This is a genomic window from Streptomyces sp. NPDC094143 (genome assembly GCF_040303825.1).
Classification (GTDB): Bacteria; Actinomycetota; Actinomycetes; order Streptomycetales; family Streptomycetaceae; genus Streptomyces.
Genome location: NZ_JBEOTZ010000005.1, coordinates 85,015 through 141,115, shown reverse-complemented (window position 1 = coordinate 141,115; position 56,101 = coordinate 85,015). Strand labels below are relative to the sequence as shown.

The following is a 56,101-nucleotide window of genomic DNA, read 5'->3' as shown; positions in this document are numbered from 1 at the left end:
CGTCGCCGCCGGGGTGGAAATCGTGCGGGCCGATCCCCGGGTGGACGCGGACCGGATCGCCCTGTGGTTCTTCTCCGGCGGCGGTCTGCTCACCACCGACTGGCTGGCCAGGCCCCCGGGCTGGCTGCGCTGCCTGGCCGCCGCCTACCCCGTCCTGGCGCCCCTTCCCGTCTGGGGGATGGCCGGCAGCCGCTTCCATCCCGCCCGGGCGGTCGCCCGGGCGGGCGACCTGCCCGTCGTCCTCCTCCGCGCCGGGCGGGAGACGCCCGAGATCGCCGGGACCGTCGAGGCGTTCGTGGCCGCGGCCGGCGAGAGCGCGGCCCGGCTCGAACTGATCGACGTCCCCAACGGGCACCACGGGTTCGAGACCCTCGACGCGCCGGAGGAGACTCGCCCCGCCATGCAGCGTGCGATGCGCTCGGTGGTCTCCCACCTGATCGGCTGACACAGCCCCTTGCCGCCGCCCGGCCTCCGCGCGGAGGCCGGGCACAGCACAGGTGGTGCGGCCGGGGACGCCGCGCCCGTCAGCCCCGGTGGGCGGCGATCAGCTCCCGGTACCAGTGGTAGCTGTCCTTCGGGGTGCGCCGCTGCGTGTCGTAGTCGACCCGGACGATGCCGAACCGCTTGTCGTAGCCGAAGGCCCACTCGAAGTTGTCCAGCAGCGACCACACGTAGTAGCCGCGCACGTCCACGCCCGCGTCCATCGCCGCCCTCAGCGCGGTGAGGTGGTCGCGCAGGTAGGCCACCCGGTCGGTGTCGTGCACCACCCCGTCGGCGGCGACCGTGTCGTCCTCCGCCGAGCCGTTCTCGGTGATGTGGAGGGGCGGCAGGGCGTCGCCGTACTGTTCCTTGAGCCGTACCAGCAGCTCCGTGAAGGACACGGGAACCACCGGCCACCCCATCGCGGTGTGCCGTACGCCGGGCAGCGGCACCTCCTGGTAGCGGTTGTCCGTCGCCACCCGGCGTGCCGGATCGGCCTCGCGGTACGGGGCGTCGGCGACCACGATCGGCCGGTAGTAGTTGATGCCGAGGAAGTCCAGCGGCCGGGAGATCAGCGCCAGGTCGCCGTCCCGCCGGAAGTCCTGGCCGGTGATCAGCTCGCCCCAGGTCTCCTCCTCCGTCGCCGGGTAGCGGCCGGCCAGGAGCGGCTCGGTCCACACCAGGTTGTGCCGGGTGTCCGCGCGGACCACCGCGGCGCGGTCGGCGTCGGAGCCGGTGGCGGGCAGGTTGCGGTCCAGGTTGAGCGTGATGCCGACCTCGCGCGCCCCGGCCGCGCGCAGGGCCTGCACGGCGAGGCCGTGACCGACCAGCAGGTGATGGGCGGCGGCCAGCGCGCCCCGCCCCTCGCGGGCGCCGGGCGCGTGCCGGCCGACGGAGTAGCCGAGGAAGGCGCTGCACCACGGTTCGTTGAGGGTGATCCAGCGCGGCACCCGGTCCCCGAGGTGCTCGGCGACGACGGCCGTGTACGCGGCGAACCGCTCGGCAGTCTCCCGCACGCGCCAGCCGCCGCGGTCCTCCAGGGCCTGGGGCAGGTCCCAGTGGTAGAGGGTGGCGGCCGGCTCGATGCCCGCCGCGAGCAGCTCGTCCACCAGCCGCGAGTAGAAGTCCAGCCCCTTGGGGTTCACCGGACCGCCGCCGTCCGGCACGATGCGCGGCCAGGCGATCGAGAAGCGGTACGAGTCCACGCCCAGGTCCCGCAGCAGTGCCACGTCCTCCGGGTGACGGTGGTAGTGGTCGCAGGCCACGTCACCCGTGTCGCCGCCCGCCGTCCGTCCCGGGGTGTGGCTGTAGGTGTCCCAGATCGACGGGCCGCGGCCGTCCTCGTGCACCGCGCCCTCGATCTGGTACGAGGCGGTCGCGGCACCGAAGACGAAGCCGGGCGGGAAGGCGGGGAAGTCGGTCATGCGGGGAAGGCCCGTCTCCTGGTCGTCGCGGGTCACTTGACGGAGCCGCCGGTGATGCCGGCGGCGATGTACTTCTGGGCGAGGACGAGCAGGATCGCCGCCGGCACCGCGGACAGCACGGACGCGGCCATCACCGAGCCCCAGTCGCCGACGTGCGCGCCGATGTACTGGTAGATGCCCAGGGTGACCGGTTTGACGTCGTCGGTGGTGTTGAGGGTGAGCGCGAACATGAAGTCGCTCCAGGAGAACAGGAACGCGAACAGCCCGGAGGTGATCAGCGAGTTGCGGCTCATCGGCAGCACCACCGTGAGGAAGGTGCGCAGCGGGCCGGCGCCGTCCATCTGCGCGGCCTCGATCACCTCGCCGGGGATCGACACCATGAAGGAGCGCATCAGCACGATGGAGAACGGAATGCCGAGCGAGGCGTCGGCCAGCATCAGGCCGAAGTGGGAGTTGACCAGGCCGAGGTCGACGTACGAGGTGTACAGCGCGTTGGCGATGACGATGCCCGGCACCATCTGGGTGATCAGCGTGCCGAACACGATGGTCCTCGATCCGCGCAACCCGAACCGCGCCAGCCCGTAAGCCGCCGGCGCCGCGATCGCCAGGCAGATCACGACCGCCCCGAGCGACACCACCAGTGAGGTCAGCAGGTTGCCGCCCTGATCGCCGACGGCCTTGGAGAAGCCGGACAGGTCGAGGCCGCCGGGCACCGGGTCGACCTCCAGCAGGCCCGACTCGGGCTGGAGCGCGGTGTTGAGCATCCAGTACAGCGGGAAGAGCATGACGCACAGGATCAGCACGCCGGCGACGGTGGAGCCCCAGCGGCGCCGTGCGGCGGTGGGCAGGTGGGAGGCCATGGACGTCACTTCCCCTCGGTGCGGTTGGCCCGCAGGTAGAACACCGCGAACACCGCGGAGACCAGGATGAGTACGTTGCCGACGACCGCGCCCGCCCCGAAGTCCAGCTGCACGAAGGAGTTCTGGTAGGTGAGCGTGCCCAGGGTCTGGGTGGCGTCGGCCGGGCCGCCGTCGGTGAGGGCCAGGATCAGGTCGAGGATCTTGACCGTCGACATGAAGCCCAGCACCAGCACGACCGTGATGACCGGCTTGAGCATCGGCAGGGTGACGGAGCGGAAGGTCCGCCAGGCGGCGGCGCCGTCCAGGGAGGCCGCCTCGTACAGCTCCTTCGGGATCTCCTGGAGACCGCCGTACAGGATGACCATGTTGAACGGGACGCCGATCCAGATGTTGACCAGGATCACCGACAACAGGGCCATGTGCGGGTCGGTCAGCCAGGGCGTGTGGCCGCCGAGGCCCAGCGTCTCCAGGAACGAGTTCAGCACACCGGTGTCCTGGTCGAGGATGCGGCGCCACACGATGCCCGACACCACCATGGGCACCAGCCAGGGCAGCAGGATCAGCGACCGCAGCACCCCGTTGAGGGGGAAGCGGCGGCTGAAGAACACCGCGAGGGCCAGGCCGATGCAGAACTGGCCGAGCAGCGACCCGGCGGTGAACACCAGCGTGTGCCACAGTGCCTTGCCGAACAGGGCGTCCTGGAAGACGCCGGCCCAGTTGTCGGTGCCGTTGAACGGCGCCTCGCCGGTGAAGAACGTCTTCGGCGTGTACCGCTGGAAGCTCATCACGACGTTGCGGACGAGCGGGTAGCCGAAGAACAGCAGCATGAAGACGATCGCGGGGGCGACGAATCCCCACTGGGCGAGCCGGCGGCGCAGCCGGGCCGGGTCCGGTGCGGCGGCCGTCTTCGGCGCCTCGCCGGCGGCGGGGGCGGTGACGGTGGACGTGGTCATGTGCGCGTACCTCGGTTCCCGCTCGTCGCCCGCTGCTGGGCGCGCCCCAGTGCGGCCTCGCTGGACTGCCCGGTCAGGGCGGACTGGAAGGCGCTCTGCAGGGCGAGCGACACGCTCGGCCAGCCGGCGCCGAGCTTGGCGGTCCGGGACCGGGCGGCGGCCACCTGGTCGGCGAGCGCGTCCAGCTCCGGCACCCGCTCGCGCCACACGGCGGCGGCCTCGGAGTTGGCCGGCACCATCCAGCTGTTGAGCGCGTAGGTGAGCTGCTCCTTCTCACCGGCCAGGCAGGCGACGATCCGGCCGGCCGTCCTCTCCCGCGCCTCGTCGCCGGTGTTGGGCACCGTGAGCACGGCACCGCCGAGCGGGCCGACCGAGTCCGCCCCCGGCTCGGGCACCGGGATCTGCGCGATGCCCCAGTCCAGCGACTTCTTCGTGTTGAGCGTCTCCACCTGCCACGGGCCGTTGATCATCATCGCCGCGTTGCCGGCCATGAACTGGTCGTTGACGTCCGCCTGCGTCCAGTTGACCGTCGACTTCGACAGGGAGCCGTCCGCCAGCAGGCTCTTCCAGTAGTCCAGCGCCTCGACGACCCGGGGACCGTCCAGCTTCGTCTCGTCGCCGCCGTTGGACCACATGAAGGGCGTGAACTGGAAGACGCCGTCCTCGGCACCGCCCGCGCTGAGGGCGAGGCCGTAGCGCTTGCCCTGGGTGAGCTTCTTCGCCGCCCGGCGCAGCTCCGCCCAGGTGGCGGGCACCTTCACGCCCGCCCGGTCGAGGATGTCCTTGTTGTAGAAGAGCGCGAGGGTGTTCACGGACCGCGCGGCACCGTAGTAGGTGCCCTGGTAGGAACCGAAGTCGACGATGCCCTCGGGGATGGCCTCGGTGCTCAGACCGAGGGTCCTGAGGTCGATCAGTCCGCCGGCCTCGGCGAAGGTCGGCATCTCGGACGCGTCGAACTGGACGATGTCCGGAAGCGACTTGGAGGACGCCATGCGCAGCGCCTTGGTCATCACCTGCGCCGCCGGGACGCTCTGCTGCTCGATGGTGACGCCCAGCCGCTTGCCGCATCGGGCCATCGCCTCCGCGTCCCAGCGGTGGTACGACTCGTCGGTCGAGGAGTTCATCACCGTGTACACGTCGGCGTCGCGTTGCTGTGCGCAGCCCGTCAGCGCCGTCCCGGCGACCAGGACGGTGACGGCGGCGAGCGAGGTGACGGCTCTGCGGGGCCGTCCGCGACGCCTGAGTTGAAGCGCTTCAACAACCTGCGGCTCTTGCTGTGGCACTGCCGGCTCCTTCGCCGGTCGGTTTTGTTTGACGGGATGACTAATACGTCACGGTCCGGTCCTCGCGCTAGCCCTCAGCGGCCTCCGTCTCCGCCGCCCGCGATGTCGCGATGTCTCCCTGATCCGCCATAACCGCTGTTCAGAGCAGGAAAATGGAGTGCGCTGCCTCTGGCGGACCTATGTGTTTTGTGTACGATCAACATGCATGCGAGACGTCCGCCCTCCCCATCCGACCGCCCTCGCCCCCACCCAAGGAAGATCATGAAGTTCACCGACGGCTTCTGGCTCGTCCGCGACGGTGTGCAGCTCTCCTACGCCACTGAGGTCCGTGACGTGCGCGTTCAGTCGAAGCGCTTCACCACTCATGCCTCCGTCAAGCGGGTGGCCCGCCGCGGCGACACCCTCAACGCGCCGCTGATCACGACCGAGTGCTTCTCCCCCGCCGAGGGCGTGATCGGCGTCCGGGTCACCCACCACGCCGGCAGGCGGCGGCCCGGCCCCGACTTCGCGCTCACGGGTCCCGACGGCGGCGCAGGCGAGGTACGCCAGGAGGGCCCCGTGACGGAGCTGACCAGCGGCCCGCTCACCGTGCGTCTGGACCGGTCCGGCCCGTGGACCCTGACCTTCCACGACGCCGGCGGACGGGAGCTGACCCGGGCGGACGCCAGGAGCGCCGCCTTCGCCACCACCGGCGACGGCGCCCACCACATGCTCGCCCGGCTCTCGCTCGGCGTCGGCGAGCAGATCTACGGCCTCGGCGAGCGCTTCACCCCGTTCGTCAAGAACGGCCAGGTCGTCGACGTCTGGCAGGCCGACGGCGGCACCAGCAGCGAGCAGGCGTACAAGAACATCCCCTTCTACCTGACCTCACGCGGCTACGGCGTCTTCGTCAACCACCCCGGCAGGGTCTCCTTCGAGGTCGGCTCCGAGTCGGTCGGGCAGGTGCAGTTCAGCGTCGAGGACCAGACGCTGGAGTACCACGTCGTCGCCGGGCCCACCCCCAAGGACGTCCTGGCCCGCTACACGGCCCTCACCGGCCGCCCCGCCCTGCCGCCCGCCTGGTCTTTCGGCCTGTGGCTGAGCACCTCGTTCACCACCGACTACGACGAGGCGACCGTGACCTCGTTCGTGGACGGCATGGCGGAGCGCGGCATCCCGCTGTCCGTCTTCCACTTCGACTGCTTCTGGATGCGCGAGTACCAGTGGTGCGACTTCGCGTGGGACCCGGAGGTGTTCCCCGACCCGGAGGGCATGCTCGCCCGGCTGAAGGAGAAGGGGCTCAGGGTCAGCGTCTGGATCAATCCCTACATCGGCCAGAAGTCCCCTCTGTTCGAGGAGGCCGCGGAACTCGGGCACCTGGTCCGCCGCCCGAACGGCGACATATGGCAGTGGGACCTGTGGCAGGCCGGCATGGCGCTGGTCGACTTCACCAGCCCCGAGGCCCGCGCCTGGTTCCAGTCGAAGCTGAAGCCACTGCTCGACCAGGGCGTGGACTGCTTCAAGACCGACTTCGGCGAGCGGATCCCCACCGACGTGGTGTGGCACGACGGATCCGACCCCGAGCGGATGCACAACTACTACAGCCACCTGTACAACCGGACCGTCTTCGAACTCCTGGAGAAGGAGCGCGGGCAGGGCGAGGCCGTGGTGTTCGCCCGGTCGGCGACCGCCGGCGGCCAGCAGTTCCCGGTGCACTGGGGCGGCGACTGCTGGTCCTCCTTCGAAGCCATGGCCGAGTCGCTGCGCGGCGGTCTGTCCCTGTCGCTGAGCGGCTTCGGCTTCTGGAGCCACGACATCGGCGGCTTCGAGGGCACCCCCGAGCCGTCCGTCTTCAAGCGCTGGCTCGCCTTCGGCCTGCTCTCCTCGCACAGCCGCCTGCACGGCTCGTCGTCCTACCGCGTGCCATGGGAGTTCGGCGAGGAGGCCGTCGACGTCGCCCGCCGGTTCACCCTGCTCAAGCACCGGCTGATGCCCTACCTCTACGGCGTCGCCGCCGAGGCCCACCGCACCGGCGTGCCGATGATGCGGCCGATGGTCCTGGAGTTCCCCGGCGACCCGGCCTGCCGGCCGCTGGACCGCCAGTACATGCTCGGCCCCGGCCTGCTGGTCGCACCGGTCCTCACCGAGGACGGCGAGGTGGAGGTCTATCTCCCCGCGGGCACGTGGACCCACCTCCTCACCGGAGAGCGCGTCACCGGCCCGTCCTGGCGCACCGAACGGCACGGCTACGACAGTCTCCCGCTGTACGTCCGGGAGGGCGCCGTCCTGCCGCTGGCCGCCGACGACCAGCGGCCCGACGGGGACTGGCTCGACCGCCTGACGCTGCTCGTCCACCCGCCGGCCTCGGCCGCGTACACCGCGGAGGTCACCGTGCCCGACCTGGCGGGCGACCCGGCCGCGACGTTCCGGGTACGCCGCGACGGCGACACCCTGCGGGTCACGGCCGCGGGCACGGACCGGCCGTTCACCGTCCAGCTCGCCGGCGGGGCGAGCGCCGGGGGCAGCGGGGAGGTCACGGTGGCGGTGGGCTGACGGGGCAGGCGGAGCGGACAGGGCGGAGGTGGGGAGAGGGATGAGGGCGGGGTCGGGGGCGTGGTCGGCGTCGGGGCTCTGAGGGCTGGGGCTGAGGGCTCAGCCGCGTCAGGCTCCCCCGCCGTCGGGCGCCGGGGCGTCGGCCGGCTGCCGCTCCCGCCCGCCCGGGTGACGGTGCCGCCAGATCCAGAACACCGCACAGGACACCAAGGCCCAGCCGGTCAGCACGAGGAACGGGAACGCGTGCTGGTGCCGGGCGAAGTACACCGCCGTGTGCTGGGCGTTGACCGAGGCGCCGGGCGGCAGCCATCGTCCGATGACGCCCAGCGCCGACGGCAGCAGCGGCCAGGAGACCGCGCCGCCCGAGGAGGGGTTGCCCAGCAGGACCATCACACCCCAGGTCGGGAGCATCGCCCAGCGGCCCACCAGGGTGTTGAACATGGTGAAGGTCATGCCGCTGGCGAACATCGTGAGCGTCAGGATCAGCCATGACTCCACGAACGGCAGATCGAGCGCACCGAGCAGCCAGTCCACGGCCGCCGCGATGGCGAAGCCGCCGAGCAGCGCGTAGGCGGCGGTGAAGGCGATGCGCTCCAGCGGAGTGAGCGACCGCGCGTGCACGCTGAGCTGGATCGCGCCGACGAAGCCGATGATCACCGCGGCGAGGGAGATGTAGAAGATCGCCAGACCGCGCGGGTCGCCCTCCTGCAGCGGATTGACGTCCCGGACGGTCACCGCCACCCCGGCCGACCGCCCCACCGCGGGCGCCGCCTGCTCCAGCAGCTCCGCGACCGAGGCACCGGAGGCCGAGGACACGTCCAGCAGCACGCGCCGCCCGCCGTCGCGCAGCTCGAACACGGCGAAGACACGCTGTTCCTCGACGGCCTGCAGGGCAGCCTTCCGCGAGTCGTAGGCCCGGGTGCTCATCGATGAGTTGAGCGCCTTGCCCAGTCCCGCCAGGAACACCCGCCCCTGTTCCTCCTGGTACGACCCGACGACGGCCGTCGGGAGCCGGTGCGGGGCCGGATCGGCCATGGTGTACGTGTACGACCAGGCGAACAGCCCGGCCGCCGCGGCCAGGATGAACACCAGCACGGTCGCCGGCCACCACGGCGTCTCACGCAGCCGGCCCCAGCGGCCCTCGGGCGCCGGGGGCGGGCCCTGGCCGTCTCCGGCCGTCTCGGGATCGTCGTTCACGCTCACCCGTCCTCGCTGGTGCGGGGCGCCTGCCGTCGACTCGTGCGCGGAGGGGACGGGGGAACTCTGACTGCGCCGAGCAGCGACACGGCTGGGACGTCGCCGCCGCAGCACGGTGCGGCGCCATCGATCGGGTTCCATCTTCACGCGGCAGGCACAGCTGACAGGTCACCGACACCCGGCCCGGTCGGGTGAAGGCGCCCGTGATGGTGCCCTCGGCGGACGCGTCAGGGCCGCGGCCTGCCTGGCAGCAAACCACACTGCGTACCTGCACGCGAAGGTCCCGTGCGGCTGGCAACCGCGGCAGGGGCGGGCGTCGCCGCCCGCTACGACGGGCGGTTGCGGCACAGGCAGAACGGGTGCCCGGCCGGGTCCGTGTAGACCTGCCAGCCGTAGCCGGACTCGCCCACGAAGCTCTTGAGGAACGTGGCGCCCAGTGCGGTCACCCGGCGGTGCTCGGGTTCGAACTCGTCCACCTCGAAGTCCAGGTGGAACTGTTGCGGGTGCTCCTGGCCCGGCCAGCTGGGCGGCTGGTAGTCCTCCACGCGCTGGAACGACAGCTCGATGCCGTCGTTGCGGAGGTTGACCCAGTCTTCGGTGCTGATGTCGGTGTTGATCTCCCAGCCCAGCAACTCGGCGTAGAAACCCGCCAGTTTCCAGGGGTCGGGGCAGTCGAGGATGACGTCGGTGAACCTCAGCATCCGATCATCGTAGAACGCGGCGCGGGCCTTCGCGACGCCTTGCAGCGGGTTCCGCCGCGCTCGCCCGACCCTGGGGAGAGGGTGGGCTGCCCGACCCTGGGGAGAGGGTGGGCTGAAGGCCTTGTCGTGCCGGTCCGGAGCGGTGATGCTGATCCGGTGCCAGGACAGCGGAAGCGGAAACGCAGGGAACGGGACTCAAGGGCACGGAGCGCTGCTCGCACGGCTGTGGGCCAGGGCCGGTGGGAAGTGACCTTCGAGACTCGTGATGCCTCGGAATTCCATGCGCACCTCCGGACCCTGCGTGCCGGGGAGGAGAGGATCGACTGGGAGTTGACCCGGATCGACACGCTCTGCGGACGTCTGTCGCAGCCGACCACCTACCGGCTGAGCCGATTCGTGCCGTATCCCGACGGCGTCCCTGACCGTCAGTAGCCGCACCGCTGCGAGAACGCTCAGTTCGCCTCACCCGTCTCCTCCACCGGCGGCATGAACGCCCGCAGCCACCGTTCCGTCTGGGCGACATGGGCCTGCGCCGCCCCGGCCGCCGCGACCGGGTCGTGGTCGGCGATGGCGGTGGCCAGGACACGGTGGTCGTCGTCGCTCTTCCTGCGCAGTTCGGGCCCTTCGGGCAGGGTGAAGACCTGGTACTTGCGGGAGCGGGAGCGGAAGACCGCCAGGAGGGTGGCCAGGGTCGGGTTGCCTCCCACGCGGGCGATCTCCGCGTGGAAGCGGTGGTCCAGTTCCGACGCCTTGGTGGGGTCGCTCGTGGCCTCCATGTCCGCGATGAGGGAGAAGAGCGTGTCCACCGTCTCCGGCGTGCAGCGGGCCGCCGCCTGGGCCGCGACATGCGCCTCCAGCACGCGCCGGATCTCGTAGACCTCCAACAGCCCTGACAGTGGGAGCAGTTCGAGCGTCAGGGAGAGGCTGCCGATCACGTCCTGGGGCCTCAGCTGGGAGACGTACGTGCCCGAGCCGTGCCGCGGCTCGATGACGCCCAGGGCCGCGAGCATCCGTACCGCCTCGCGCAGCGACCCCCGCGAGACGCCCAGTTCCTCGCACAGATCACCCTCGGGCGGGATGCGCTCGCCCGGGCCGAGGCGTCCCGTCCCGATCATGTGCCGCAGGCCGTGGAAGGCCTTCTCGACTGCGGACATCCGTCCCCTTCTTCCTGCTCTGACGAGCCGCGACCAGGGCGCGTCCCTCGGAGCACTGTAGCGAGGCCCGCCGGGTCATCGGTTGTGTCGGGTACGTATCCCGGGAAAGTCATCTGATGACTTTCACCGTACGGCCCTTGTTTCCGCCACAGAAGGTGGGCAGGATGCCCAGTCATCAGATGTGTCTGGCGGAGCCTGATCCTCCGCAGGACCGCCCTGCCCAGATGTGGAGTCATGTGAGCGAGACCGAGGTGACCACCGCACCGTGCCCCCTGCTGCTGGCGGACGGCAGGCCGGCCGACCGGGCCTGGTCGCTGGACCCTGCCCTCAAGCACCTGAACCACGGCTCCTTCGGGGCCGTTCCGCTGGTGGCCCAGGAGCGACAGGAACTGCTGCGCGCGGAGATGGAACGCTCACCCGTCGTGTGGTTCCCGGCGCTGCCCCAGCGTCTCGCCGCCACGCGCGTGGAGCTCGCCGACTTCCTGCGGGTCGACGCAGGCGATCTCGCCCTCGTGCCGAACGCCAGCGCCGGTGCGAGTGTCGTCTACGCCGCCCTCACCCTCCCTCCCGGCGGCGAGATCCTCGTCACCGACCACGGCTACGGCGCCGTGACGATGGGCGCCGAGCGGCTGGCCCGCCGGTGGGGCGGCCGGGTCCGTACCGCCCGGGTGCCCCTGGACGCGGACGAGGACCAGGCGTACGAGGCGGTCGTCGCCGAGCTCGGCGACGCCACCGGACTCGTCGTCGTCGACCAGATCACCTCGGCGACCGCACGCCGGCTGCCGGTGGAACGCATCGGGGCGGAGGCCCGCCGGCGGGGCGTTCCCGTCCTCGTCGACGGCGCACACGCGCCCGGTCTGCTCGAAGCGCCTCTCGACGGCGCCACGTACGACTTCTGGACCGGGAATCTGCACAAGTGGGGATGTGCCCCGCGCGGCACCGCGGCGCTGATCGCCCGTGGCCCGCTGCGCGAGCGGCTCTACCCCCTGATCGACTCCTGGGCCGCGGCCGATCCCTTCCCCGACCGGTTCGACCAGCAGGGCACCGTCGACGCCACCGCCCATCTGGCCGCACCGGCGTCCCTCGCCTTCATAGAGCACACCTGGGGCTGGCCGGCCGCCCGCCGCTACATGGACGACCTGGTCGGCTACGGCGCCCGTGTCATCGGCACCGCGCTCGCCGAGGCGACCGGCGTGAACCCCTCGGTCGACGTCGGCATGCCCGTGCCCGGCATGCGCCTGGTGCGCCTGCCGGACGGACTCGCCGCCGACCGGATCGAGGCCGACGCCCTGCGGGACCGGGTGGCCCGCGAACTGGGCGTGGAGGCGGCCTTCACCAGCTTCGACGGCACCGGCTACATGCGCTTGTCCGCCCACGTCTACAACACCGCCGCCGACTACGAGTACTTCGCCGAGGACTGCGTCCCGGTCCTCAGCACGTGGGCACGAGCGAACTCAGGAAAGAGGTCAGCACAATGAGAAGAAGGACGGCAGTTCTCGCGCTCGGCACCGCCGCGGCGACCCTCCTCACCGGCTGTTCCACCATGAGCCCCGAGGCGAGCGGAACGGTCACCCTCAACATGGTCGAGAGCCTGACGAACCCGACCCGTACCGCTCTGCTCAAGGACCTCATAGCCGACTTCGAACAGCAGAACCCCAAGATCAAGGTCAACCTGGTCTCCCCGCCCACCGAGCAGGCCGACCAGAAGCTCCAGCAGATGCTCCAGTCCGGCAGCGGCGTGGATGTCCTGGAAGTGCGGGACATCACCGTCGGGCCCTGGTCGAACAACGGCTGGCTGTACGACATGAGGAAGGACCTGGACGGCTGGAAGGGCTGGCAGGCCATGACGGAGAACGCCGTCAACGCCGCCGAGGACCCCGAGGGCCGCACGTACTTCGTCCCGTACGGCTTCTACGGCCTGAGCCTCTTCTACCGCACCGACCTCGTCGAGAAGGCGGGCTTCGACAAGCCGCCGGCCACCTGGCAGGAGCTGCTGGAGCAGGCGTCCGCCATCCACGACCCGGCCGGACGCCGCTACGGCTACGCCTTCCGGGGCGGCGCCAACTCCAACAGCAACGCCACCGCCGCCATCGAGGCCTACCTCGCCGACCAGGTCGACCCGGCCAACGGCTTCAAGCTGAAGAACGGCCGGACGATCTTCTCCGCCCCCGAGGCCGAGGACGCGATCGAGACCTACCTGAAGCTCTTCAGGCAGGCGTCGCCGAAGTCGTCCGTCTCCTGGGGCTACCCGGAGATGGTGGAGGCCTTCTCCAACGGCTCCACGGCGTTCCTGCTCCAGGACCCCGAAGTGATCGCCACCGTCTCGGAGTCGAAGTCGATCTCCAAGGACCAGTGGGCCACCGCCCCGCTGGTGGCCGGGCCGGGCGGCAAGACCGTGCAGCCGCTGGCCACCGCCGGCTGGGGCGTCGCCAAGGGCAGCGGCCACAAGGCCGAGGCGGTGAAGCTCGTCCAGTTCCTCTCCCAGGGTGAGGCGTCGACGTCGTTCACGAAGAAGAACAGCCTGGTGCCCATCCTCAAGTCCGCGGTCAGCGATCCCTTTTACAAGACGGGTCCCTGGTCGAGCTACGTCACCATGACCGAGCAGCCGGACAAGTACCTGGTCGTCACCCAGCCGCGCGGGGTGAGCTGGTGGGCCGAGTGGCAGCAGAAGGCGGACGCCGACGTGCAGAAGCTGATCCTCGGCAAGACGACGCCGAGGAAGCTGCTCGCGGGCTGGGACGCGTACTGGACCGAGAAGTGGCAGCAGGAGCAGTAGGCATGCCCGTCATCTCCACAACGACGTCGAAGACGACGCCGCCGGGTGCGGGGGAGGCCTCCGGCAGGAGGGGCCTCCCCCAAGGGGGCCGGCGCAAGCGCGAGTTCACCACCCGGCGCGGCCTCACCATCGCCGCCTTCATGGCGCCGGCCGCGGTCTTCGTGGCGATCTTCACCTACTACCCCGTGATCGCGGGCGGCCAGATGGCCTTCCGCAACTGGAAGCTGACCGACCTGACCGACACCTCCTGGGTGGGGCTCAAGAACTTCGGCGACGTCTTCGCCGACCCCGCCTGGGGCACCGTACTGAGCAACACCGCGGTGTGGGTCGTCGGTTCGATCGTCCCGCAGCTGGTGATCGGCTTCGGGCTCGCGCTGTGGCTGCGCCGGCGCTTCCGTCTGCGCGGCCTGTACCAGGCGCTGATCTTCTTCCCCTGGGCGATCTCCGGATTCCTCATCGGCATCCTCTTCCGCTGGCTGTTCAACAGCGAGTTCGGAGTCGTGAACGACCTGCTGCAGAAGGCCGGTCTGATCGACGAGCCGATCGCCTGGCTGGCCGATCCGAAGACGGCGATGGTGGCCGTACTCATCGCCAACATCTGGTACGGCGTCACCTTCTTCACGATCATGATCCTGGCCGCGCTCCAGTCGATCCCCGACGAGCTCTACGAGGCGGCGGCGCTGGACGGCGCGGGCAAGGCCCGCACGCTCTTCCAGATCACCATCCCCTACATCCGCACCACGCTGGCCCTGACCGTGCTGCTCCGGGTCATCTGGATCTTCAACTTCCCGGATCTGATCTTCGGCATGACCGGAGGCGGACCCAACAACGAGACGCACATCGTGACCACCTGGATGATCAAGATCACTCAGCAGGGCGACTACGGCAGGGCCTCCGCGCTCGGACTGCTCGTGGTGGCCGCGCTGCTGGTGTTCGCGGTGTTCTTCCTCATGGCCACGCGCGAGAAGAAGGGGGTGAGGTCGTGACCGGCAAGGGGTCCGCGGCCGGCCGGGCCGTCAAGTTCACGTTCCTCGGCGTGTGGCTGCTCTTCACCGTCTTCCCGCTCTACTGGATCACCATCACCTCGCTGAAGGCACCCGGGGACATCTTCCACTTCCCCCTGGCGTACTGGCCCGAGCGCTTCTCGCTGGAGAACTACCGCGGCCTGTTCGGCACGGCCGATTTCGGGACGTACCTCACCAACAGCCTCGTCGTCTCGACCGTGGCCGGCGTGACCGCCACGGCGATCTCGATGCTCTCGGCGTACGTACTGGCCCGCTTCGAGTTCCGCACCAAGTCCGCGCTGCTGATGGCGGCGCTGGTCACCCAGATGATCCCGTCCTTCATCGCGCTGGGGCCGCTCTACCTGCTGATGACCGACCTGCGGCTGGTCGACAACCGCCTCGGTCTGATCCTCGTCTACATCGCCGTGTGCATCCCCTTCTGCACGGTCATGCTCCGCGGGTTCTTCGAGAACATCCCGGACGCGCTGGAGGAGGCCGCCATGATCGACGGCCTGTCGCGCTTCGCGGCGCTGTTCCGGGTGCTGCTGCCGGTGATGCGCCCGGGCATCATCGCCGCGTTCATCTTCAACTTCGTCAACTGCTGGAACGAGCTCTTCCTGTCGGTGACGCTCATGAACAGCGACAGCAACAAGACCGTCCCCACCGCCCTGAACGGCTTCATCTCCAGCTTCAACATCGACTGGGGTTCGATGTCCGCGGCGGCCGTGCTGACGATCGCGCCCACCATGCTCCTGTTCGCCTTCGCCAGCCGTCACATCGTCCAGGGACTCACGTCCGGGTCGGTGAAGGGGTGAGGACCCCCCGGCCACTGCCGGCACATGACCTGCGCGACGGTCCGCCCACGGCCGGCCCGGGCACCCGGCGCGGCGTCATCGGGCCGGGATCGGCTGGGTGAGGTTCACCGGGTTGCCGTCGGGGTCCTGGATGTGGGCGACGCGCTCGCCCCAGGGCATGTCGTTGGCGCCGCTGCGGACCGAGCCGCCCAGCGCCTCCACGCGGCCGAGCGTCTCGTCGACGTCGTCGACACCGATGCTGAGCAGGATCCGCGGTGCGGCACCGGTCCCCGGGTCCTCCCTGGCCACCAGCCCGAGGTCGGTGTCGCCGATGCGCAGACCGAGATAGAAGGCCGGCCCCTCTTCCGGTACCCGGAAGATCGTCTCCGCGCCGAACAGCTCCGTGTAGAAGTGGAGCAGGACGTCCTGGTCGGCGGTCAGGATCACTGGCTGGATGGTGGACATGGCGCTCCTGTCGTCACGAACGGTCGGTGATTGGGCAGACCGTTCGGGGACGCCGAACTCATCGGCCGGACCGAAGCGGACCGTTGACGCCCCCCGACACGCCTCGGGCTCAGATTCGCGGTGCCAGCCGATGACTGTTCGGATGGCTGCGAAGGCGCGGCGAGGTGAGTTCGAGGGCCCGGTTGTCCCAGCCTCGGGCCATGTGGTCGAGCCACCGTTCGTACCAGGCGAGGAAGTCCCGGGCCGAGGAGACGTTGGGTCCCCAGTAGCCGTCCTTGTTGCCGATGACGACGCGGCCGGCGAGGGAACCGGTGAGGGCCAGGAGGCAGAGGTCCGCGCAGCCCATCTCGACGATGTGCAGGTAGAGATTCCCGTCCTCCGCGCCGCTCGCTTGGTCGAACCCGCGCGGCGCGCCCGGGGCCGTGCCCTCGCGCAGGGTGAACAGGGCGGCGCCCAGGCCGCGGAGGCCGTAGAAGGGTCCCGCTCCGGACCCGCCGATGTGCAGGAGGAACTGCCGGTACGGCTCCGGGAGGCCGACGCGGTGCTCGAACTCGAACGCCGCGATGCGCGCCTCACCCGACCGCGGGCCGAGGCGGAACCGGTGGTGCTCTTCTCCGAAGGAGTGGCTGCGCTGCGGCTGGTACGGCACGGCCGCCAACTTGCGTCGTATGCGTGGTATGCGGGGGTCCATCGGGCCTGCTTCTTTCGTCAGGCCAACTGTAATCGCTGGTGAAGTGGCCGTCCGTGCGGAGGTCATGGGGTCGCGGTGCGGGCCGCGGGGCTGCCGTAGACGGCGTAGGCCAGCCAGGTGGGGTCGCCGCCGTGGTCGCGCAGTGCCCGGCGTGCGTTCAGGGATGCCTGTCCCAGGCTCTGTCCCCCGGTGACCAGATGCTCGTAGAAGGTGTCGGCGAACAGGAGCGCGGAGTCGGACCGCACGGGCCACAGGGTGCCGATGAACGCGCCTGCACCGGCCTGGAGGAACTGCGGTGCCCAGCCGAGGCTGGTCGAGAACCAGTCGATCTGGCCGGCGCTGCGGCAGGCGTTGAAGAAGACCAGCGGATGAGTGGAGCGCAGGGCTCCGGAGTGGGTGGCGTAGGCGAGGTCGATCGGGTCGAAGGTGCCGTCCGCCATGGTGACGTGGGAGCCGGCGCTGGTGAAGGAGTTGTGGCAGGCGAAGTGCAGCAGCCCGTGGAGCCCTTCGTCGATGAGGTCGCTCACGGCGGCGCGGTGGGTGAGGGTGCCGCCGTCGGACACTGAGGCGCCCAGTCTGGCCCGCAGCGCGAGCACTTCACGTTCCGCCTCGGGAGGCGAGCCCGGGGGCACGACGAAGGCGGCGGAGGACAGGGGCAGTTCGCGCACGCGGTCCTGTCCGAAGACCCGGCGGACCACGGGCAGCCACTCGGCGAGGAAGCCGTCGCCCTCCCTCCGGCCGTCGAGGGGGTACAACAGCTCCCAGGGAACGACGTCGTGCTCACCGAGCACGGTCAGCGCGGTCACGTGTCCGACCTCCTCCCAGAACTGCTGACGCACGGCGTCGGGCACCGCCGTCGCCCACAACTGCACCCCGAGGTTGACCAGCCGGCGGCGGGCCCGGTGCTGCTCGTCGCCTCCTGCCTGGCCGGCAGCGGCCGCCATGCGCCGCAGCTCGTCGTAGATCCGTTCCCGGGCGGCGTGGGAGTCGCCTGCCAGCAGGCGGAAGGACTCGGGAGCGTAGGTGGTCTCGCTGAGGAGCTGGAAGCTGTAGGCGCCGTCCGCGCCCTTGAGGACCTGCAGCGTCACCTCCCCCGGATCGAACGCGAGCGAGGTGAGGGGCGCCGTACGCGGGGGGCCGTCCCTCGCGGGAGTGCCGGACTGTACGGAGACCTGCGCGCGCAGTTCGCCGAGGAAGGTGCCGTTGTGGAAGGCCCGCACGGTGACGGTGTGCAGTCCAGGTGTCATGGTGCGCAGGCCGAACTGGAGCCACTGCGAGTCCTGGCCGGGCGGAACGGTCAGCACTTGCTGCAGGTCCCCCAGGGCCAGCAGACCGGGGGCGTGCACGGTGATGAGGAGCCGCGCCCCCTGTGCCGGGAGGGGAAAGCCACGCAGGGCGACGCCGGGGCCGTCGGACTCCCTGGTGACCCGTACGTGCAGGGGCACCTCACGTCCGGGAGGCGCCTGCTCGACCAACTCGGCCTCCAGGAAGCGCGGTTCCCGGCCGTGCCCGTCACCGCCGTCGTCTTGCCGCCCGGGCGGGCCGTGGTCGGGCGGGCCGTGGTCGGGCGGGCCGTGCTGTGCCGGGGGGACCTGGCGGTCCAGCGCACCGGGGTGCCCCATCGCGCCGACCGACCTGGTCGACCGCGTCTCCAGGGTCATCTCGTCCGCGTCCGCGACCTCCGCCTTCAGCCGGACCCGGCCCGTCGCGGCGTCGACCACGTCCACCACCCTGGCGAGCAGTCCGGTGGTGTCGTCGTTGCCCAGCGCACCGGCGAGCTGCACCGCGCGGCCGAGCTTGGCCACGGCTGCGTCGGTGTCACCGGCCCTGCGGGCGTCGAGGCCCTGCTGGATGGCCGTGGCGAGCTCCGCCTGTCCCGTGTAGTGGGCGACCAGCGGGTTGATGGCGGTGAAGGCCGTGGGGTCGTCGGTCCACACGGCACGGATCAGGCCCTGGGCCGCGGCGTGCGCGCTGCCGTCACCTTGGTGGACGGCCAACGAGACGCGGGCGGCCAGCATCTCCTGGCCGATGTCCGCCGCGGGGACGCGGAGCCGGACGTGGTAGTCGCGGGATTCGGCCCCCCAGGACCCCGTGGGGTAGTCACCGGTGCGCGGGCCCGCCTCGGTGCGCCGGCCGGTCAGGTCGACGACGGTGGGTGAGACCTGCCTGACGAACACGGTCCGGGTGCCGACCGGCGTCCGCAGGCGCAGCGCGACATCGCCGACCGTCTTGCCCATCGCCTCCGTCATCACCTGGGTGAAGTCCTCGACCAGGCGGGCCGGATCGGCCACGATGTCGGCGCTGCCCAGCAGTGCCGAGGCGATGCTCCTGACCTCGGGTACCGCCCAGTCCGTGCCCACCCCGCGCACGTCGCAGGTGAACCGGCCGGAGCAGGCGTCCAGCGCGGCACGCAGTTCCTCGGGTGACTCGTGCTCGTCCCGTCCGTCCGTGAGCAGGATCCCGTGCCGGATGTCCACGTCGGTGGAGTGCAGCAGACGGTCGGCGAGCCGTAACCAGGTGCCGATCGCCGTGCCGCCGTCCGCGGTGAGCGGGTGCAGCGCCTGTTTGGCCTCTTCCCGGGTGCGGGCGTCCGCCACCGCGAGTGTGCCACCGCCCGGGTACACCTCCGTGGCCTGGTGCGTACCGCCCACGACGGCGAAGTACGCGCCGTCGCGCACGGCGTCGATCGCGGCGGCGGTCGCCGCCCTGGCGGCATGCGTCTTGGTCGGCGGATGAGCCATCGACCCGGAGCAGTCGACCATGATCACCACCGCCGCGCGCCGGGCGTGCGCCGTCGCGGACGGGTGCGGTCCGGTGCCGGGGACGCCGGCACCGGTCGCCGTGACCGTGACGATCGCGTCGACCTCCCGGCCGCCTTCCGGCAGATGCTCGTTCTGGTGGACGTCGACGGCGAAGCGCACTGCGGAGGATCTCCAGAAGTTGGCCACGAATTCCGCTCCCCCTCGGACTTCCGGCGTCGGCCGGGTGCCCTCCGGACGATACTGCGGGGGCGGGCTGTCCGCCGGGGTGTTCCCTCATCCCGAGCGGGCGCGCCGCTTCTGCCGGGACATGCTCGGCACGGTTCCGGGTTGCGCGGACTTCGTCCTCGTGCACGGCCCTGACACCTACGCGCCCCGCGGGAGCCTGCCGTCGCCGTCGACGACGCCGACGCCGTGATGGCGCCGGGCGCCTGGTGCGGCACCCCCGGGGGGGGGAACCGGAGTGCCGCACCAGGCGGTCAGGCGCCGGGGAGCACGCCGGTGCGGGCGACCTCCGAGTACCAGCGGGCACTGGCTTTGGGAATGCGGGTGCCGGTCGGGTAGTCGACGTACACCGCGCCGAAGCGCTTGCTGTAGCCGTGGGCCCATTCGAAGTTGTCCAGCAGGGACCACAGGAAGTAGCCGCGCACGTCCACGCCGTCCAGGATCGCCTGGTGGACGGCGGCCAGGTGGCCGCGCACATAGGCGATCCGGGCCGGGTCGTTGACCTGGCCGGCCGGGTCGGCGTAGTCGTCGAAGGCGGCGCCGTTCTCGGTGATGACCAGCGGCAGGCCGGGGAAGTCGGAGGCGAGCCGGCGCAGCAGGTCGTACAGGCCGCTGGGGTCGATGGCCCAGCCCATCGCGGTGGTGTCGCCGGGCGGCTGGTGGAAGGCGACCCGGTCGGCTCCCGGCCAGGGGCTGTGCGGGCTGTTGCCGTGCCCGTCGGAGGTGTGCGTGCCGCTGCCGTCGGCCTCGGAGACCACCGTGGGGGCGTAGTAGTTGATGCCGAGGAAGTCCAGCGGCTGGTGGATCAGCGGCAGGTCGCCGTCCTGGACGAAGGACCAGTCGGTCAGCCCGGCGGTGTCCTTGAACAGGTCCTCGGGGTAGGCGCCGTTCAGCATCGGGCCGGTGAAGACCCGGTTGGCGAGCGCGTCGATGCGGCGGACGGCGTCGGCGTCACCGTCCGTGCCGGTGAGCGGGCGGACGTGGTGGATGTTGAGGGTGACCGAGACCTGGGCGTCGGCGCGGAGGCGATCGCGCAACGCCTGGACGGCCAGGCCGTGCCCCAGGTTGAGGTGGTGGGCCGCGCGCAGGGCGGCGACCGGGTCGGTGCGGCCGGGGGCGTGCACGCCGGAGCCGTAGCCGAGGAAGGCGCTGCACCAGGGCTCGTTGAGCGTGGTCCAGGTCTTCACCCGGTCGCCGAGGGCGTCCGCCGCGAGGGCCGCGTACTCGGCGAACCGCTCGGCCGTGGCGCGCTCGGGCCAGCCGCCGGCGTCCTCCAGCTCCTGCGGGAGGTCCCAATGGTAGAGGGTGGCGACGGGCTTGATGCCCTTCTCCAGCAGTTCGTCGGCGAGGCGCCGGTAGAAGTCCAGGCCCTTCTGCACGGCGGGGCCGCGGCCCGTGGGCTGGATGCGGGGCCAGGAGAGCGAGAAGCGGTAGGCGCCCAGGCCGAGTTCGGCCATGAGGGCGACGTCCTCGCTGCGGCGGTGGTAGTGGTCGGTGGCGATGTCACCGGTGTCGCCGTTGCGGACCCGGCCGGGGGTGCGGGCGTAGGTGTCCCAGATGGACGGCGTGCGGCCGTCCTCGGCCGCTGCGCCCTCGATCTGATAGGCGGCCGTCGCCGAACCCCAGAGGAAGCCCTTGGGGAAGGTGCGGGGTGCGTCGTCCGGGGTGGGTGCGGCGGCCTGCTGTGCTGCGGTGACCACGTGAGTCCTTTCGGAAAGGGGGCGTTCGGGGGCTTCGGCGGGGATGGGAGAGGGAGGTGGTGCGGCCCTCTCGGCGGGGCGGCGGGGCGGTGCGGCGGGTCAGCCCTTGACGGCGCCGGCCATGATGCCGCTGACGATCTGACGGCCGAAGACGATGAACATCGCCAGCAGCGGCAGGGTGCCGAGCAGGGCGCCCGCCATGATCAGCGACTGGTCGCGGACGTAACCCGCGCTGAGCTGCGTGAGGGCGACGGGGACCGTCGGGTTGGTCATGTCGAGGACCACGAAGGGCCAGAAGAAGTCGTTCCAGGCGTGCACGAACGTGATCATGAACAGGACGGCCATCGCGGGCCGGGCGACGGGCAGCACGATGCTCCAGAAGATCCGCAACGAGTGGGCCCCGTCCACACGCCCGGCCTCGACGAGTTCGTCCGGCAGCGCCTCCGACAGGTACTGCCGCATGAAGAACACGCCCACCGCGCTCACCAGCGTCGGGAAGATGACCGCGGGCAGCTGCTGCGACCAGCCCAGCTCGGCCATCATCATGAACAGCGGTACGACGCCGAGCTGCGGCGGCACCATCATGGTGCCGATCACCAGCATGAGCAGGGCGTTGCGTCCCTTGAACCGCAGTTTGGCGAAGGCGAACCCGGCGAGCGTCGCGAACATCACCGTGGACAGGGCGATCACTCCGGCCACGATCAGGCTGTTGATCATGGCCTTGCCCATCGCCGCCTCGTCCCAGGCCCGGGCGAGGTTGCTGAACAGGTTCGGGCCGGGCAGGAAGGGCGGCGGTGTCTGGCTGACCCGGGTGTTGTCGGTCGAGGCGGCCACCATCGTCCAGTACAGCGGGAAGATCGACAGGATCGCCATGAGGCCGAGCAGGACATAGGAGAGGGGACCCGCGTGGTGCTGGCGGCCGGCGCGCTGGCGCAGCAGCCTGCGCCCCCCCGGGCCGTCCGGCTTCTGGGCAGGGGTCCGGGCCGGGGTGTCCGTCCGGACCGGGAGGCTGTTGGTGGTCATGGTGACTCCAGGTCAGGACGTACGGGAGCGTGCGCGCTTGACGAGGCGCTGCACCAGGAAGACGAGGACGAGCAGCAGGAACATCGCCCAGGCCACGGTCGCCGAGCGGCCCATCTGGTAGTTCTTCCAGCCCTCCTCGTACAGCAGCAGTCCCAGCGTCTGGTACTGGTTGTCCGCGCCGCCGCTGACGCCGTTGGGACCCTGGCCGAAGATCAGCGGCTCGCCGAACAGCTGAGTGGCGCCGATCGTGGAGAGCACGATGGTGAAGACGATGGTGGAGCGGATGCCGGGGACGGTGACGTGGGTGAACTGCTGCCACCGCGAGGCGCCGTCGAGGGAGGCCGCTTCGTAGCGTTCGGCGGGGATGGCCTGCATCGCGGCCAGGTAGAGCAGCGCGTTGTAGCCGGTCCAGCGCCAGATGACGATGGTGGAGATGGCGACCTGGGCGGGCCACTTGTCCGCCTCCCAGTCGACCGGGTCGATGCCGACCGAGCCGAGCGCCCAGTTGATCATCCCGAAGTCCCGCTCGAAGATCATCGTGAAGACGAGGGCGGCCGCGGCGACGGAGGTCGCGTACGGCACCAGCGAGGCGACGCGGAAGAACAGTGAGGCGCGCATCCGGTAGTTGAGCAGGTGCGCCAGCCCCAGCGCCATCAGCAGCTGCGGCACCGTGGAGATGACCCCGATGGTGATCGTGTTCTGCAGCGCGTTCCAGAACCGGGAATCGCCCCACAGCTCGACGTAGTTGTCGAACGCCACCCACTCCATGACGTCGAGGGTGGCCAGTTCCACGTCGTGCAGGGAGATCCACGACGTGTAGACGAGCGGGTAGAAGCTGAACGCGGCGAAGACCACGAAGAACGGCGCGACGAACACGTACGGGGCGCCCTTGATGTCGAGCCGGTGCAGCAGTGCCCCGCGCCGCCGGGCGGTGCGTTCATCCGGGGAAGGCCCCCGGGGCGCGTCCCCGGTCAGGGCCTTGGTGGTGGAAGTGGCCACCGGAAATCCTTCCTGAGAGCGGATGGTTGAGCCGGCCGTCCGTGCCCGCCGCGGGGAGGCGGAGCGGGCACGGACGGCCGCGGGGGCCGGCGGTCAGCCGACCGCCTTCTCGATGCGCTCCGCGGTGGTCTCCCACGCCTTGTCACGGGCGGTGCCCTGCTGCTCGATCAGGGTCAGTCCCTGGGAGAAGGTGTCCTTGATCGTGCCGTCCTTGCGGCCGAGGACCTGCTTGTCCGGTATCTCCTGGGCGGCGGCACCGAAGATGCGGCCGATCGGCGCGTCGCTGAAGTACTCCGACTTGGCGCCCTTCACCTCGGCGCTGTCCAGCGCCTGGCGCGAGGAGGGGATGTTGCCGATCTCCTTGAAGATGTGGGTCTGCTGCTCCGGGGCGGTCAGCCAGGCGACGAGCTTCTTGGCCTCCTCCTTGACCGGGCTCTGCTCCACCACGCCGAGGAAGGACCCGCCCCAGTTGGCACCCTTGGGGGCCTTCGCCACGTCCCACTTGCCCTTGTTCGCCGGTCCGGCCTTCTCGCTGATGTGGCTCAGCATCCACGCGGGGCACACGGCCGTGGCGAACGTGCCGTTGGCCAGACCGGGGTCCCAACCGGGCTGGAACTGGCGGAGCTTGGCCGTCAGGCCGTCCTCCGCCGCGTCGGCGGCGAGGCTCCAGGCCTCTTTGACGACGGGGTTGCTGTCGTAGATCAGCTCGCCCTTGTCGTCGTAGAACTGCTCGGTGTGGCCGTAGATCATGGCGTTGAACAGGCCGCTGGCCGCGTCCATGTACGCGACGCCGTCGCCCTTGAAGTCCTGCTTGAAGGTGCGACCGACCTCGACGTACTTCTTCCAGTCGCCCTCCCAGAGCTTCGCGACCTCCTCGCGGTCCGTGGGCAGGCCGGCCTTCTCGAAGTAGTCCTTGCGGTAGCAGACGGCCATGGGGCCGATGTCGGTGCCCAGGCCGAGCACCTTGCCGTCCTCGGTGCTGATCTGCGACTCCTTCCACGGCAGGAAGTGGTCGGTGCCCGACACGTCGCCGAAGTCGGCGAACTTGTCCGCCTGGGTGTCGGTGATCTCCTTGGCCCGGCCGATCTCGATGCCCTGGATGTCCTTCAGGCCCTTGCCGGCGGCGAGCCTGGTCTGCAGCGCGGTGTAGTAGGTCTGCTCGTCGCCGGCGATCTCCGCCTTGATGTCGACCCCCGGGTTCTCCTTCTCGTACTGCTCCAGGAGACCCGTCTCCTTGATGCCCATCACTCCGTACAGGCCCATGGTGATGGTGACCTTGCCGTCCTTCTTCCCGCCCCCGGTGGCGGAACCGTCGCTGCCACCGCAGCCGACGACGAGCGCCAGCGCGCCGACGGTCGCGGCCGCCGCCACCGCCCTTCTGCGCAACGAACCGGAAGTGCCCATTGATCTCCTCCTAGCGACCGCGCTGACACATCGGAGTGACGAGTTCTGCGCACTACTGCGATGGCTACAGCGATGACGTTCCATGACGGCTCTATAAATTGGGAACGTGCCCATTTGTGGGTGGGCACGTTCCCACCGCGCATCGAAGACTCGTTGGAGGGGGCCGATCTGTCAATGACTTGAACGCAAATCGTCGCGGCCGCTTCAGCTCGCGGCAGCCTCTCCCGGGTCCGGGGGGTGCTCCGCCGACCGTCGAGTCTGCAAGAATGCCGCAGGTCACCTCCGCGGCAGGCCCTGCCTCCGCGGCGCCGAGGGGGGAGCACATGAGCGGCAACCGCCGTCCCACGATCAAAACGGTCGCCGCCCGCGCCGGCGTGGGCCGCACCACGGTGTCCCGTGTCGTCAACGGCTCGGACCTGGTCAGCGCGGACGCCCGCGCCAGGGTTCTCGCGGCGATCAAGGAACTCAACTACGTTCCCAACTCGGTCGCCCGCGGCCTGGTGACCAGCCGCACCGACTCCGTGGCCCTGGTGATCCCCGAGTCGGAGAGCCGGCTCGGTTCCGAGCCGTTCTTCGCGGCTCTCATCCGGGGTGTCAGCAGCGCGTTCGCCGACAGCAGCATCCAGTTGCAGCTGATGCTCGTCCGGGACCAGGCCGAGCGGGACCAGCTGACCGAGTCGGTGGCGACCCGCCGCGTGGACGGTGTACTGCTCGTCTCCGTGCACTCCGAGGACCGGCTGCCGGGGATGCTGGAGGAGATGGGGCTGCCCACCGTGCTGGCCGGCCGCCGCGACGCGGGCGAGCGGCTGAGCTACGTCAACTCCGACAACGCCGGTGGCGCCGCGGCGGCGGTACGGCATCTGCTGGAGCGCGGACGGCGGCGGATCGCCACGATCACCGGGCCGCTGGACATGGACGTCGGCCGCAGCCGGCTCGCCGGCTGGCGCACCGCACACCAGGAGGCGGGTGTTCCCGTCTCCGACCGCATGATCGAGGCAGGTGACTTCACCGAGGAGGGCGGCGCTCGCGCCGTGCGTTTGCTTCTTGAACGCGCCCCGGACCTGGACGCCGTCTTCGCGGCGTCCGACCTCATGGCGGTCGGCGCCCTGGCCGAACTGCGCCGGTGGAAGCGGCAGGTGCCCGGCGACGTCGCGGTCGTCGGCTTCGAGGACTCCCTCCTCGCCCGCCACACCAACCCGCCCCTGACGACGGTGCGTCAGCCGGTGGAGGAACTGGGCCGGACCATGGCGCGCATCCTCACCGACATCACGCAGCACGGCGCGCCCCGGCAGCAGGTCACGCTGCCGACGGAGCTGGTGGTGCGCGAGTCCTCCTGACCGGCCTCGCTGCGTCACGCGACGCGGTCCCGCGCCGACCGGGGGCAGGGCCGGGTCGCGTGCGGACGGCCTCAACGTCCCGGCGGGGGCGTGTCGTTGCCGGCCGTAGGACCACCCGCGCCCTCCTGAGCACGGCGAGCTTCCGGGTGGCGCGGAGCAACCGCCCCAGGCCGGCAGCCAGTTGACCGCCGGGCGCACAGAGCCGTGCCTCTGGGCGGCGCCCGCTCGTCAGTCGGCGGGCCGCGCGGAGGGGCCCGGGCGGACACCGGCCTGGTGGGGCGTCAGGGGCCCGTGGCCCTCCGCGCAGACGACGACTGCTCGCACGCCTTCTCCGCACTCCGCGTGGTGGACCGCCAGGGGCGGGCCCTCGGGGTCCGCGGTGTACTGGTCGCCCCACTGCTTGAGCGCGATCATCGCGGGCCACAGGTCCCAGCCCTTGCGGGTGAGGCGGTACTCGTGCCGGGTGCGGCTGCCCGGTTCGCGGTAGGCGACGGTCTCCAGGATCCCGGCGGCGACGAGCTTGCGCAGCCGGTCCGCCAGGACGGCCTCGGACAGCCCGACATGCCGACGGAAGTCGTCGAAGCGCCGGACGCCGTTCATGGCGTCCCGCAGCAGCAGCAGCGACCATTTCTCGCCGACCAGGTCCAGGGTTCGCTGGACCGTGCAGTTCGCCGTGCTCGTCTCCAACCACCTCATGCACCCATCCTAGGCTGACTTCGTCATTGACAGCCAGATCCCGGCACAGCTAACTTCGCCGGAAGAAGCCAGATCCAGCAGGGAGCGGGAATGGGCAGGTCACGCACGTTCGACTGGGAAGACCCCCGGGTCTGCGCCAGTGCCGTCGCTCACCACAGCGGCCTCGACTTCCTCCGGGAGATCCTGGCCGGACGGCTGCCCGCTCCGCCGATCGCCGCCGCCCTGGGGTTCACCCTCGAGGAGGCAGAGCACGGCCGGGCGGTCTTCGCCCTGGTGCCGGGCGAGGAGCACTACAACCCGATCGGCAGCGTCCACGGTGGTGTCTACGCCACGCTCCTGGACTCGGCGGCCGGCTGCGCGGTGCAGTCCACGCTGCCGCGGGGCACGGGGTACACCTCGATCGACCTGACGTTGAAGTTCCTCCGCCCGGTCACCGTCGACACCGGCAAGGTCCGCGCCGTCGGCACGATCCTCAACCTCGGCCGTCGTACGGCGCTGGCCCAGGCCGAACTCCTCGACTCCGACGACCGTTTGCTGGCCCACGCCACCAGCAGTTGCATGCTCTTCCCGGTCTCGTCCGGCTGACCACTCCGCGCCGGGGCGACGGGCCGGCCGGGCGCTGTGCCGGTGGAGCCGCACAGCACTTCCGGGTCGGGTGTCAGCGGTCGGGGCCGGGTGCCGTGATCAGGCCGGTGCCGGCCGGGAGCCGGCGGGCGGCGGCCCGCCGGCGCCCTCCGTGCTCTCGCGCAGGACCAGCCGATGGGCCACCACGAGGTCCTGGGGCGATCGCACGTCTGCCGCCGGGGCGTCCGCCACGGCGGAGCCCGAGCCCGCGGCCTCGTCCGTCCGGCGTCGCAGCAGCGCGACGGCGACCCGGGCGACCGCGGACTTGTCCGGGGTCACGGTGCTCAGGGTGGAGACGCTGAAGCGTCCGGGCTCGACGTCGTCGAAGCCGATGACGGCGACCTCCTCCGGTACCCGGACGCCGTGTTCGCGCAGTGCGCGCAACACGCCCGGCGCCAATTGGTCGTTGAGGCACAGCAGGGCGTCGGGGCGGCGGCCCTCGCGCAGTACCCGGGCCACCGCCCCGGCACCGTCGGGCATGCGGAAGGACGTGACGGGCAGGACGGGGGCCGGGCCGTGGGCGAAGCCCGCTTCCGCCGGCGCGGCACGGTAGCCACGGGAGCGGCTCGTCACTCCGGGTTCGGTCCGGTCTCCGTCGATCGGCCGCGACTGCCGTGCCAGTCCAGGACCACAGCCGTGGCGTCGTCCCGGAGATTGCCGTGGCAGGCGGCGAGCACCGCCGAGGTCAGGCCCCGGACGGCCTCTCGCGGGTGCAGCGCCCGGGTGTCGTGCACGACCGAGGCCAGGTCGACCGCCGCGGCGCCGCGGTCCTGCATCCCGTCGGTGAGCAGGATCAGACGGTCGCCCGGGCGCAGTTGCAGTTCCTGCACGCGGTAGGAGGTGGGTGCCGCCACGCCGAACGGCAGGTTGACCGCGAGCCGGACCTCTTCCACGACGCCGTCGCGCAGCCGCAGGGGCCAGGGATGGCCGGCGTTGACCAACTCGCACAGGCCCGTGCGGAGATCGACGCACAGCAACTGCCCGGTGGCCAGGCCACGGCTGTGGCTCAGCAGGGCCTGGTGAGCGTGGTTGGCCTGCTTCAGGGCGTCGCAGCCACTCCGGCGCGCCCGGCGCAACGCGCTGACCAGCAGCGTCGCCAGCAGAGCGGAGTTCGTGTCGTGGCCCATGGCATCGGTGACGGACAGATGCAGGGTGTCGTGGTCCAGGGTGTAGTCGTAGGTGTCGCCCCCGATGTCGTCGGCCGGGATCAGCCCGGCGGCGAGGGTGAACTGGGGTGCCTCGCAGCAGGAGGCCGAGGGAAGCAGTTGGTGCTGGATCTCCGCGGCCAGGCTGGTCCGGGTGGTGCGCCGTCCCAGGTGGTAGAGGTCCGTGAAGCGGCGGTCCGTGACGATGATGTACGCCAGCACGTGTGCCGCGTCGCGGACCTGCCGGAGCACCGTGTCGTCGGCGGACTGCAGGGTCGCCTCCAGAACCCCGATGCAGTCACCGCGGTTGGTGACCGGAGTGATGACGCGCAGTCCGCCCTGACCGTCCGGTTCCACGTGCTGGCGCTGGCTCTGCAGCACGCCGTCGTAGACGCTGCCCCGCAGATCGATCGGCCCGGTGGGGTCCGCCGCGTCGCCGCCGGCCGCGGGAAGCCGGACCAGTCGCTGGCCGATGAGATCCGCGAACAGGAAGGACACGCGCGTCGCGCCGAACCGCTTCTGCAGGTCCCGTGCGACGACGTTCACGGACTCGCCGGGCGGAGCCGCCTCCGCAGCGGCCAGCACATGACCCAGTTCCAGATCTCCACGTTCCACGACAACCTCCCGTCGGCTGCCGCACCTTTTTCCCCGAGTTCCCGGGACATCACCTCATCTGCCCGTGTTGCCTGGTCAGGGCGGCGGAGACCGGGGCACCGCGCGGGGTCACCCATCTCGCCGGCCGGTGATCGGCGCGCCGTACCACTGATCACCGCGCCCGTCGGCCCTGCGCCGATGCCGCAGGGCTCAGGGGCGGGGGTCCAGCACCTCCAGAGCGCCGGTCTGGGTGTCGTAGCTGCGCAGGGTGGTGAGCCGGATCGACGGCGGCGGCGCCGGCAGCAGATCGGGGATCCGCCGGTCGGCGAAGGCGCCGGCCCGCCGGGTCCGGCCCAGGGTGATGTGCGGGGCCCAACGCCCGGGTTCGTGGAAGGGGTTGAGGGTATCGGACGGGCTGTCCGAGACCACCGCCTCCCACACCCGGCGGTGCAGCCCCGCCAACACGGAGTCGAGGTCCAGCGCCCAGGCCAGTACGGAGGTGGGCCGCTCGAAGCGGATCAGGCCGGTGCACCGGACCGGCAGCGGCAGCACGGCGGCCACCTGCCCGAGCTCCCAGCGGATCGGGGCGGTCAGCTCCGGGCAGACGGCCAGGGTGATGTGCGGGGCGTTGGTCGGCGAGTGGTGGCGTGCCTGACTGGGCAGCCCCGCGTCCGCGAGCCGCCGCCAGGCCTCCCGCACAGCCTGCTCCGCCGCCTCGTCCACCAACAGCTCGACCGTGCGCACCGCCGCAGCCTACCGACGAGTCATGCCCACGCACTCCTCGCCGGGCCGGGCCGTCAGCCCTCGTGGACTCGGCAGGTGCCCGTCGCGGATTCCGGTATGTGGCGCACCACCCTTGACCCTGCCGCGATCTCCGGCTTAACGTTCCGGCGTTTACAGCTCATTGAAACGATTCAACTCCGCGAACCAGAATCTGGGGCACGACATGCACAAGCCCATCCCCCGGCATGACGGGATGACCCGGCGCGCGGTCCTGGCCGCCTCCCTGGCCGCCGGCGCCGCCACCGTCCTCAGCACGGCGGGCCCGGCGGCCTCCGCCACCGCGCTCACCGGCCCGCAGCACCTGTCCGGGGGCTGGTTCGCCACCACCCCGCGCTCCGTGCGCCCCAAGTTCCGCTGGTGGTGGCCGGACGGTCTGGTCGATCCGGCGGAGATCGCCCGCGAGATCGACCAGATCGCCGACGCCGGTTTCGGCGGTGCCGAGATCGCCGCCGTCCACCACAGCATCAAGGACAAGTCCGTCCTCGACACCGCGCACCACGGCTGGGGCAGCACCCCCTGGCGCGACGGCGTCGAGGCGGCCCTGCGCCAGGCCGCCCGCCGCGGTCTGACCGTCGACCTCACGCTCGGCCCCAGCTGGCCCGTCGCCGTCCCGGGCGTCACCCCCGACGACGAGGCCGCCGCCCAGGAACTCGCCTACGGCCGCTCCTTGGTGGCCGCCGGCACCACCTACCGGGGCCCGGTCCCCGAGCCCGTGCGCGCGGCCGCCCCCGGCGTCACGCGGCGCACCCTGCTCGCCGTCCAGGCCGCCCGGGTCGAGCCGGCCAACGCCACCCGCAGGGAGACCGGCCTCGACCTCGCGAGCGTCCGCGACCTCACCCCCGACGTCCGCGACGGCGCCCTGACCTGGACCGCCCCCGCCGACGGGGACTGGGTGCTCGTCTCCTACTGGCGGCGCGGCAGCGCCCAGCAACCGGAGTCCGGCCCGCACTCCGCCCCGGCCGCCTACGTCGTCGACCACTTCAGCCCCGCCGGCACCGAGGCCGTCACCGGGTTCTGGGAGCGCGCCCTCCTGACGGGCACCGTGCGCCGCCTGCTCAAGGCCGCCGGGGGCGCCTTCTTCGAGGACTCGATCGAGCTGGAGACCGACGCCCTGGTGTGGACCTCCGCCCTGCCCCAGGCCTTCGAGAAGCGCACCGGACGCCCCCTGCTGCCCTGCCTGCCCGCGCTCGTCCTCGACGACAGCAACCAGGTCTTCGCCTTCGAGGCCCAGGTCACCCGGCAGATCCGCCACGACTTCTGGGAGACCGTCTCGTACCTGTTCAACACCCACCACGTCACCGCCCTGCGGGACTGGGCGCACTCGCTCGGCATGGAGTCGCGCTCCCAGCCCTACGGGCTGCAGACCGACTCCATCGCCTCCGCGGCGATCCTCGACATCCCCGAGGGCGAGTCGCTCGGCTTCAAGAACCTCGACGACTACCGCTGCCTGGCCGGCGGCCGCGACATGGCCGGGCACACCGTCCTGTCCTGCGAGTCGGGCGCCTACAACGGCTCGGCCTACAGCACCACCTGGGACCGGTTCCTGCGCACCATGGGCGGCGCGTACGCGGCCGGCGTCAACCAGACGGTCGTGCACGGTTTCTCCTACGCCACCGCCCCCGGCGTCGCCTGGCCCGGCTTCGCCGCCTTCAGCCCGTACAACGGGGCCTCCGGCTACGGGGAGTCCTGGGGTCCCAGGCAGCCCACCTGGCGGCACATGGAGGACATCGCCGGCTACCTGGGCCGCGTCCACCGCGTCCTGCAGACCGGCACCCCGCGTGCCGACGTGGCGGTCTTCCGGCAGACCGGCTACACCGCCACCGGCATCGGCGCCTCCTGGTTCACGGCGACCGGCGTACCGCTCGGCTGGACACACCAGTTCCTCAGTGGCCCGCTGCTCGACCTGCCCTCGGCCCGCGTCTCCGAGGGACGGCTCGCGCCCGACGGGCCCGCTTACAAGGCCCTGTTCGTGGAGGGCGACTTCTTCTACGGCTCCACCCCGACCCTCGCGCTCGACGACGCGCGGAAGCTGCTGCGGCTGGCCCGGGCGGGGCTGCCCGTCGTCCTGCTCGGCGCCTTCGACCAGGCACTCACGCCGGGCGTGCCCGGCCCGGGCGACACGGAGCGCCTGCGCACGGTCCTGGCGAGCCTGCTGGCCCTGCCGAACGTCAGACGCGTCACCGACAAGGCAGCCGTCGGCGACGCCCTCACGTCCCTCGGTGTCCGGCCCGACGCCCGCTACGCCGTCGGCTCCACGCTGCTGAACTTCCACCGGGTCGACGGCGACACGGACTTCTACTACCTCTGCAACGGCAAGCACGCCGAGACCGTCAAGCCGCCCGTCGCTCCCGTCGACCACGACGTCACCCTGCGCCGCACCCGGCGCGGCACCACCGTTCCCTACCGGCTCGACCCGTGGACGGGCGAGGCCACCCGCGTCGCCCGCTACACCGAGACCGACGACGGCGTCACCGTGCGCGTCACCCTCCAACCCGGCCAGGCCACCGTCGTCGCGCTCGGCCGGCCCGGACTCTTCGGCGACGGCAACGGCAACCGCCCGCACGCGGTGGACAGCGACGCCGACCGCGTGGTGTTCACCGGCCGGGGCCTGGCCGTACGCGTCGCCGGCGCCGGCACGTACACCACGCGCCTCTCCGACGGCAGCACGGCGACCACCACCGTGGCCGCCGTGCCCCCGCCCGTCACCCCGTCCCGCTGGCGGCTCGACGTCGAGGACTTCCGCCCCGGCGCGGACGCGACCAGCACCGACATCGTCACGCGCACCGTGGCTCTGGACGCCCTGCTGCCCTGGTCGCAGATCCCGGAACTGGCCGACTCGGCCGGCGTCGGCCGCTACCGCACCACGGTGTCGCTGCCCTCCGACTGGACCTCGGCCCACGGCGCCTACCTCGAACTCGGCACGGTCAGCGACACCTTCCGGGTCACCGTCAACGGCACCCGCCTGGCCCCCGTCGACCGGCTGAACCCGGTCGTCGACCTCGGCGGGCACCTGCACCGCGGCGACAACGTCATCGAAGTCGAGGTGGCGACCCCGCTGATCAACCGCCTGCGCGTCGTCCAGCCGTCCGTGTTCGGCGCCGCGGCCCGCCAGGCGTACGGCCTGACCGGGCCGGTACGCCTGGTGCCCTACGTCGAGAGGCGGGTGGGCTGACGTCACCGGAGCGACCGCCGAGGGGCTCCTCGGCCGCCTCGGCCGCCTCGGTCGCGAGGACGCGGAGCGTGCGCGAGACACTCCCGAGCGGCTCGCCGGCGAGCGGGACGTACGGCTGTCGACGGCTCACCCTGACGTGGCGCCCCTCCAGGGCGAGGCTGAGTGTTCCGACGGGCACGTCCTGCGGACCGCGCCCGGTCGGCCCCGGCTCGCTAGCATGCGGCGCATGGCCATCACGTTCGAGAACGTCGGCATCGCCGTGCGCGACCTGGAAGCAACGATCTCCTTCTTCACCGACCTCGGCCTCACGGTCGTCGGCCGTGACACGGTCAGTGGGGAGTGGACCGACACCGCGGTCGGCCTGGACGGCAATCACGCCAAGATCGCGATGCTCCAGACGCCGGACGGGCAGGGTCGTCTTGAGCTCTTCGAGTACATCCGTCCCGAAGCGATCGAGACGGAGCCCACTCGTCCCAACGAGATCGGGATGCACCGCGTCGCCTTCTCGGTCGACGACATCGACGAGGCCCTCGAGGCAGCCGCGAGGCACGGGTGCCGTCCGCTTCGCGGTGTGGCGACCTATGAGGACATCTACAAGCTCACGTACCTGCGCGGCCCCAGCGGCATCCTCGTCATGCTCGCCCAGAAGCTGAAGAAGGACTGACGGCGAACGCTGCCCACATCAGAGAAACGGCCTCTCCCCCTCCCCCCGGGGCGGGGAAGCCGCAGGCCCCGCTAGTCCTGGTACTGCGTCAGGTCGATTCCGTACAGGAGCAGTTCGTGACCGTCGAGCGGGTGCTGTGCGGTGCCCTCCGCCTGCATGCCGAGTTTGCCGAGCACGTTCGCGGAGGCGCTGTCGTCCGCCCGGCAGACCGCGACCACCCGGTCCAGGCCCCGGTCCTGCAGGGCGAACTCCAGGGTGGCGTGCGCGGCTTCGGAGGCGTAGCCCTGCCCCCAGAACACCCGTCCCAGACGCCAGCCGATCGCCACCTGGCCGGCGATCGCATCCGGGGTGGCCGCCACGGTCAGGCCGACGGCGCCCGCCAGCTCGCCGGAGCCCAGCAGCTCGACCGCGAACGTCCCGAAGCCCTCCTCGTCCCACTCCTCCTCCCACGCCTCGACGTCCTGGGCGGTTTGTTCGAGGGAGCGCGGCTTTCCGTCCCCGATGTTCCGCATCACCGCCGGGTCGGCGTGGATCTCGGACAGGGCGACGAGGTCGTCGTCGAACCATCGGCGCAGGAGGAGGCGGGGTGTGCGGATCTCGGTCATGCCCCCCATCCTGCCGACACGGCGTCACCGGCGCGAACCGAGGCGCCGCATCCCGGCGGTCGCCTCCGCCGGGACCGCCGGCCCACGCCCGCCCGCGTCAGCACGAGCGGCGTCAGAACAACCGGCCCTGGGAGCCTCGTTGAGCGGGGTGCGGGGAGGGCCGGCCCGTTCCTGCCGGAGCCGGTTCGTCGCCGAAGAGCGGAGCAGTACCGCACTCGTCCAGCTCGGCCGGGATCCGTCCGTCCACCTCCGGGCGTGGGGGCGCCTCACAGTCGAAGTCGTCCGGAGTCATGCGCACCCAGTCGCGGCCACCCTGCTCACTCACCCGTCGTCACCGCCTCTCCCCCGGGCCCGTTCCCGGAAGGGCCCACCCATGATCAGTTCCACCATCCGGGCGGTCGTGAACACCCCGGGACGCCCGGAGCCGGCGGCGCGCGCCACCGACTTTGAACACACTGATGACAAAGTATGGACATGACAAGCGAAAGTCTCTTACCTTTGCGGCGCAACCCGCGCTCCACCCCCGTGAACGACCGGAACGATCCGGCACGGTCCGGTCCCCAGCACAGGAGGACCAATGCGCCAACGACCCTTCCCCCGAGCCCGAAGACACCTTCTCGCAGTGCTCACGTCCACCGTCCTGGCCGGCGGTGTCCTGGCCACGCCGGCGGCGGCAGCCGACCCCGCCCCGGCGCCGGCGAGCCCTTCCCCGGCGGCTGCCGCCGACATACCGCCGCAGGAACCCGGCGTGACGCTGCGCGTCTATGACGTCCAGACCCCGCTCAGCAAGCTGTGCACCCTCAAGCCGGGGCAGACCCCCAACCACGACAAGCTCATGCCCACCGTCGACTGGTCCACGGCCGCCGACTTCGGCGGGTTCGAGGACCGGTTCGTCTCGGAGGCGACCGGCTATCTGATCGCCCCGCGCGAGGGGTCGTACGTCTTCCGCCTCACCAGCGACGACGGCTCCCGCCTGTCGCTCGACGGCTCCACGGTGATCGACCACGACGGTCTGCACGGCGCCGAACCGAAGGACGGCACCGTCCATCTCACCACCGGTTCCCACCCCTTGCGCGTCGAGCACTTCGAACGCGACGGCGGGCAGCAGGTGCAGCTGTCCTGGAAACCGCCGGGCGAGAGCGAGTTCACCCTCGTGCCCCGAGAGGCACTGAGCACCGACGCCGGTGTCGTCCGGGTGACGGCACCGGGCCGCAAGGAGTGCGAGGCGAGCGGCGACTCCCCCGGCGACGGGCTGCCCCTCACCTCCGTACGCCCCGACCTCGACCTGACGGACCTGCGCCCCGACGGTTTCGAGCCGCAGGTCAGCGGCATGGACTGGCTGCCCGACGGGCGACTGGCCATCAGCACCTGGGGCGGCAGTGACAACGTTGCCGGTGAGGTGTACCTGCTCGACAACGTCACCGGGAAGACCAGCCGCGACAAGGTCACCGTCAAGAAGGTCGCCGAGGGGCTGCGCGAGCCCATGGGGATCAAGTACGTCGACGGTTCCCTGTACGTCTCGCAGAAGCACGAGCTGACCCGGCTGGTGGACGACGACGGCGACGACGTCACCGACACCTACCGCACGGTCGCCACCTGGCCCTACGGCGGCAACTTCCACGAGTTCGCGTTCGGTCTGCTCTACCGCGACGGGTACTTCTACGTGAATCTCTCCGTCGCCATCGACTACGGCGGCGCGACCACCACTCCGCAGCCCGCTCCGGGCCGCGGCACCACCTACAAGATCAGCAAGACGACCGGCCGGATCAGCCCGGTCGCGGGCGGGCTGCGCACACCCAACGGGATCGGATGGGGCCCGGAAGGCGGCCTGTTCACCACCGACAACCAGGGCGGCTGGCTCCCGTCGTCGAAGCTGGTCCAGATCAAGCAGGACCGCTTCTTCAACCACTACACCGAGCCCGCCGGCCCCTTCGAGTCCTCCCCCGTCACCGCGCCGGTGCTCTGGCTCCCGCAGAACGAGATCGCCAACTCTCCCTCGACACCGCTGTACTTGACGAAGGGGCAGTTCGCGGGGCAGATGCTGATCGGCGACGTCACCTACGGCGGTCTCCAGCGCGCCTACCTGGAGAAGGTGAAGGGCCAGTACCAGGGCGCCGTCTTCCGCTACACCCAGGGCCTGGAAGCCGGCGTCAACCGCATCAGCCTCGGCCCCGACGGCGCCGTCTACGCCGGTGGACTCGGCGCCGACGGCAACTGGGGCCAGGAGGGCAAACTCCGGTTCGGCCTGCAGAAACTGACACCCAACGGCGGCAACACGTTCGACATCAAGTCGATGCGTGCCGTCCCGGGCGGTTTCGACCTGACGTACACCCAGCCGGTGTCCGAGCAGACCGCCGCACAACTCGCCCAGCGCTACCGGGTGGAGCAGTGGCGCTACACCCCGACCACCGACTACGGCGGTCTGAAGATCGGCGAGGAGAGGCTCGCCGTCCGTTCCGCGACGCTCTCCGACGACCGCCGCACCGTCCGGCTGCGGACGGACGGCCTGAAGCCCGGTCATGTGGTGCACGTGCGCTCCCCGCGCCCCTTCACCTCGGCCGCCGGGGAGGCGCTGTGGAGCACCGAGGCCTGGTACACGCTCAACGAGATGCCCGGGAAGCAGCCGCCGGCCGCCACCCTGTACGAGGCGGAGGAGGCACGGCTGACCGGTACGGCCGGGATCAACACCGACCACTCCGGCTACTCCGGCAGCGGTTTCGTCGACCGTTACGCCACCGAGGGCAAGGCCGCCACGACGTTCGACGTGACCGTCCCGAAGAGCGGCACGTACGACGTGAACCTCCGCTACTCCAACGGCCCGAACCCGTTCGCCGGCACCAAGTCCCTCTCCCTGTACGCCGACGGGAAGAAGGTACGGCAGATCCGGCTGCCCTCCACCGGGGACTGGGACTCCTGGTCCACGCGGACCGAACAGCTCCCCCTGCGCGCCGGCCGCAACGAGATCTCCTACCGGTTCGATGCCGGCGACACCGGGCACGTCAACCTCGACCTGATCACCGTGCATCCGCACGGCGCCGAGGTGGCGCTCTTCGACGGCACCGCCGGTTCGCAGGCGCAGTGGCAGCACACGGACGGGCGCAAGGTGGCCTGGCCGTTGACGGAGGAGAAGTCGATGGAGGTGTGCTGCGGCGACATCCGCACCAAGGACGCCTACCAGGACTTCGCCCTGCACGTGGAGTTCCGTGTCCCCCTGCTGCCACCGGACGTCACCGGCCAGGACCGCGGGAACAGCGGGATCTTCCTCCAGGACCGCTACGAGCTGCAGATCCTCGACTCCTACGGTGACACCTCCCTGGACACCAACGAGGCCGGGGCGATCTATCTGAAGAAGGCACCCGACGCGAACATGGCGACCAGGCCGGAGACCTGGCAGACCTACGACATCGTCTTCCGTGCGGCCCGCTTCGACGAGGACGGCAACAAGACCGCCGACGCCCGGGTGACGGTCGTGTGGAACGGCCGGACGGTCCACGACGACATCGCCCTCGACGGTCCCACCGCCTCGGGCCGGTCCGAGACACCGGCGGCGGGGGCGATACGGCTGCAGGACCACGGCAACAAGGTCCGCTTCCGCAACATCCAGGTGCGACCGCTGCGGTAACCCGTCACCGGGGCGGACTTCGCTCCAGTGGACAGCCGGAGGGCTGGTGGCCATGGCCACCAGCCCTCTGCCGGTTCCCGGCCCCTCGCCTCCCCCGCCTGCCTGGCTGCCGTCCGTCGCCACGGCGGACCGGCCGCGGGTGCGGCACGATGGGGGTGTGCGTACGCGACCAGTGCTGATCTTCGACGGGGACTGCGGCTTCTGCGCCACGTCGGTGCGGGTCATCCGGCGTGTGGTGCGGCCCCGCTGCGAGATCGTGCCGTGGCAGCGCGCGGATCTCGCCTTGCTCGGCGTCACCGCGGAGCGGGCCCGCCACGAGGCCCTGTGGGTGACACCCACCGGGCGGGTGTACGGCGGTGCGCAGGCCGTGGCGAGGATCCTGCTGAGCGCGGGCGGCGTGTGGGCCGTTCCAGGAGCGGTCCTCACCTGGCCGCTCGTACGCCGGGCCGCCCACGGCGTCTACCGTCTCGTGGCCGTCAACCGCGGTCGACTGCCTGGAAGGACGGCGGCGTGCGCGCTGCCCGGGACCGAGACGCACCGGGCGTAGTCCAGCGGACCGGTCCGGCGCCGGGTCGGCGATCGTGGACCGCATCGGGAACGGACACATGGTCACCGCCAGGCAGGGCAGAGGAAATGCCGGCGCCGCGCCGACGGTACGCGCGGTACGTCAGTCGAGGCCTGGGAGGCCGGGGTGTTCGAAGGATTTCAGACCGCGCAGGTCGATGTCGGTCCGGCTTCCGTCTTCGTCCGCTACGGCGGGGAGGGCCCGCCGGTGGTGCTGCTGCACGGCCATCCCCGCACCTCGGCGACATGGCACCGGGTCGCTCCGCTGCTCGTGGAAGCCGGTCACACGGTCGTCTGCCCGGACCTGAGGGGATACGGGCGCTCAAGGGGACCGCGCTTCACCGCCGATCACGCGGGCTATTCCAAACGCGCCGTCGCCGGGGACGTGGTGGCCGTGATGCGCCACCTGGGCCATCGCCGCTTCGCACTCCTCGGACACGACCGCGGGGGCTATGTGGCGCTGCGCCTCGCCCTCGACCATCCAGAGAGCGTCACCCGGGTGGCCTTCGCGGACTGCGTGCCGCTCACGGAACACCTGTCGCGGATCACCGTTGACTTCGCCACCCAGTGGTGGCACTGGTTCTTCTTCGCCCAGCCGGACATCCCCGAGCGCGTCATCACCGCCGACCCCGACAGCTGGTACAGCGGCGACCCCGAGTCGATGGGACGCGAGAACCACGACGAGTGGCGACGAGCCACACGCGATCCCGACGTCGTACGGGCGATGCTCGAGGACTACCGCGCCGGCCTCACCATCGACCGGCGGCACGAGGAGGCCGACCGCGCCGCCGGTGCGCGCATCAATTGCCCGACGCTCGTCCTCTGGTCACTGCGGGACGACCTGGAGGACCTGTACGGGGACCCTCGCGCGATCTGGCGCCGCTGGGCCGGAGACGTCCGCGGCCACGGCATCGACTCCGGCCATCATGTCGCCGAACAGGCGCCCGGAGCACTGGCCTCGGCCCTCGTGGACTTCCTTCGGCCGGGTCCGGACCACGAGTAGCACACACGTCGACGCTACACCGGGTTGCGTCCGGTGATGTCACCGCCGGGGTCGTCCAGCAGGGCGATGCGGACGCTGATGCGTTTGCCGACCGGCTCGCGCTGGACCTCGAAGCCCTGCGCGACGGCCATGACGATCTCCAGACCGTGCTGCCCGACTCTGCCCGCGTCGGCGGCCCGGGCCACCGGCAGGACCGGGTCGCTGTCCCACACGATCACGTGCACCCCGTCGCCGGAGACGCGCAGTTCCATCAGCACGGGCCCGGGGGCGTACTTGCGGGCGTTGGTGACCAGCTCGCTGACCACCAGCCGGGTCAGGTCCATGGCGCGTGCGGAGACCGGAATGCCGTGCTCGGCCTGGACGCGGGCGAGGAAGGCGGCCGCCCGGTGGCGGGCCTCGGCGATGACGTGCCCGTCACCGTCGAGGGCGACCGTGTCCTGGATCAGAGGGGTGGCGCCCGGCATCACGTGGCCCTCACCCTCGGGAACTGCTTCAGCCGGCTCCACTCCCGTACCCCCGTTCACACGCCTGTGCCTACCCCGCACTATGCCTCACATGCTCCTCGGGGTCTCCACCATGGGGTGAACGCGTGTTCGTCGCAGTCGCGCTCGGCTTCGGGCGGGCTGTGGGCGCACACCGCCTGACGGTGGACCACATCGCCGTCGGTGGCATCCGGCGGGTCACCCGGACTCACCCGTATCACCCTGCGTACGCAGGCGCCGCCGCACGGCCGCGTCCAGTTGCCGGCCCACCGGTGGCGGCAGGGGATCGCCGAGCGCCCAGTCGATCACCGTCTCGGCCACCGCGTGCAGTTTGACGTTCGCGTGCTGGGACACCTCACGCAGCACTTCGAACCCGGCGGTCGGCGCCAGTCGGTGGACCGCGACGAGGACACCGATGGCCTGATCGACCGTGGCGTGGGAATCGACCGCCTGCCGCAACTGGGCGTTCTCCCGCTCCAGGCGGGTCGGCGCGGCATCCTCCCTGGCCTCGGGCTGGGACCGCTGCGCATGGGAAGTCGTCATCACCGGCTCTCCATCGTGAGGTTACGTCTGCTCCTCATACGCCTGCCCACAACGCGAGCCGCGAGACACCGGACGAGACGGCCACGGCTCCGGCCTCGCACCCCGCCGGCACCGTAGGGGAGGCCTGACTCCCCGGATCGGCCGTTCCCGGCCGACGGACGGACGGTCACGGTCCGGTGCGTGCAGCGGGCGTCGCGGCGTCGCCCGGCACGTAACCTCTTCCTGTGTCAGCCTCCCGTCTGCATCGCGTCGCCGTCCTCGTGCTCGAAGGTGCGAAGCCGCTCGACGTCGGGATTCCCGCGCAGGTCTTCACGACCCGCGCGAGCATGCCGTACGAGGTGCGGGTGTGCGGGGCGACCCCCGGTCTGGTGACCGGCGGTGACGGGCTGGCCTACCACGTCGCCCACGGCCTGGACGCGCTCGCGTGGGCCGACCTCGTCTTCGTCCCCGGCTACCGGCACCCGGACCGCGACGACCCGCCGCCGGCCGTCGTCGACGCGCTGATCGCCGCACACGGCCGGGGCGCGCGGCTCGCCGCCATCTCGACGGGCGCCTTCGCGCTCGCCGCCACGGGTCTGCTCGACGGCCGGCGCGCCACGACGCACTGGCACTACACGCGGGCCCTCGCAGCCAGGCACCCGCTCGTGCGGGTCGACGAGAACGTGCTGTTCGTCGACGAGGGCAGCGTGCTCACCTCGGCCGGCGCCGCCTCCGGCATCGACCTGTGCCTGCACATCCTGCGCGGCGATCTCGGAGTGGCCGCCTCCAACCACGCGGCCCGGCGTCTGGTCGCGGCCCCCTACCGCAGCGGCGGCCAGGCCCAGTACGTGCCACGCAGCGTCCCCGAGCCGCTCGGCGAGCGGTTCGCCGCCACCCGCGAGTGGGCGCTGCACCGGCTCGGCGAGCCCCTCACCCTCGACGTGCTGGCACAGCAGGCGGGAGTGTCGGCGCGTACGTTCTCCCGGCGCTTCGTGGAGGAGACCGGCTACACGCCGATGCAGTGGGTGATGCGCGCCCGCATCGACCTGGCCAGGGAACTGCTGGAACGCTCGGAGCGCAGCGTCGAGCAGATCGCCGACGACGTCGGCCTCGGTACCGGCGCCAATCTGCGCCTGCACTTCCAGCGCATCCTCGGCACCACACCGAGCGAGTACCGGCGCACCTTCACCCGCGGCGAGTGAGCCGTTCCCCACGCGTGGCGGGATCCTTTTGAACCATGGCGATACCGCCACTGTCCTGGGTGGGGGCCGCGGACGAGCATGGGGGCGAAGGGAAGGGACCTCATTCATGACTCGCATCGCCATCAACGGATTCGGCCGCATCGGACGCAATGTGCTGCGTGCCCTGCTGGAGCGTGACAGCGCCCTGGAGATCGTGGCCGTCAACGATCTGACGGAGCCCGCCGCGCTCGCCCGGCTGCTCGCCTACGACAGCACGGCCGGCCGGCTGGGACGCCCGGTGAGTGTCGACGGGGACGCCCTCGTCGTCGACGGCCGCCGGATCACGGTACTGGCCGAGCGCGAACCGGCGCAGCTGCCGTGGGCCGAACTCGGCGTCGACATCGTCCTGGAAGCCACCGGCCGCTTCACCTCGGCGAAGGCCGCCCGGGCCCACCTCGACGCCGGCGCGAAGAAGGTGCTCGTCAGCGCGCCGTCGGACGGCGCGGACGTCACGCTCGCGTTCGGGGTCAACACCGACGCCTACGACCCGGACGTGCACACGATCGTCTCGAACGCCTCCTGCACCACCAACGCGCTCGCGCCGCTGGCCAAGGTGCTCGACGAACTCGCCGGTATCGAGCACGGCTTCATGACGACGGTGCACGCCTACACGCAGGAGCAGAACCTGCAGGACGGTCCGCACCGCGACGCCCGTCGCGCCCGGGCCGCCGGTGTGAACATCGTGCCGACCACGACCGGCGCCGCCAAGGCGATCGGCCTGGTGCTGCCGAACCTGGACGGCAAGCTGTCGGGCGACTCGATCCGCGTACCGGTGCCGGTGGGCTCGATCGTCGAACTCAACACGACGGTCGCGCGTGAGGTGACGCGCGAGGACGTGCTGGCGGCGTACCGCGCCGCGGCCGAGGGTCCGCTCGCCGGTGTCCTCGAGTACTCGGAGGACCCGCTGGTGTCGTCCGACATCGTGGGCAACCCCGCCTCGTCGATCTTCGACTCGGCGCTCACCCGCGTCGACGGCCGCCACGTCAAGGTCGTCGCCTGGTACGACAACGAGTGGGGCTTCTCGAACCGCGTGATCGACACGCTCGAGTTCCTCGCCGCCCGCTGACGCACGCCGGGCCGGCATCCTGCCTCCGGCCGGCACTTCCCTTGAGCGCCCTGGTCGACCAGCCGGTCCGGCCGGGGCGCTCGGTCGTGCCGCACCGGACGCGGCGCCTAGGTGAGTGCCTGGACCGCGTAGAGGGCGCCGATCGTGGCGGCGAGGCTGCCCAGCAGGAGGCGGAGGGCGCCTTCGGGCATCCGGGGCTGGAGGCGGGCGCCCAGGTAGCCGCCGGTCAGCCCGCCCAGTCCGCAGGCCAGTCCGAGCAGCCAGTGCGGGGCGATGTCGCCGCCGCCGGTGAGGGCGAGCAGTCCGTAGGTGCCGGCGCCGGCCAGGGAGGTCAGGAAGGTGGAGGCGAGCGCGGCCGGGGCGACCTGGGCGACGGGCATGCCCCGGCCGACCAGGACGGGTCCGAGGATGGAGCCGCCGCCGATGCCGTAGATGCCGCCGATCGTGCCGACGGCCAGCGCCAGGGTGGTGATCGTGCGCGGTGCGGGCTCGTGCGGTGTGTGGCTGGCCGGTGTGCGGAGCGTACGGGCGATCAGCCAGAGTCCCAGGGGAAGCAGCAGGACGGCGACCAGGAGCCGGAAGACGACCGGTCCGGGGATGGCGAAGACACGGATGACGGCGCCGAGAACGACGCCGGGCAGCGTGCCCGCGATGAGCCTGCGGGTCAACGGGCCGTAGAGGCTGCCGTCGTGGCGGTAGCGCAGCAGCGCGCCCGGGCCGGCGACCACGTTGTAGAGCAGGTTGGTGGGGGTGACGGCGGGGCTCGGGACACCGAGGACGCTGAGCTGGACCGGCAGCAGGAACACGGCGCCGGAGACCCCGACCGGCGCGGTGACCAGGGCGATCAGGGCACCGGCGGTGAAGGCGAGCAGTGACCCTGACCAGTCCGACCCCATCCTCGTTCCCTGCTCCGTTTGGTGTCCGATGCCTGATGGCCGTTGTCGGACGTCCGGTGTCCGGTGCCCGGCGCCGGGACCGGGTCATCCGTCAACGCAGCCTCCGGCTCCCGGCGTTACGGGCCCTGCGGACTCAGTGGAATTCGTGAACCAGCTCGATCCTGCCGACGATGTGCGCGTTGAACTCGTCGAGCTCCTCGGCCGGCACCCACAGCTCAAGGATCGTCCGTCCGCCCGCCTGCTGCACCGGATACCTGCGCAGGAAGGCGGACTCGACCTCGAAGCGGGTGACGAAGCCGGCCCCGTCGTGCTTGACGTTCCAGTCCCGCGCGATCCTGACGGCGTAGTCCTCGTTGAGGACCGGGTAGAAGATCGGCTGCTCGGGAAGCCGGGGCGGCCAGGCGCGCCAGTCCAGCCCGCGCACCAACTCCAGCTCCTTGGGACCGGTGGGACGCCACAAGGTCGTGGTCGCTTGCTGGTTGCTCACGGCAGTCGCTCCTGGTCGGGGCACCGCCGGATGCGGCCGCCCGGGAGCCCGACGGTATCGGCGGCCGCGCGTCAGCGGCCAGTTGTCATCCCCGGGTCCGCGGCGCCCTTCACGCGGTGACCTGCTTGGGCTCGCCGCCCGAGATGGCGATCTTGCGGGGCTTGGCATGTGCGGCCAGCGGGATGCGCAGGGTGAGCACGCCGTTGTCGTAGACCGCCTGGGCGGCGTCGGCGTCCAGAGCGTCGGACAGGGTCAGTCGGCGGCTGAACCGGCCGGTGGGCCGCTCGGTGAGGACGGGCCTGGCCCCGGCCGGGACCGGGGAAGGGCGCTCGGCGCTCAGCAGGAGCGTGCCCCGCTCCACGGTCACCTCGATGCTGGAGCGGTCCATGCCCGGCAGATCGAACTGGACGAAGAACGCGTCGTCGTCGCGCCAGACGTCGGCCGGGATGACGGTGCCGGCCGTGGCGTTCTGTGCGAGCTGACGCGTCATCCGGTCCAGCTCCCCCGGAGCGCCGGTGCGCACAAGCATTCCCACTTCTCCCTTCACTCCTGGACGGCGGCCCGCACGGCCGCGGCCGTGACCCACAAGATCCGCCCTTTCCGTATAGCCCAACGGCAGGAGGATTGACAAGTGCCGACTGGACCAACTTGATACGGGCAGACTCAATCTGTGGCGTCGGGGATCCGGTCAGGCGTTCGGTGCGGTACAGCGGGAGTCCAGTGCGCCACGGCCACCGGTGACCGGCCTCGAACGGCGTCCACGTCGGGTTCCGGCCCGCAGCGGAAGTGGCCGCGCGGTTCGGGGGCGCCCGGGCCGCGGTCGTGTCACAGCCACCCGTTGCGGCGGAAGGCCCGGTACAGCAGTCCCGCTCCGAGGCCCATCACGGCCAGCGCGCACGGATAGCCGTAGCGCCAGCTCAGCTCCGGCATGTCCGCGAAGTTCATGCCGTAGATCCCGGCGACCATGGTCGGGATGGCCAGGATGGCCGCCCAGGCGCTGATGCGGCGCATGTCGTCGTTCTGCCAGGTGCTCACCTTCGCCAGGTGGGCGTCCAGGGCGGAGCCGAGCAGATCGTCCAGGGCGCGGACCTCGGTGTCGGTGCGGGTGAGGTGGTCGGTGACGTCACGGAAGTACGGCACGAGCTGCCGTGGCCAGGCGTCGGCGGGCCTGGTGAGGTCGTGCAGGACGGGGACCAGTGGCTGGACGGCGTCGCGGAACTCCACCACCTCCCGCTTGAGGGAGTAGATCTGCTCCGTCAGGTCGTCCCGGGCGGGTGAGAACACGCACCGTTCCAGTTCGGTGAGGTCCGCGCGGACCTGGGACGCGGCCTGGGCGTAGGCGTCGACGATCACGTCGGTGACGGCGTGGAGGACACTCGCCGGTCCGAGCCGTGCCAGCTCCGGGGCCTTCGCCAGCCGCCGGGCCGCCTCCACCGTCGGGTCGAGTGTGCCGTGCCGGACGGTCAGGGCGAAGGACGGCCCGAGGAAGATCATCACCTCGCCGGTCTCCACGTCCGCCGTCCGCTCGACGAACCACAGGGTCTTCAGCGCGACCGCCAGCACGTCACCGTAGCGTTCCTGCTTCGGCCGCTGGTGCGCCGTCACGGCGTCCTCGATCGCCAGGGGGTGCAGGTCGAGGTACTCCCCCAGGCGCTGCAGCTCGCCCTGGCCCGGTTCGTCCATGCGGATCCAGGCGAACTCGTCCGGCTTCAGCACGGCCAGGCGGTCCAGGGTGACGCGGCACCCGTCGTCCTCCTCCTGGCAGTCGAGCTGTTCGCATTCGCCTGTCTGCTCTCGGTAGATCGCGCACTCCATGCCCTCTCGGATGCGCCCGCCGCCGCGTTCCATGCACGGACGGCACGCACACTCGCGGCCCGCGCGTCGTCTGCACCCGGTGGTCACCAGACCCTCACATCCGCGCGCTGCCGCCGGGCTCCGTTGTGGGAACCCGGCCAGGAATGCCGACCGGGAGGGAACGGGGCTGTGATCACTGTCGCCGTGCTGCTGCTGCCGGCCCTGGGCGTGCTGCTGTACGCCATGGACCGCATCGAGGACCGGTTGTCGGCCCGCCCGCGTGCGGCCCGGCACGCCCGCAAACGCCATCTGCGTCTGGTGCACGACGCCGGCCCGCCTCCCGCCCGGCGCGGTGCGTCCCGGCGTTCGTCCCGCCGTTCGGCACGGCGGGGCGCGGCCGCCTGACGGTCCCTCAATGCCGTGGTTGAGCAGGGATCCGGGGGTACCCGGGCTGTATGAAGCTGCGTCTTCCCGGGCGGAACGAGCACCATGGCAGCCACGAGTCTGCGGAGCGTGCGATCCCGCCGCCCGAGGAGGTGGGGCCCGGGCCCGCGGTGGAGCGGCGCGCACCGGACACGCCGACGCAGCTGCCCAAGCGGGCGTGGGCGGCGGTGCTGAAGGGCAGCCTGCGCGAGTTCCAGGACGACGAACTGACCGACCGGGCGGCCACACTGACCTACTACGGTCTGCTGTCGCTGTTCCCGGCCCTGCTGGTCCTGGTGTCGCTGCTCGGCCTGACCGGCAAGGCCGCGACGGACACGGTGGTGGACAACGTCGGACGGCTCGCTCCCGGCTCCGTCCGCGACATCGTCACCGGGGCGGTCACGCAGTTGCAGGACAACGCCGGCATCGGCTCGGTCATGGCGCTCGTCGGCATCGTCCTGGCGGTGTGGTCGGCCTCGGGGTACGTGGCCGCGTTCATGCGCGCGGCCAACCGGGTCTACGACATGCCGGAGGGCCGTCCCCTGTGGAAGATCCTTCCGGTGCGGGTCGGGCTCACGGTCGCCCTGATGGTGCTCGCCGTCGCCAGCGCCCTGATCGTCGTCTTCACCGGTGCCCTGGCCCGGCAGGCCGGGACGGCTCTCGGGATCGGCGACACGGCGCTCATGGTGTGGTCGGTCGCCAAGTGGCCCGTCCTGGTGGTCCTGGTCACGGCCATGATCGCCCTGCTGTTCTGGGCCAGTCCGAACGCCAGGGTGAAGGGGTTCAGGTGGATCACACCGGGCAGCTTCCTCGCCCTGGTCATCTGGATGCTCGCGTCCGCGGGCTTCGCGTTCTACGTCGCCGAGTTCGCCACGTACAACAAGACGTACGGCACGATGGCCGGCGTCATCGTCTTCCTGGTCTGGCTGTGGATCAGCAACCTGGCGATCCTCCTCGGCCTGGAATTCGACGCGGAGATCGTCCGGCAGCGGTCGATCGCGGGCGGCCTGCCGCCCGAGAAGGAGCCCTACACCGAGCCGCGTGACACCAGGAAGTGGACCGAGAAGGACGTACGCCGGCTGGACGAGGCGTGACCGGCGCCGCCGCGGGGGCGACGATCGGGTCCGGCACGATTGGGCCGGTTCACTCGCCGCAATCTGGACAACCGCAGATCATGAGATTGCTGACGGGCTTGTTCGAAGCTGATCTGGATCTGACGGAGAAGGTGGCGTCCCGTACCCCGCGGAGTGTCGCGAAGGTGCTGTCGGCGGTGGAGGAGTCCGCGGAGAGCTCGAAGCTGTGGTGTGCGGCCGCCGTCGCCATGGCCTCGCTGGGCGGATGGCGGGGCCGCAAGGCGGCCGCGGCCGGGCTTGGGGCCCTGGTGGTGGCGCAGCTGGTGTCGAACGGGTTGTGCAAGCAGCTCGCCGACCGTCCCAGGCCGCCCGCGGAACGGATACCGCACGACGAGGTCGCCGACCGCCCCGACTCCTCCTCGTTCCCTTCCGGGCACACCGCGGCCGCGACCGCCTTCACCGCCGCCGTCGCGCCGGTCTGGCCGGTCGCCGGTGCGGTATGCGCCGTTCCGGCGGCCGCGGTGGCGGTGGAGCGGGTGCAGTCGGGCGCCCACTACCCGAGCGACGTCGCCGCCGGTGCGGCGATCGGGCTGGCCGCCGCCTGGCTCATCCGCCGTACCCCACGCCTGATTCTGCGGAACTGGCTGTAGGAGTGCCGGTCAGCGGGCCGTACGGCGGCGGCGCCCCGGCTGCCGAGGCAGCGTCACCAATAGTGCCGACGGCCCGCGACCGAGCGTCCCATGGAGCCCATGATCCACAGGACGGCGCCGATGACCGCGAGGATGAGACCGATGGTCCACAGGATCGATATGCCGGTGACCAAGCCGATGACCAAAAGGATGATGCCGAGTAGGAGCATGACCGCCTCCGGTGTGTGAGGAGTGCTGCTTCACCGTGTACCCCGGTGCCGACGCGGGGAACTGCCGTGGCCGTTCAATTCGAAACCGGCGGCGTGACGCGATCCTGGAACCGGCTGCGTCACGTCACGGAACCGGCCGCGTGACGCGCTTCAGTGCCCGGCGGCCGCCTTCACCAGGGCCACCGCCACACCGATCACCGCGTCGGCGAGGCCGGCCGCCACCGCCGTCAGGGTGCCGCCGCCCATGCGCAGCCCGCCCAGGCAGCCCCACAGGAAGAGGGACACGACCCCGACTCCGGCGGCCGTCGACAACGCGGCGGACAGGGACAGCACGTCCAGCGCGGCCAGAGCGATCAGCACGGCCGGACCCACGGCGCAGGACAGCAGAGGGCTGCTGACGTACAGCATGCGGCGCAGCTCGTGGCCGGTGGCGAAGCGGCGACGGACGGTGCGGTGTGCCTGCTGGTCGGCGACGAAGGCGGCGAGCCACAGCCCGACGGCGGTCGTCACCACCGTGGCGACGGCGCCGAGGGCACCCACCTCGCCGAGGGACAGGCCGACCACCACGGCGATCATCGTGATCGTGGCGTAGATGCGCTCCTTCAGACGGTCCGCCAGGACACCCGCCGCCGCGTCGGGCTCCAAAGCCGCTCGCCGGTCGTCCGCCACCTGATGCCCCTCACGTCCTGGGACGCGCGCCGGGCGCGCCCCGGCTCGGTCGTCGCGGTACGCACACCGCGCAGCCCGGTCACGGTCACCAGCATGCCCCCGGTCGTCGCCCGGAGGCGGCACCGAACGGTCGCGGCGTCCGGTTATCGCGAGGTCGGGGCGGCGGCGTCGCTGCAGGGTGCCTCGGCCAGGGCGATGCGGGCGGTGATGCGTTTGCCGACCGCCTCCTGCTCCATGAAGAGGTTCTCGGTGACCGCCTTCACGATCTCCAGGCCGTGCTGGCCGACCCTGCCGGGATCGGCCGCCCGGGCCGCGGGGACCGTGGGATCGCTGTCCCAGACGACGATCTCCACCGCGCGGGTGGTCAGGCGCAGTTCCATCAGGACCGGGCCGGGGGCGTACTTGCGGGCGTTGGTCACGAGCTCGCTGACCACCAGCTGCGTGAGGTCCTTCGCACGGGCCGACACAGGCACGTGATGGTCGTCGCCGGCCTCGTCGAGGAAGGCGGCCGCGTGGTGCCGGGCGTCCGCGATGCAGCGGTCCTCGCCGCCCAGGGCGTAGCCGGCCCGCATCACGTGCTCTTCCGGCGCCGTACAGTCGTCACCGTCGCCATCAGATCCCATCGGTCTCGTCCTCACTCCCCGTCATGGGCGCGCCAGTACCCCAGTGTGGCCGTGGCATGCAGTACGGAGGGGGCACGAAATCGCCACTCGGGTGCATCCGACCGCGTCCGTGGGGCAGAATCACCGGCGCGACCTGCCCCGAGGGGGCAAGCCTAGATTGCAGTCGAGGAGACCGTGGCCCACACCGAGCAAGCCGACCGGCCCAGCCGGCTCTCCGCGGACCATCGCGTGGTCGAGGGGGTCCGTGTCGTCACCCTGCGGGGCGAGATCGACCACGACGTCCAGGACGTGCTCAGGGGAGCTCTGCTGGGCGCCGACGGGGCGGGACCGGCGCGGATCGTCGCCGATCTCAGCGGTGTGACGTTCATGGACTCCAGCGGCATCAACGTCTTCGTCGCCGCCCACCAGCAGGTGAGCAACGAGGACGGGTGGGTGCGCATCGCCGGCGCGCAGCAGTCCGTGTTGCGCGTCCTGCAGCTGGTCGGCGTGGACACTCTGATCCCGTGCCACCCCACGACCGAACAGGCCCTGACCGCTTGACCGCCCCCGGGGCAGCCGTGTGAGGTTTTTCTCGTCCCGGGCGAGAGCCATCCTCCCGCCCGGGACGAACGCGTCCTCGGCGAGGCCGTCGACCGTGCGCGGAGCGTGGCGCCCGGGCTGACGGTCACCACGGTCATGGTGACCGGTGACACGGTCCCGGTGCTGGAGGCTCAGTCGCGGGCGGCGGACCTGCTCGTCCGCGGGGCCCGCGGGGTGGGGCTTCCTCGGCATGCTGCTGGGCTCGACGGCGGCGTACAGCCGCCGCCCGGTGATGCTGGCCCGCGCGGAGCCCGCCGGGCCGGGCCCGAGCGTGCGGTGTGCCGACGGTTCGCCCGCGGGCGCGGCAGCGGTCGGGTTCGCGTTCGCCGAGGCCTCGCCACGCGGCGGAGATCGCCGCCGTGCACACCCGGCTGCCGGATCGCGCACCGGCCGGTACCGGCGTGGAGAGCCCGAGCGGCTCTCGGCGCCGCGCTCGCCGGACACGCCGAGAGGTACCCGGACGTCACGGTGCGGCAGGAGGTCGCCGGTGGTGAGATCCAGCAGGTGCTGATCGAGCGAAGCCGGACCGCCCAGCTGGTGGCGGCGGGCGCCCGGAGCCGAGGATGCTTCGCCGGTCTGCTGCTCGGCCCGGCGAGTCAGGCGCCGCCGCACCACGGGCACGGTTCCGTGGTCGTCGTCCGCGGTCCGGCGTGATCTGACCGGCCGGCGCCCCGCGTGCCGGTCGCACGGGCGGTGCGCGGGGCGGGCGTCGGCCGGCCGGTGCCGAGGTCACTCGGGCCAGTCGGAGTTCTGGATGACGTCGACGAAGTCGGTGCGGCGGAAGCCGGGGACGAAGTGCTCCAGGACGTCGGCGTTCACCGTGCCGAACGTGGTCTGCGGGCGGTGCCGGAAGCCCTCCGCGAACGCCCGCAGGATCTGCCGCTTGAAGTCCGGGCGGGGGTGGGCCGCGGTGACCTCTTCGATCCGGTCCCGGCCGAGGCGGCCCAGGTGCAGGCCGAGTACGTCGGTCTCCACCCCTGCCGTGGTCGCCGCGATCTCCGGCGCGAGCTTGTACGGCACCTCCGGCGTGGTGTGCAGGGCGACGGCCGTCCAGACCGTCTGCGCGTCGGCTTCGGACAGGCCGTGGGTGAGCAGGAACGCCCGGGCCTGGTCGGCGCCGTCCATCTCGAAGCGCTGGTCGTCGCTGCGGTACGGGGCGACCAGGCCGGTGTCGTGGAACAGCGCCGCCACGTAGAGCAGTTCGGGGTCGGGGCGCAGCCCGAGCTCCGCGGCCCGCAGACTGCCGAACAGGTACACCCGCCGCGAGTGGTGGAAGATGAGCGGCGGCGTCGTGCTGCGGATCAGTTCCGTGGCCTCACGGGCCAGCTTGCTGTCGGGGATCTCGACACCGGCGATCTTCTCGGTCATGACTGGCTCTCCTCGGCAGGGGGTGATCGGTCCCTCAACCCTCCGTCGGCCGAGGGCCCGGCGTCCGCTACCGGATGGCCGACAACCCCTCGGAAACGGCCATGCCCGTGCCGGTCGTGCCGAAGCGGCGCTGGTACTTCGTCGGAGAGATGCCCAGGTGCCGGGCGAAGGCGCGGCGCAGGCTCTCGTAGCTGGGGAAACCGGACCGCGCGGCCGCCTCGGTGGCGTTGTGCCCGGAGTCCAGCAGCGCCTTCGCCCGGTCGAACCGGATCAGCTCCACGTACCGCATCGGTGTGGTGTCCAGCTCCGTGCGGAACATCCGGGTCAGATGCCGGGGGCTGACCCGCACGCGGGCGGCGAGCGTCTCCAGGCTGTGGTCAGCCGCGGGGTCGGCCTGTACGACGTCCTGGACCTGCCGCAGCACCGGTGTCTGCGGGGCCGGGCCCTGGAGCGAGGCGGAGAACTGGGACTGTCCCCCGGCCCGTTGCATGTACACCACGAGGGAGCGGGCCACGCTGCGGGTCAGGTCGGGTCCGTGCTCCTGCTCCACCAGGGCGAGGGCCAGGTCGATCCCGGCCGTGACACCGGCCGAGGTGTGGAGCGAGCCGTCCCGGACGAAGAGCGCGTCCGGCTCGACTCGCGCGGTGGGGCAGCGGCGGGCCAGCAGCTCGGTGTGCTGCCAGTGCGTCGTCGCTCGTCTGCCCTCGAGCAGGCCCGCCGCGCCGAGGATGAACGCGCCGGTGCAGATGGACGCGACCCGGCCGGCGCGGGTCGCCAGGGTCCGCGCGGCGGCGGCCAGGCGCGGGTCCACCGGCCCGTGGGGCACGTCGTCGCCGCCCACCACCAGCAGGGTGTCGAAGGCGGGGGCGTCGGTGACGTCGGCGTCGACCGGCACCCGGACGCCGATGGACGTGGAGACCGGGGTTCCGCCGACCGACACGAGGGTCAGCCGGTAGTGGGCGCCGTACCGGTTGGCCTCGCTGAACACCTCGGCCGGCCCGGACAGGTCCAGCATCTTCATGCCGTCGAAGACGAGTACACCGACGCGGTGCTCGTTCGGCTTCATCGTCCTCACCCTGGGGGATCCCGGCTCCCCGGCGGGAGCGCGTACTCTCTCCCCCATTGTCCCCGCCGCCGGCGGCGCGGATCGCGCGGTGGAGCCGGGTGCGGTGACGCGGGCTCGCCGGGAGTGAGCGCGGGTCCGCCCGAGGGGTTTGCCGCCGTGGCCCCGGCCAGGGCCGCCGTGCCGCCCGGCCTCCCGGCCCCCCGGTGCATGTCGGCCGCCGAGCGTGGAAGTGTATGTATGTTCAACCGGCACATAGCACGGACATATGAGGTCACCGGCCTGCGGGGGAACCAGTGGGAACACACCATGAGTTGGAGCACCGACCATGCACACCACCCCCCGCGTGCGCTTCCATGTTCTCGGTCCTCTGGAGATCTGGGAGGGTGAGAAACGGATCAAGCCCGGTGGTCCGGTCAACGAACGGGTCTTAGCCATGCTGCTGCTGGAAGCGGGACGGATCGTTCCGGTCTCCCGGCTGGTCCAGGCGGTCTGGGAGGAGGAGCCGCCGTCCACGGCGGTGCACCAGGTCCGCAAGGCGGTCGCCGAACTGCGCCGGCGCCTGCCCTCCGGCCACGAGGTCATCGTCACCGAGCCGCCCGGCTACCGCGTGGTGCTCGACGACGGCCAGCTGGACCTGCGGATGTTCGACATCAGGGTGCGCCGCGCACAGGAGGCCCGCGCCGAAGGCCTTCTTGACAACGCTGTCATACAGTTGAAGTCCGGACTGGAATCGTGGCGCGGTCCCATCCTCGGCGGCGCCGGCGGTCCCGTCATCGACGCCGCCGCGGCCGTGTGGGAGGAACGGCGGCTGACCGCCTCCGAGCAGTGCTTCGAACTGCGGCTCGACCAGGGCGAGTCGAGCGGCCTCGTCGGCGAACTGCGCGAGGCCGTCACCGCACACCCCTACCGCGAGGTGCTGCGCGGCCACCTGCTGCTGGCCCTCTACCGCGCCGGACGGCAGGCGGAGGCCCTGGAGGAGTACACGCGGCTGCGGACCTCGCTGGCCGAGGAGCTCGGCATCGACCCCGGGCCCAAACTGGCCGCGCTGTACGAGCAGATCCTGCGCGCCGACCCGGACCTGGACGCCCCGCCGGTGCCCGAGGACATGAAGGAACCGCCGTTCGCGGTCGCCGGGACCTCTCCGTGCACGCTGCCGTACGACCTGGCGGACTTCACCGGGCGCCAGGAGGAGATACGGCGGCTCACCACCGCGCCGCCCGCCGAGGGCGACCGCACCAGCCCGCACATCCTGCTGATCGACGGCATGGGCGGCAGCGGCAAGACGGCCCTGGCCGTGCACGCGGCCCACCGGCTGGCCGACACCTACCCCGACGGGCAGCTCTACCTCGACCTGCGGGGGTTCACCCCCGGGGAGGAACCCCTGACCACGGGCACGGCACTCGGGGTGCTGCTGCGCGCGATGGGCGTCCCCGACAGGGCCGTACCCGAGGACCTGCTCAGCCGGGTCGCGCTGTGGCGGGTCACCAGTGCCCGCCGCCGGCTGCTGCTGGTCCTGGACAACGCGGTGGACGGCACTCAGGTCCGCCCGTTGCTGCCCGCCTCCCCCGGCGGCCTGGTCCTCATCACCAGCCGGGTCCGGCTGCCCGAACTGGAGGGCGCCGAGGGGCTGTCGCTCGGTCTGCTCACCGAGGAGGACAGCGTCGAGATGGTGCGCCGCATCCTCGGCGCGGACCGCGTGGCCGCCGAACCGGACGCCACCGCGCACCTGGTACGGCTGTGCGGCCGGCTGCCGCTGGCGCTGCGGGTGTCCGCCGCCCGCCTGCGCAAGCGCCCCCACTGGTCGCTGCACCACCTGACCGAGCGGCTCGGCGACGACTCCCGCATCATGGGCGAACTGGAGTCCGGGGACCGCAGCGTCGCGACGGCCCTGCGCATGTCGTACGACGCCATGAGACCCGAACACCGCGCCCACTTCCGCCTGTTGAGCCTGCACCCGGGAGCCGACTTCGCCGTGCCGGCCGCGGCGGCACTGCTGGACACCGATCCGCACAGCGCCGAGCGGACCCTGGAACACCTGCTGGACGTCCACCTGTTGCAGGAGTTCGAGTGGGGCCGGTACTCCTTCCACGACCTGGTGCACAGCTTCGCCCGCACCCTGCCGGCCGACGACGCCTCGCAGCGCTTCGCCGCGGTGCGCCGGCTGGCCGAGCGCACGGTGGCCGACCTGGAGCGTGCGTGCGACGCCCTGTTCCCCGGCCGGGTGCGCTACGGGTGCGCCCCGGTGACCGACGTCGCGTACGCCGCCCCGGCCCTGCGCGCGCAGGAGGCGCAGCAGTGGTTCGCCCAGGAGTGGCGCAACGTCGTGGCCGTCGTCCACCTGGCCGACCAGCACGGTCTGCACCGGCATGCCGCGTGGCTCAGTCGCGGCATCGGTTTCCACCTGCACGCCCAGAATCACTTCTCCGACTTCGAGCGGACGGCCCGGCTGGCCGTGGACAGCGCGCGCAAGGAGGGGGATCCGGAACTGCTGTGCGTCTCGCTGATCAACCAGGCGGTGGCCCAGTGGCAGCGTGACCTGTTCCGGGAGGGCATCGCCTCCTCCGAGGAGGCTCTGGAGATCGCCTCCGGCCTGGGCGACCCCCGCACTGAGGCGGCCTGCCTGAGCCGGCTCGGCGTCCTGTGCACCAGTGTCGGACGGCTGACGGACGCCGTCGGCTATCTGGAGCGTGCCGGTGACGCGCACCGCGCGCTGGGCTCCGCACGGGAGGAGGCGCAGGCACTGGCCAACCTGTGCTTCGCCAGGGAGCGGCTGGGGCGGCTGCCCGAGGCCGTGGAAGCCGGGGAACGGGCCGCCTCCCTGGCCCACCGCACGGGGGACGCGGGGATCGAGGTGACGGCGCTGGCCAACCTGGCGCTGGCGCTGCTGGGTCTGGAGCGGATCGAGGACGCGGCCGGGTGCCTGGAGCGCGCCCGGGCGCTGTGCGAGCCGTTGCGTTCGCCTGCGCTGACCTCGCTGGTGCTGAGCAATCTGGCGGAGGCGGAACTGGCGGCGGGGCGGGCGGACACGGCGCACGAGCACGCGGTGGCGGCGCTCGACCTGGCCCGCGGTCACGGGTCACGGGCCAGACAGGCCACGATCGAGAACGTGCTCGGGCGGATCGACGGGGCGCGTGGAGAACACCGGCGGGCCGTGGAACGCCATCGGGCGGCGCTGGCGCGGGCGACGGCCATCGGGCTGCGTACGGAGGTCGCCGGCTCGCACCGGGGGCTTGCCGAGTCCCTGCGCGTCCTGGGCGACGCGGCCGCCGCGGACCGGCACGGCCGCTCGGCACGGGAACACGCCACCGCGATGGCGTTGGGTGCGGAGGTGGGAAAACGCTGAGCGGGAAGGTGTGAGGCCGCCCGGCCCGGAGCAGGGACGAGCCACCCCGAAGCCGGAACGGCCGCCCCGCCTGCGAGGGGCGGGGCGGCCGCGGGTCCGGGGCGGGATGCCCTCGGGTCCGGGTCCGGGTCCGGGTCCGGGTTCGGGGGCGAGGGCGGAACGGTCGCGGGCCCAGAAGGCGGGACGGCCTCGGGCCCAGAAGGCGGGACGGCCTCGGGCCCAGAAGGCGGGACGGCCTCGGGCCCAGAAGGCGGGACGGCCTCGGGCCCAGAAGGCGGAACGGCCTCGGGCCCAGAAGGCGGAACGGCCTCGGGCCCAGAAGGCGGAACGGCCTCGGGCCCAGAAGGCGGAACGGCCTCGGGCCCAGAAGGCGGTAC

50 protein-coding genes and 3 pseudogenes (1 of these 53 cut by a window edge) are annotated in these 56,101 nt (G+C 71.5%); 21 read left to right on the top strand and 32 right to left on the bottom strand.

Annotated features, from left to right (window positions below):
• Positions 1 to 445, top strand: the final stretch of a protein-coding gene (locus ABTZ58_RS08735; RefSeq protein ID WP_351352225.1) for an alpha/beta hydrolase. 1,076 nt of this gene lie to the left of the window's left edge; 445 of the gene's 1,521 nt are visible here — the last part of the coding sequence; its start codon lies off the left edge, out of view; its stop codon occupies positions 443 to 445.
• Positions 446 to 524: 79 nt separating this feature from the next.
• Here the strand turns inward: ABTZ58_RS08735 and ABTZ58_RS08730 are convergent, their stop codons facing one another.
• From ABTZ58_RS08730 to ABTZ58_RS08715, 4 genes are read right to left on the bottom strand one after another with little or no spacing between them, the layout of a single operon-like run.
• Positions 525 to 1,904, bottom strand: coding sequence for a GH1 family beta-glucosidase (locus ABTZ58_RS08730; protein WP_351352713.1), 1,380 nt, complete (start codon positions 1,902 to 1,904; stop codon positions 525 to 527).
• 32 nt (positions 1,905 to 1,936) lie between these two features.
• Positions 1,937 to 2,764, bottom strand: coding sequence for a carbohydrate ABC transporter permease (locus tag ABTZ58_RS08725; RefSeq protein WP_351352222.1), 828 nt, complete (start codon positions 2,762 to 2,764; stop codon positions 1,937 to 1,939).
• Between the two features lie 5 nt (positions 2,765 to 2,769).
• Positions 2,770 to 3,717, bottom strand: a complete 948-nt coding sequence (locus ABTZ58_RS08720; protein ID WP_351352219.1) for a carbohydrate ABC transporter permease — start codon at positions 3,715 to 3,717, stop codon at positions 2,770 to 2,772.
• Entirely contained in the window at positions 3,714 to 4,853 is a 1,140-nt protein-coding gene (locus ABTZ58_RS08715; protein WP_502996038.1) for an ABC transporter substrate-binding protein, read from the bottom strand. The genes ABTZ58_RS08720 and ABTZ58_RS08715 overlap by 4 nt, the downstream gene beginning before the upstream one ends.
• A 408-nt stretch (positions 4,854 to 5,261) precedes the next feature.
• Between ABTZ58_RS08715 and yicI the strand changes: the two genes are divergently transcribed.
• Positions 5,262 to 7,532: an alpha-xylosidase gene (yicI, locus tag ABTZ58_RS08710; RefSeq protein ID WP_351352216.1), complete on the top strand. Its 2,271-nt coding sequence runs from the start codon at positions 5,262 to 5,264 to the stop codon at positions 7,530 to 7,532.
• A gap of 108 nt (positions 7,533 to 7,640) precedes the next feature.
• Here the strand turns inward: yicI and ABTZ58_RS08705 are convergent, their stop codons facing one another.
• From ABTZ58_RS08705 to ABTZ58_RS08695, 3 genes are all read right to left on the bottom strand, one after another.
• Positions 7,641 to 8,729 carry an ABC transporter permease gene (locus tag ABTZ58_RS08705; RefSeq protein ID WP_502996033.1) on the bottom strand — a complete coding sequence of 363 codons (1,089 nt, stop codon included), beginning with the start codon at positions 8,727 to 8,729 and terminating at the stop codon, positions 7,641 to 7,643.
• A gap of 326 nt (positions 8,730 to 9,055) precedes the next feature.
• The gene (locus tag ABTZ58_RS08700) at positions 9,056 to 9,430 is read right to left on the bottom strand and encodes a VOC family protein (RefSeq protein WP_351352213.1); all 375 of its coding nucleotides are present in this window, start codon (positions 9,428 to 9,430) and stop codon (positions 9,056 to 9,058) included.
• A 452-nt stretch (positions 9,431 to 9,882) separates the two neighbouring features.
• Positions 9,883 to 10,584: a FadR/GntR family transcriptional regulator gene (locus ABTZ58_RS08695; RefSeq protein ID WP_351352210.1), complete on the bottom strand. Its 702-nt coding sequence runs from the start codon at positions 10,582 to 10,584 to the stop codon at positions 9,883 to 9,885.
• A 236-nt stretch (positions 10,585 to 10,820) separates the two neighbouring features.
• Between ABTZ58_RS08695 and ABTZ58_RS08690 the strand changes: the two genes are divergently transcribed.
• From ABTZ58_RS08690 to ABTZ58_RS08675, 4 genes are read left to right on the top strand one after another with little or no spacing between them, the layout of a single operon-like run.
• Complete coding sequence (locus ABTZ58_RS08690) at positions 10,821 to 12,062, top strand: aminotransferase class V-fold PLP-dependent enzyme (RefSeq protein WP_351352207.1); 1,242 nt, start codon at positions 10,821 to 10,823, stop codon at positions 12,060 to 12,062.
• A complete protein-coding gene (locus tag ABTZ58_RS08685) occupies positions 12,059 to 13,360 on the top strand; it encodes an ABC transporter substrate-binding protein (RefSeq protein WP_351352204.1) in 1,302 nt (433 codons plus the stop codon). Before ABTZ58_RS08690 ends, ABTZ58_RS08685 begins: the two co-directional genes overlap by 4 nt.
• 2 nt (positions 13,361 to 13,362) lie before the next feature.
• A complete protein-coding gene (locus ABTZ58_RS08680; RefSeq protein ID WP_351352201.1) occupies positions 13,363 to 14,346 on the top strand; it encodes a carbohydrate ABC transporter permease in 984 nt (327 codons plus the stop codon).
• Entirely contained in the window at positions 14,343 to 15,179 is an 837-nt protein-coding gene (locus ABTZ58_RS08675) for a carbohydrate ABC transporter permease (RefSeq protein WP_351352198.1), read from the top strand. Before ABTZ58_RS08680 ends, ABTZ58_RS08675 begins: the two co-directional genes overlap by 4 nt.
• 75 nt (positions 15,180 to 15,254) lie before the next feature.
• Here the strand turns inward: ABTZ58_RS08675 and ABTZ58_RS08670 are convergent, their stop codons facing one another.
• The 8 genes and pseudogenes from ABTZ58_RS08670 to ABTZ58_RS08635 form a co-directional block, all read right to left on the bottom strand.
• Positions 15,255 to 15,623: a VOC family protein gene (locus tag ABTZ58_RS08670; protein ID WP_351352195.1), complete on the bottom strand. Its 369-nt coding sequence runs from the start codon at positions 15,621 to 15,623 to the stop codon at positions 15,255 to 15,257.
• Between the two features lie 109 nt (positions 15,624 to 15,732).
• The gene (locus ABTZ58_RS08665; RefSeq protein ID WP_351352192.1) at positions 15,733 to 16,314 is read right to left on the bottom strand and encodes an SMI1/KNR4 family protein; all 582 of its coding nucleotides are present in this window, start codon (positions 16,312 to 16,314) and stop codon (positions 15,733 to 15,735) included.
• Positions 16,315 to 16,376: 62 nt separating this feature from the next.
• Positions 16,377 to 16,928, bottom strand: a pseudogene (locus tag ABTZ58_RS08660) (CHAT domain-containing protein); the annotation flags it as partial.
• A 1,014-nt stretch (positions 16,929 to 17,942) separates the two neighbouring features.
• Positions 17,943 to 19,262, bottom strand: a pseudogene (locus ABTZ58_RS08655) (vWA domain-containing protein); the annotation flags it as partial.
• Between the two features lie 290 nt (positions 19,263 to 19,552).
• On the bottom strand, positions 19,553 to 20,998 hold the full coding sequence (locus ABTZ58_RS08650) for a GH1 family beta-glucosidase (protein WP_351352189.1): 1,446 nt from the start codon (positions 20,996 to 20,998) through the stop codon (positions 19,553 to 19,555).
• A 99-nt stretch (positions 20,999 to 21,097) separates the two neighbouring features.
• Entirely contained in the window at positions 21,098 to 22,021 is a 924-nt protein-coding gene (locus ABTZ58_RS08645) for a carbohydrate ABC transporter permease (RefSeq protein WP_351352186.1), read from the bottom strand.
• Between the two features lie 12 nt (positions 22,022 to 22,033).
• On the bottom strand, positions 22,034 to 23,020 hold the full coding sequence (locus ABTZ58_RS08640; RefSeq protein ID WP_351352183.1) for a carbohydrate ABC transporter permease: 987 nt from the start codon (positions 23,018 to 23,020) through the stop codon (positions 22,034 to 22,036).
• Positions 23,021 to 23,113: 93 nt separating this feature from the next.
• Complete coding sequence (locus ABTZ58_RS08635) at positions 23,114 to 24,424, bottom strand: ABC transporter substrate-binding protein (RefSeq protein ID WP_351352180.1); 1,311 nt, start codon at positions 24,422 to 24,424, stop codon at positions 23,114 to 23,116.
• A gap of 323 nt (positions 24,425 to 24,747) precedes the next feature.
• Here ABTZ58_RS08635 and ABTZ58_RS08630 point away from each other — a divergent pair, with 323 nt between their 5' ends.
• Positions 24,748 to 25,761 carry a LacI family DNA-binding transcriptional regulator gene (locus ABTZ58_RS08630; protein ID WP_351352177.1) on the top strand — a complete coding sequence of 338 codons (1,014 nt, stop codon included), beginning with the start codon at positions 24,748 to 24,750 and terminating at the stop codon, positions 25,759 to 25,761.
• Between the two features lie 228 nt (positions 25,762 to 25,989).
• Here the strand turns inward: ABTZ58_RS08630 and ABTZ58_RS08625 are convergent, their stop codons facing one another.
• On the bottom strand, positions 25,990 to 26,457 hold the full coding sequence (locus ABTZ58_RS08625; protein WP_351352174.1) for a winged helix-turn-helix transcriptional regulator: 468 nt from the start codon (positions 26,455 to 26,457) through the stop codon (positions 25,990 to 25,992).
• Between the two features lie 90 nt (positions 26,458 to 26,547).
• Between ABTZ58_RS08625 and ABTZ58_RS08620 the strand changes: the two genes are divergently transcribed.
• Complete coding sequence (locus tag ABTZ58_RS08620; protein WP_351352171.1) at positions 26,548 to 27,042, top strand: PaaI family thioesterase; 495 nt, start codon at positions 26,548 to 26,550, stop codon at positions 27,040 to 27,042.
• 99 nt (positions 27,043 to 27,141) lie between these two features.
• On the opposite strand, the pseudogene ABTZ58_RS08615 reads toward ABTZ58_RS08620, so the two are convergent.
• The 3 genes and pseudogenes from ABTZ58_RS08615 to ABTZ58_RS08605 form a co-directional block, all read right to left on the bottom strand.
• Positions 27,142 to 27,702, bottom strand: a pseudogene (locus ABTZ58_RS08615) (substrate-binding domain-containing protein); the annotation flags it as partial.
• Positions 27,651 to 28,841, bottom strand: coding sequence for a PP2C family protein-serine/threonine phosphatase (locus ABTZ58_RS08610; protein WP_351352168.1), 1,191 nt, complete (start codon positions 28,839 to 28,841; stop codon positions 27,651 to 27,653). The gene ABTZ58_RS08610 and the pseudogene ABTZ58_RS08615, both read right to left, overlap by 52 nt.
• A 189-nt stretch (positions 28,842 to 29,030) precedes the next feature.
• Positions 29,031 to 29,564, bottom strand: coding sequence for a 2'-5' RNA ligase family protein (locus tag ABTZ58_RS08605; protein ID WP_351352165.1), 534 nt, complete (start codon positions 29,562 to 29,564; stop codon positions 29,031 to 29,033).
• A 202-nt stretch (positions 29,565 to 29,766) separates the two neighbouring features.
• Here ABTZ58_RS08605 and ABTZ58_RS08600 point away from each other — a divergent pair, with 202 nt between their 5' ends.
• Together ABTZ58_RS08600 and ABTZ58_RS08595 are read left to right on the top strand one after the other, a co-directional pair.
• Positions 29,767 to 32,775 (top strand): glycosyl hydrolase, encoded by a 3,009-nt coding sequence (locus tag ABTZ58_RS08600; protein ID WP_351352162.1) that lies wholly within the window; start codon positions 29,767 to 29,769, stop codon positions 32,773 to 32,775.
• A gap of 226 nt (positions 32,776 to 33,001) precedes the next feature.
• Positions 33,002 to 33,439: a VOC family protein gene (locus ABTZ58_RS08595; RefSeq protein WP_351352159.1), complete on the top strand. Its 438-nt coding sequence runs from the start codon at positions 33,002 to 33,004 to the stop codon at positions 33,437 to 33,439.
• A gap of 71 nt (positions 33,440 to 33,510) precedes the next feature.
• Here the strand turns inward: ABTZ58_RS08595 and ABTZ58_RS08590 are convergent, their stop codons facing one another.
• On the bottom strand, positions 33,511 to 34,044 hold the full coding sequence (locus ABTZ58_RS08590) for a GNAT family N-acetyltransferase (protein WP_351352156.1): 534 nt from the start codon (positions 34,042 to 34,044) through the stop codon (positions 33,511 to 33,513).
• A gap of 112 nt (positions 34,045 to 34,156) precedes the next feature.
• Positions 34,157 to 34,369: a hypothetical protein gene (locus ABTZ58_RS08585; protein WP_351352153.1), complete on the bottom strand. Its 213-nt coding sequence runs from the start codon at positions 34,367 to 34,369 to the stop codon at positions 34,157 to 34,159.
• A 252-nt stretch (positions 34,370 to 34,621) separates the two neighbouring features.
• Between ABTZ58_RS08585 and ABTZ58_RS08580 the strand changes: the two genes are divergently transcribed.
• From ABTZ58_RS08580 to ABTZ58_RS08570, 3 genes are all read left to right on the top strand, one after another.
• Positions 34,622 to 37,666, top strand: coding sequence for a 3-keto-alpha-glucoside-1,2-lyase-like domain-containing protein (locus ABTZ58_RS08580; protein WP_351352150.1), 3,045 nt, complete (start codon positions 34,622 to 34,624; stop codon positions 37,664 to 37,666).
• A gap of 157 nt (positions 37,667 to 37,823) precedes the next feature.
• Complete coding sequence (locus tag ABTZ58_RS08575) at positions 37,824 to 38,213, top strand: thiol-disulfide oxidoreductase DCC family protein (protein ID WP_351352147.1); 390 nt, start codon at positions 37,824 to 37,826, stop codon at positions 38,211 to 38,213.
• 144 nt (positions 38,214 to 38,357) lie between these two features.
• Positions 38,358 to 39,233, top strand: coding sequence for an alpha/beta fold hydrolase (locus tag ABTZ58_RS08570; protein WP_351352144.1), 876 nt, complete (start codon positions 38,358 to 38,360; stop codon positions 39,231 to 39,233).
• A 14-nt stretch (positions 39,234 to 39,247) separates the two neighbouring features.
• On the opposite strand, the gene ABTZ58_RS08565 is transcribed toward ABTZ58_RS08570, so the two are convergent.
• Both ABTZ58_RS08565 and ABTZ58_RS08560 read right to left on the bottom strand, forming a co-directional pair.
• Positions 39,248 to 39,697, bottom strand: a complete 450-nt coding sequence (locus ABTZ58_RS08565; RefSeq protein WP_351352141.1) for an ATP-binding protein — start codon at positions 39,695 to 39,697, stop codon at positions 39,248 to 39,250.
• A 216-nt stretch (positions 39,698 to 39,913) separates the two neighbouring features.
• Positions 39,914 to 40,258 carry an ANTAR domain-containing protein gene (locus tag ABTZ58_RS08560; RefSeq protein WP_351352138.1) on the bottom strand — a complete coding sequence of 115 codons (345 nt, stop codon included), beginning with the start codon at positions 40,256 to 40,258 and terminating at the stop codon, positions 39,914 to 39,916.
• A gap of 224 nt (positions 40,259 to 40,482) precedes the next feature.
• On the opposite strand from ABTZ58_RS08560, the gene ABTZ58_RS08555 reads away from it, so the two are divergent.
• Positions 40,483 to 41,439: a GlxA family transcriptional regulator gene (locus ABTZ58_RS08555; RefSeq protein ID WP_351352135.1), complete on the top strand. Its 957-nt coding sequence runs from the start codon at positions 40,483 to 40,485 to the stop codon at positions 41,437 to 41,439.
• Between the two features lie 106 nt (positions 41,440 to 41,545).
• Positions 41,546 to 42,544: a type I glyceraldehyde-3-phosphate dehydrogenase gene (gap, locus tag ABTZ58_RS08550; protein ID WP_351352132.1), complete on the top strand. Its 999-nt coding sequence runs from the start codon at positions 41,546 to 41,548 to the stop codon at positions 42,542 to 42,544.
• A gap of 107 nt (positions 42,545 to 42,651) precedes the next feature.
• On the opposite strand, the gene ABTZ58_RS08545 is transcribed toward gap, so the two are convergent.
• The 4 genes from ABTZ58_RS08545 to ABTZ58_RS08530 form a co-directional block, all read right to left on the bottom strand.
• Complete coding sequence (locus ABTZ58_RS08545; RefSeq protein ID WP_351352130.1) at positions 42,652 to 43,440, bottom strand: TSUP family transporter; 789 nt, start codon at positions 43,438 to 43,440, stop codon at positions 42,652 to 42,654.
• Between the two features lie 133 nt (positions 43,441 to 43,573).
• On the bottom strand, positions 43,574 to 43,927 hold the full coding sequence (locus ABTZ58_RS08540) for a hypothetical protein (protein ID WP_351352127.1): 354 nt from the start codon (positions 43,925 to 43,927) through the stop codon (positions 43,574 to 43,576).
• Positions 43,928 to 44,036: 109 nt separating this feature from the next.
• Positions 44,037 to 44,456: an Hsp20/alpha crystallin family protein gene (locus ABTZ58_RS08535; RefSeq protein WP_351352124.1), complete on the bottom strand. Its 420-nt coding sequence runs from the start codon at positions 44,454 to 44,456 to the stop codon at positions 44,037 to 44,039.
• 296 nt (positions 44,457 to 44,752) lie between these two features.
• Positions 44,753 to 45,775, bottom strand: coding sequence for a magnesium and cobalt transport protein CorA (locus tag ABTZ58_RS08530; RefSeq protein ID WP_351352121.1), 1,023 nt, complete (start codon positions 45,773 to 45,775; stop codon positions 44,753 to 44,755).
• A 135-nt stretch (positions 45,776 to 45,910) separates the two neighbouring features.
• Here ABTZ58_RS08530 and ABTZ58_RS08525 point away from each other — a divergent pair, with 135 nt between their 5' ends.
• The 3 genes from ABTZ58_RS08525 to ABTZ58_RS08515 all read left to right on the top strand — a co-directional run bounded on the left by ABTZ58_RS08525 (position 45,911) and on the right by ABTZ58_RS08515 (position 47,867).
• Entirely contained in the window at positions 45,911 to 46,126 is a 216-nt protein-coding gene (locus ABTZ58_RS08525; RefSeq protein WP_351352118.1) for a hypothetical protein, read from the top strand.
• 50 nt (positions 46,127 to 46,176) lie between these two features.
• Positions 46,177 to 47,238 carry a YihY/virulence factor BrkB family protein gene (locus ABTZ58_RS08520; RefSeq protein WP_351352115.1) on the top strand — a complete coding sequence of 354 codons (1,062 nt, stop codon included), beginning with the start codon at positions 46,177 to 46,179 and terminating at the stop codon, positions 47,236 to 47,238.
• Positions 47,239 to 47,318: 80 nt separating this feature from the next.
• Positions 47,319 to 47,867, top strand: a complete 549-nt coding sequence (locus tag ABTZ58_RS08515) for a phosphatase PAP2 family protein (protein ID WP_351352112.1) — start codon at positions 47,319 to 47,321, stop codon at positions 47,865 to 47,867.
• A gap of 53 nt (positions 47,868 to 47,920) precedes the next feature.
• Here the strand turns inward: ABTZ58_RS08515 and ABTZ58_RS08510 are convergent, their stop codons facing one another.
• From ABTZ58_RS08510 to ABTZ58_RS08500, 3 genes are all read right to left on the bottom strand, one after another.
• On the bottom strand, positions 47,921 to 48,076 hold the full coding sequence (locus ABTZ58_RS08510; RefSeq protein ID WP_351352109.1) for a DUF6131 family protein: 156 nt from the start codon (positions 48,074 to 48,076) through the stop codon (positions 47,921 to 47,923).
• Positions 48,077 to 48,226: 150 nt separating this feature from the next.
• Positions 48,227 to 48,745, bottom strand: a complete 519-nt coding sequence (locus ABTZ58_RS08505; protein ID WP_351352106.1) for a hypothetical protein — start codon at positions 48,743 to 48,745, stop codon at positions 48,227 to 48,229.
• 143 nt (positions 48,746 to 48,888) lie between these two features.
• Positions 48,889 to 49,368, bottom strand: coding sequence for an ATP-binding protein (locus ABTZ58_RS08500; RefSeq protein ID WP_351352103.1), 480 nt, complete (start codon positions 49,366 to 49,368; stop codon positions 48,889 to 48,891).
• Positions 49,369 to 49,542: 174 nt separating this feature from the next.
• On the opposite strand from ABTZ58_RS08500, the gene ABTZ58_RS08495 reads away from it, so the two are divergent.
• Both ABTZ58_RS08495 and ABTZ58_RS08490 read left to right on the top strand, forming a co-directional pair.
• The gene (locus ABTZ58_RS08495; RefSeq protein WP_351352101.1) at positions 49,543 to 49,908 is read left to right on the top strand and encodes an STAS domain-containing protein; all 366 of its coding nucleotides are present in this window, start codon (positions 49,543 to 49,545) and stop codon (positions 49,906 to 49,908) included.
• A 507-nt stretch (positions 49,909 to 50,415) separates the two neighbouring features.
• Positions 50,416 to 50,601 carry an adenine nucleotide alpha hydrolase family protein gene (locus ABTZ58_RS08490; RefSeq protein ID WP_351352098.1) on the top strand — a complete coding sequence of 62 codons (186 nt, stop codon included), beginning with the start codon at positions 50,416 to 50,418 and terminating at the stop codon, positions 50,599 to 50,601.
• 75 nt (positions 50,602 to 50,676) lie between these two features.
• Here ABTZ58_RS08490 and ABTZ58_RS08485 read toward each other — a convergent pair whose 3' ends face one another.
• Together ABTZ58_RS08485 and ABTZ58_RS08480 are read right to left on the bottom strand one after the other, a co-directional pair.
• Positions 50,677 to 51,315, bottom strand: a complete 639-nt coding sequence (locus tag ABTZ58_RS08485) for an HD domain-containing protein (protein ID WP_351352095.1) — start codon at positions 51,313 to 51,315, stop codon at positions 50,677 to 50,679.
• Positions 51,316 to 51,382: 67 nt separating this feature from the next.
• Positions 51,383 to 52,381 (bottom strand): GlxA family transcriptional regulator, encoded by a 999-nt coding sequence (locus ABTZ58_RS08480; RefSeq protein WP_351352092.1) that lies wholly within the window; start codon positions 52,379 to 52,381, stop codon positions 51,383 to 51,385.
• A gap of 325 nt (positions 52,382 to 52,706) precedes the next feature.
• On the opposite strand from ABTZ58_RS08480, the gene ABTZ58_RS08475 reads away from it, so the two are divergent.
• On the top strand, positions 52,707 to 55,724 hold the full coding sequence (locus ABTZ58_RS08475) for an AfsR/SARP family transcriptional regulator (protein WP_351352089.1): 3,018 nt from the start codon (positions 52,707 to 52,709) through the stop codon (positions 55,722 to 55,724).
• Positions 55,725 to 56,101: the final 377 nt, after the last annotated feature.

Bases quoted from the DNA above. Each gene is read 5' to 3' on its own strand.
- ABTZ58_RS08595 (WP_351352159.1), top strand. From the start codon at position 33,002: ATGGCCATCACGTTCGAGAACGTCGGCATCGCCGTGCGCGACCTGGAA.
- ABTZ58_RS08520 (WP_351352115.1), top strand. From the start codon at position 46,177: ATGAAGCTGCGTCTTCCCGGGCGGAACGAGCACCATGGCAGCCACGAG.
- ABTZ58_RS08625 (WP_351352174.1), bottom strand. From the start codon at position 26,457: ATGAGGTGGTTGGAGACGAGCACGGCGAACTGCACGGTCCAGCGAACC.
- ABTZ58_RS08665 (WP_351352192.1), bottom strand. From the start codon at position 16,314: ATGGACCCCCGCATACCACGCATACGACGCAAGTTGGCGGCCGTGCCG.
- ABTZ58_RS08475 (WP_351352089.1), top strand. From the start codon at position 52,707: ATGCACACCACCCCCCGCGTGCGCTTCCATGTTCTCGGTCCTCTGGAG.
- ABTZ58_RS08685 (WP_351352204.1), top strand. From the start codon at position 12,059: ATGAGAAGAAGGACGGCAGTTCTCGCGCTCGGCACCGCCGCGGCGACC.
- gap (WP_351352132.1), top strand. From the start codon at position 41,546: ATGACTCGCATCGCCATCAACGGATTCGGCCGCATCGGACGCAATGTG.
- ABTZ58_RS08720 (WP_351352219.1), bottom strand. From the start codon at position 3,717: ATGACCACGTCCACCGTCACCGCCCCCGCCGCCGGCGAGGCGCCGAAG.
- ABTZ58_RS08500 (WP_351352103.1), bottom strand. From the start codon at position 49,368: ATGGGATCTGATGGCGACGGTGACGACTGTACGGCGCCGGAAGAGCAC.
- yicI (WP_351352216.1), top strand. From the start codon at position 5,262: ATGAAGTTCACCGACGGCTTCTGGCTCGTCCGCGACGGTGTGCAGCTC.
- ABTZ58_RS08510 (WP_351352109.1), bottom strand. From the start codon at position 48,076: ATGCTCCTACTCGGCATCATCCTTTTGGTCATCGGCTTGGTCACCGGC.
- ABTZ58_RS08620 (WP_351352171.1), top strand. From the start codon at position 26,548: ATGGGCAGGTCACGCACGTTCGACTGGGAAGACCCCCGGGTCTGCGCC.
- ABTZ58_RS08695 (WP_351352210.1), bottom strand. From the start codon at position 10,584: ATGTCCGCAGTCGAGAAGGCCTTCCACGGCCTGCGGCACATGATCGGG.
- ABTZ58_RS08725 (WP_351352222.1), bottom strand. From the start codon at position 2,764: ATGGCCTCCCACCTGCCCACCGCCGCACGGCGCCGCTGGGGCTCCACC.
- ABTZ58_RS08545 (WP_351352130.1), bottom strand. From the start codon at position 43,440: ATGGGGTCGGACTGGTCAGGGTCACTGCTCGCCTTCACCGCCGGTGCC.
- ABTZ58_RS08565 (WP_351352141.1), bottom strand. From the start codon at position 39,697: ATGCCGGGCGCCACCCCTCTGATCCAGGACACGGTCGCCCTCGACGGT.
- ABTZ58_RS08560 (WP_351352138.1), bottom strand. From the start codon at position 40,258: ATGACGACTTCCCATGCGCAGCGGTCCCAGCCCGAGGCCAGGGAGGAT.
- ABTZ58_RS08480 (WP_351352092.1), bottom strand. From the start codon at position 52,381: ATGAAGCCGAACGAGCACCGCGTCGGTGTACTCGTCTTCGACGGCATG.
- ABTZ58_RS08730 (WP_351352713.1), bottom strand. From the start codon at position 1,904: ATGACCGACTTCCCCGCCTTCCCGCCCGGCTTCGTCTTCGGTGCCGCG.
- ABTZ58_RS08670 (WP_351352195.1), bottom strand. From the start codon at position 15,623: ATGTCCACCATCCAGCCAGTGATCCTGACCGCCGACCAGGACGTCCTG.
- ABTZ58_RS08530 (WP_351352121.1), bottom strand. From the start codon at position 45,775: ATGGAACGCGGCGGCGGGCGCATCCGAGAGGGCATGGAGTGCGCGATC.
- ABTZ58_RS08535 (WP_351352124.1), bottom strand. From the start codon at position 44,456: ATGCTTGTGCGCACCGGCGCTCCGGGGGAGCTGGACCGGATGACGCGT.
- ABTZ58_RS08700 (WP_351352213.1), bottom strand. From the start codon at position 9,430: ATGCTGAGGTTCACCGACGTCATCCTCGACTGCCCCGACCCCTGGAAA.
- ABTZ58_RS08515 (WP_351352112.1), top strand. From the start codon at position 47,319: ATGAGATTGCTGACGGGCTTGTTCGAAGCTGATCTGGATCTGACGGAG.
- ABTZ58_RS08600 (WP_351352162.1), top strand. From the start codon at position 29,767: ATGCACAAGCCCATCCCCCGGCATGACGGGATGACCCGGCGCGCGGTC.
- ABTZ58_RS08680 (WP_351352201.1), top strand. From the start codon at position 13,363: ATGCCCGTCATCTCCACAACGACGTCGAAGACGACGCCGCCGGGTGCG.
- ABTZ58_RS08645 (WP_351352186.1), bottom strand. From the start codon at position 22,021: ATGACCACCAACAGCCTCCCGGTCCGGACGGACACCCCGGCCCGGACC.
- ABTZ58_RS08635 (WP_351352180.1), bottom strand. From the start codon at position 24,424: ATGGGCACTTCCGGTTCGTTGCGCAGAAGGGCGGTGGCGGCGGCCGCG.
- ABTZ58_RS08630 (WP_351352177.1), top strand. From the start codon at position 24,748: ATGAGCGGCAACCGCCGTCCCACGATCAAAACGGTCGCCGCCCGCGCC.
- ABTZ58_RS08590 (WP_351352156.1), bottom strand. From the start codon at position 34,044: ATGACCGAGATCCGCACACCCCGCCTCCTCCTGCGCCGATGGTTCGAC.
- ABTZ58_RS08485 (WP_351352095.1), bottom strand. From the start codon at position 51,315: ATGACCGAGAAGATCGCCGGTGTCGAGATCCCCGACAGCAAGCTGGCC.
- ABTZ58_RS08580 (WP_351352150.1), top strand. From the start codon at position 34,622: ATGCGCCAACGACCCTTCCCCCGAGCCCGAAGACACCTTCTCGCAGTG.